The organism is Myxococcales bacterium, assembly GCA_016717005.1.
In the GTDB taxonomy this organism is placed as follows: domain Bacteria; phylum Myxococcota_A; class Polyangia; order Haliangiales; family Haliangiaceae; genus UBA2376.
Window position 1 is genome coordinate 1 of the sequence record JADJUF010000001.1, and the last position, 57671, is coordinate 57671.

Below are 57671 nucleotides of genomic sequence, written 5' to 3' on the forward strand. Positions count from 1 at the left end.
ATCCTCGACCAGCCCGGCCAGGCGGACATCGCCGCCGAGCGCCAGCCAGCCCGGGAGCGGCGCGCCGTGGAGCGCAGCGCCGTCGCCGCCCATCGCGAGCGTGTCGCCCAGCTCGCCGTGGCCCCAGTCTGTCAGCAGCCCGCCGCCAGCGGGCGCGGTGACACTCGCGGCAGCTGCCGGTGTCGCTCGCGAACTGGTAGTGCGGGTAGGCGCGCGCGCGCCCGGCCCCGACCGCGACGACCGCCGCGATCAGAGCACCAGCCGGATCACGGCCCGGATCACGGCGCGGCTCCGTCGCGGATCCACCGCCGCACCAGCTCGAGTTCGCCCTCGGCCAGCGGCGCCTCGGGCGGCATCCGCGCGCGCTCGGTGCCCGTGAGGATCAACACGAGCGGGCTTCGCAGGTCGTCGCCCGGGAACACGAACGGGCCGGCCGAGGTCGAGGTGCCAGCCAGGAGCGCCTGGTAGGCCCCGTCGGCGTCGTCGAGCACCACCCCCGCGCGCGCCGCGAGGTCGCTGTGACAGGTCGAGGTCGCGCAGCGCGGCGGAGATCGTCGAGGGTACAGGTACGCCCAGGTCCCAGGTCGGTCGCTCGCGTCGACGCAGGCCGCCAGGACGACGAGGAACGCGGGGCCGAGACCGGTGACACGCTGGGCGAAGTTCACGCTCGGGAATACAGTCGCGCCTGGGCCAGCGTCGGTCGCCGCAATCGTCTCGTCCATCGCGAGCCGTCAGGGTGGGCGGCGTGGGCGGCGGCGCGCTGTTCGTTCGGCGAACGGCCCGGCACTCGACAAGCCGGTGTGCCGGGCGTCGCCTCACAGCTCGGGACCGGCGAGCCGCCACCCGTGTAGACAGAACGCGCCGAGGGCGCCTGGTGCCCCAGACGCCCTCGGTTCACGGCGGCGGCCGCGCGTCGCGGTCCGCCTCGGTCGTGCCGCTAGCAGCCAGCCGGCACGGCGAACGACTGCACGATCGTCACCGAGCCGCTGGGGGCCACCCGGCCGTCGGCGCCGACGCCGATGCCGCTGGCGGCGAAGCCGCGCCAGATCAGGCACTCGCGGCCGGTCCCGGCGGCCGACTGCAGCATGCCGTCGCGCATGTCCTCGAACGCCGGGGTCGACGGGGTGAAGTTCAAGCCGTCGACGAAGTCGCCGTAGGCGTCGTCCACGGTCAGCCCCGCCGCCAGGTAGTTCTGCAGCACCCGCCACATCGCGCCGGCGTAGATCTCGCCGTCGTTGTGGACCTCACCGCCGTCGACGTTGGCGTAGGTCAGCGGGTAGCCCTCGTACGGGTAGCGGCGGATGCCGGCGGCGTCGCCCCAGGCGTACTCGCCGATGCGGTCGTCGCCGTCGATCAGGAACGCGTTGACGTCCGCGGCGCCCTCGCCGATCGCGCCGGCGAGCTTGCCGCTCATGCCGCCGACCATGCGCCAGGTCAGGCCGTGGCCGTACTCGTGGAAGACGATGTCGGAGTCGACGTCGCCGTCGATCTGCAGCGCCGCGACCGGGTTCTTCTTGAGGGTCGACGACGTGCCGATCCGGCCCTTGAGCGTGGTGCCGTCGGCCTGGCTGACCATGCCCGACGGGATCTTGATCTTGCGATCGGTGCCGCCCGGCGCGAACGCCGCGCTGCCATCGTTGTTGGCGAGGATCACGCCGACCGCGCCGGCCCGCTGCGCGTTGAGCACCTTGACGGTGAAGTTGCACGTGCCGCGATCGACGATGGCGATCTTGCCGGTGAGCGAGACGGTCGCGGTCTCGCAGGCGTCCGAGGTGACGCCGCTGCCATCGACGTACACCGCGAGCGCGCCGGTGACGCCGGTGGCGGTGAACGCGGCGCCGAACGACGATTGGTAGACGCCGTAGCTGCTCGTGCCGACCGCGAGCAGCCCCGACGGGCTGCGACCGGTCCACAGGTACATCTGCATGCGCGGCGCGCTGCCGTCGTTGGGCGTCGAGAAGTTCGCGTTGTCGGTGCCGCTGCCGTCCTGGGCCTCGGCGTTGACCGCGTCGTTGCCCAGGCCGCCCAGACCGAAGTTGTTCGCCTGGAAGTTCCCGGCGGCCTCGTTGAAGCCGTGGCGATAGAGCGTGTCGTGGGCGATGTTGTTCAGGTAGAACAGGTTCTGGACCGCCACCGCCTTGTTGCCGGTGGTGCTCGGCTGGGCGGCGAGGTTGACCGCGGTGAGGAATGCGCCGGTGGTGACCGCGGTGCCGCCGGTGTCGGGGGCGTTGTTGGCGTCGGCGTCGAGGTACGCGTGGGCGTTGTTGCCGGTGATGTTGACCGTGGTCTGGCTGCCGGCCAGCCAGCCCGACGGCGACTCGGCGTTGCCGGCGCCGGGGCCGGCGACGACGTTCTGCGGTCCCTTGAGCGGATCCTCGACGAACACGTTGTAGCTGTCGTTGGCGGTGCGGCGCTCGCTGTCGACGATCGCGCCGTCGGCGCCGATCAGCGTGTAGTCGAGCTGGTTGCCGGCCAGCGACCAGGTCTCGACGACGAAGCCGACGGCCAGGCTGCCGTCGGCGCGGACGTAGGCGACGCGCTCGACGGTCGGGTTGCGATAGAACTCACGTCCGCCGACGTACTCGGCGAGGTTGCCGCGCTGGCCGACCGCGGCCAGCGCCTGGCCCTGATAGCCGAGGTGCCGCAGCGCGGTCGCGAGCGCGCGACCGGCGTCGAGCTTGGTCGGCGCCACCGCGCCGCCCGCGGCCAGGTGCTCGATCGCCTGGAGCACCTCGCCGCGATCCGAGACCGCGACCTTCGCGTAGGCGCCGTGGACCCGCAGCCCGTCGACGACCTGCTCGAGCTTCACGTGGGTCGCGCCGCGACCGCCGACCTCGGCGACGACCTGCAGCCCGTCACCGTCGACCGCGAGGCGGTCCGCGAGGAACGACATGGCGACCTGCCGGGCCGCCAGCGTCGATGGGCCGGTCAGCGCGCCGTCCTTGCCGCGGAGCACCCGCGCGCCGGAGTCGGTGGTGGTCTCGACGGTGGTCTTGTCGGGCGACGCGCCGTCGGCGCAGGCCGACGCCAGCGTGAGTCCGATCAGGGTGAAGCGAAGGAGGTTCGATCGATTGCCCATGCAGGTGACCTCAGGCGTACGGAGATGCGGTGTCGAGAGTGCGACGTGCAGTTCTCGTTGGGACGCGCAGTCTGTCGCACCTGGCGCCTCTTTGGTCGCACAAAAGGTGAGGTGGCGGCAGGTGAACGTACATCGCGTGAGGTCCCTGACTATCTCTGCAAGCCGGCGAGATCCGGGCGGATGCCGCGACGGCCGAGGTGTCCGCCCGGGTCAGCGCGGCGATCGCCCGCATCTGCAACCGACCACGCCGGCGAGCGGGTCGTGGTCGTGAGCCACGGCCTGGCCCTGTTCCACGCCTTCAGCTACGTGTGCGGCCTGGGCGTGCCCAGCCGCGACGGGTCGGTGTTCGTGCTGGTCGACAACGCGTCGATCACCCACGTCGAGCACCGCGTCGGCGACCGCTGGCGCATCATCACGCTCAACGACACCGCCCACCTGCGCGGCCTCGAGTGATTCGCCGGCCGGCGGCGCGTCAGGTCACAGCACCGTGTCGAGCACGAGCTGGACGCCGGCGGACGGGATCGCCGCGTCGGCCTTGCCGGTGACGTCGCCGGGCTGCTTCGACATCGCGTCGGCGTCCTGGTCGTAGCGCACCGACACCACGACCGAGCCGGCGAAGCCGGTGCCGCCGATCATGGCCTGGGCCTCGGTCAGCTTGAAGGTCATCGGCCAGGTCCCCGACGCCACCAGCTTGTCGACGGCGATCGGCGCGCCGACGCCCTGCCCGGTCGCCGCGTCGCGGGTTCGGACGCTGATGAAGATCGCGCCGCCGGGGGCGATCTTGCCGCGCAGGTCGGCCGGCGCGTCGATCGTGCCGGCCAGGTACTTGTTGGGATCGAGCGGGCGCGACGGATCGGGCGCGGGCAGCCCCATCTGGGCGACGTCGACGCCGCCGCCGCCACCGCCGCCGGGGTCACCCAGGGGCGGCGCGCCCGGCACGCCGGCGTGAGGATCGCCCATGCCGCCGCCACCCAGCGGCGGCGCCCCCGGCACGCCCGCGTGGGGATCGGTGCCGCCGGCGGCCATGCCGCCGCCGATCGCACCGCCACCGCCGAGCGGCCCGGCGGCGCCGCCGGTCGGCGCTTGCCAGTCGGTCGCGGGCGGCAGCCCGTCGTTCGACTTCTTGTTGCCGCAGCCAACGGCCAGCGCCAGGGTGAGGGACAGGAGCGTGACGCGCTTCATCGGGGGCAATCTAGCAGATCAACCCCCGCCGGCGATCGCGGCGGTCACGACCGCCGCCGCGACCGCGACCACGACCAGGCCATCGAGGACCACGCCGTAGCCCTGCAGGCGGGCCGACCACGGCGCGCGCCGATCGAGCTCCTCGGTCGGCAGCCGGGCGGCGGCGACCGCGCGGCGCAGCTCCTCGAACCGATCCCAGTCGCGCCGGAACAGGAACCACGCCGAGCCCCGGCGCGGCACGAAGGCGATCGCGTCGCGGTAGGTCCGCACCACGGTGATCCGGCGGGCGTCGAGGTGGACGGTCAGCCCGCCCCAGCCCCAGCGCACGCCGTCGCGCGCGATGCCGATCTTGGCGCGACGCACCGCCACCGCCAGCCCGCACAGCGCGACCGCGGTGAGCAGCACGGTCAGCCGCGCCGAGCCGTGATCGGCCGGCGGGTGGCGGCGGGTCAGCGCGGCGGCCAGGGCCGAGGCCGCGATCGTCGCGAGCAGGCCGCGGTGCGCGAGCCGCCGCGGCGCCGCCCGGGCGCGGAACCAGCCGACCAGGGCGCCGGGCAGGTCGAGCCCGGGCGGCGTGTCGATCGCCGCCATCAGGGCGCCTCGACCCGATCGATCGCCGCGGCCAGCGCCGCCTCGACCGCGGCCAGGCCGTCGGCGTCGGTGATCTTGCTGCCGCCCGCGCTCACGTAGAACACGTCGGACACCTTCTCACCCTCGGTCGCGATCTTCGAGACCGAGATGTCGAGCCCGGCGTCGGCCAGCGCCGCGGTGATCGCGTGCAGGAGCCCGGGCCGGTCCCGGGTGAACACCTCGACGATCGTCGCGTCGGCCGACTCGTCGAGATCGAACCGGACCTCGGTCGCGACCACGGGCGTCAGCCGCGGCGGCAGCCCCGAGCGCGGGCGCCGACGCGCGAGCAGCGCCGCGACCGCGGCCGACGCCGGCGGGCCGTCGGCGCACAGCTGCGCGAGGTCGTCCTCGAGCCGACGCCAGCGCGGATCGTCGGCGGCGAGCGCGGCCCCGGCCGCGGCGCGGACGAAGAACAGATCGAGCGCGAGCGCCCCGGCCGGCGTCACCGCGCGGCCGACCACGGCGCCGAGCACGTCGACGCGGTGGGCCGCCAGCACGCCGGTGATCGCCGCGAGCACGCCGTGGACGTCGGGCGCGACCACCGCCACCTCGCTGATCCCCGCGGCCGGCAGCGCGGTGACCGCGAGCCCGACCGCGGCGCCGTGGGCTTGCACGTGCGCCGCCAGCCGGACGTGCCGGGCCGCCTGCTCCGGGCTGAGCTGCGCCGCGAACCGCCGGTCGAGCCCGGCCGCGATCGACGCCGCGATGCCGGGATCCATGTCGCCGGTCGCGCCCGCCCCCGCGGTCGAGCTCGCCAGATCGCCCGCGTCGAACCGTTCGCTGGCGCGCACGTAGAGCTCGCGCAAGAGCTCGGCCTTCCACGCGGTCAGGCTGTCGGGCGCGGTCATCGCGGTGTCGCACAGGGTCAGCACGTACAGCGCCGCCAGGCGCTCGCCGTCGCCGACGCGCTCGCAGAAGCGCGCGATCACGTCGGGGTCGCTGAGGTCACGGCGCTGCGACACGTGCGCCATCGTCAGGTGCTGCCGGACCAGGAACTCGACCTCGGCCACGTCGTCGGCTGGCAGCCCCAGCCGGGTCGCGACCGCGCCGGCGAGGACCGCGCCCTTCTCGGCGTGGCCCTTGCCGAGCGGCTTGCCGACGTCGTGCAGCAAGGTCCCGAGATAGAGCGGCGCCGCGCGCCGCACCTGGGCGTAGGCCGCGGTCGCCGTCGGGTGGACGTCGGCCAGCTCGCCGCGCGCGAGCTGCTTGAGCATGGCCACCGCGTACAGCTGGTGCTGGTCGACGGTGTAGACGTGGTAGAGGTCGTGCTGGACGCGACCGGTGCACGGCGCCCACTCGGGCAGGAGCGCGTCGACGACGCCGTGGCGGTGCAGCTCCTCGAGCGCCGACGGCTGGCCGCGGTCGCGCGGATCGCACAGCGCCTCGACGAACCAGGCCGCCGCGGCCGGATCGGCGCGCAGCCGCGGCCCGCACCCCGGCACCGCCTCGGCGACCGCGTCGGCGGTCGCGGCCGCGACCGCCTGGCCCCGCGCCACCGCGAGCCGCCACAGCCGGATCATCTCGGCGGGGCGCGTCGCCAGCACCGCCGGATCGATCAGCGCCAGGCTGCCGTCGACGACCGCGACGACGTCGTCGATCGGCCGCACCTGCGGCGCCCGCCGCGGCGGCACCCGGGCCCGCTCGAGCAGGCGCAGCGCCACGTCGCCGATGGCCCGGCCGTGCAGGAAGAAGCCGCGCATCAGCGCCTCGACCGCCGGGGCCACGGCCGCGCGCGAGTCGGGCGTCGGCACCAGATCGCGGTAGAGCTGGGGCGCGATCGCCTCCTGCAGCTCGAACGTGAGCTGGTCGTTGGCGCGCCCGACCCGGAGCTGCACGAGCGCGCGCAGGCCCAGCAGGAAGTCGCGGGCCGCGGTCAGGAGGCCGACCTCGCGCGGCCGCAGGTGCCCGAGCTCGCCGAGGCGCGCCAGCGTCGCGTCGGCCGCCGGCCACGGCGCGGCGCCGATCAGCCAGCGCGCCCGCGCGGCCCAGCACGCGGTCGCCAGATCGCGCAGCCCGCCGATGCCCTGCTTGAGGTTGGGCTCGAGCCGGTAGAGCGAGTCACCGAAACGCGCGTGGCGCCGGGCCTGGTCGGCCGCGAGCGCGGTGATCAGTCGATCGGCGTCGCCGGCCGGCGCGATGGCCGCCCGGGCCGCCGTGATGAGCGCGTCGGCCAGGCGCGGATCGCCGACCAGCGGGCGCAGATCGACCAGCGCGGTCGCGGTCGCGAGATCGTCCTTGGCCAGGCGCGCGCACGCCCGCGGCTCGCGGACGGCGTGGCCGACGGCGACCCGCGCGTCCCACAGCGGGTACAGCAGGCGGTCCGCGACCAGGCGCGCCGCGCGTTCGGCGCCGCCGTGGACCAGGATGAAGTCGACGTCGGAGTACGGCGCCAGCTCGCGCCGGGCCCAGGCGCCGGTCGCGACCAGCGCCAGCGGCGCGTCGACGCCCTCGGTCGCGACCCGCCACCGGGCCGCGATGGCGCGATCGTAGACGTCGGCCAGGCCCGCCGCCACCGCGCTGCCCGGCGCGCCGCCGAGGATCGCCGGGCCCATCTGCGCGCGCACCCGCGCCAGCTCGGCGCGCAGCGCGGCCCCGGCCTCGGCGCGGGCGCCGTCGACGACGCCCGCGGTCACGGCTGGGTCCGGTACTGCAGCACCAGCGCCCCCTGCGCGACCCCGTCGGGCGGGACCTCGACGGTGCGGCGCCAGCGATCGGCCCGGCGCTCGCCGCCGGGCTCGGGCCGCTCGTAACGCACGACCGCGTCGGGGAACCGCAGCTCCTCCTCGATCGTCACCGTCGCCGGCGCCGCGCCGTGGTTGGTCACCGAGTACAGGATCTCGTCGACGATGTGGCGGCCGTCGCGCACCAGCTCGCGCTTGTGGCGGTAGCCGATGAGCGTCGCCGACGTCGCCAGGGGCACGCGCACCGCCGCCGGCGGATCGAGCGCCGGCGGCCCCAGCCGCGCCCGCACGCGCCGGCTGCGATCGTCGTCGAGCACGACCTCGAGCGGGCCCGCGAGATCGCTCGGCGCCGGCGCCAGGGCCAGCTCCTGCCACACCAGGCCGTGCGACGCCGCGTGCCAGTACTCGCTGGTCGGCGCCTCGTCGCCGCCGAGCGCGCCGCGGTAGACCAGCTCGAGCCGGGCGTCACGGTCGACCGCGGGCCCGGTGATCAGCACCGGGCCGCCGCCGATCGACACCTCGCCGCGCCAGGCCTCGGCCGGCGGGAACGGTCCGTCGGGCAGCCCGGCCACGAGGCGCACGAACGCTGGTCGCGCGGCCGGCAGGGCCGGCGCGGTGATGGTGAAGCGCGTGACCACCGGCAACGACGCGATCGCGCCGGCGCCGGTCGGCAGGTCGACCTGGTAGGCCGCCGACCACCCGAACCCGGGGCTGCCGTAGGCGACGCGGACGAGCTGGCGCCCCGGTCGTGAGCTGTGGACCCGACAGCGCAGCCGCGGGCCCGGGGCGTCGACCCGGACGCTGGCCACGGCCGCGATCGGCAGCTCGCGCATCCGACCCTCGGCGACCGCCAGCACCAGCGCGCGCGGGCGCACCGCGACCAGCGGGCCGAGCACGCGATCGCCGCCAGCGGCGCGGCCCACGACCGCGGTGCCCGGCGCCGGCGGCGGGTCGGTCAGGTCGGGGCCGTCCTCGCCGTCGGTGCCGTCGGCCAGCGGCCGCACGTCCTCGGCCGCCACCACGCCGAGCGCGTCGTCGCGCACCAGGATCTCGTCGGGGCCCAGGCCGATCAGCGCGCCGGTCACGACCGCGCCGTCGGCCAGGGTCACCGCCACCGCCTGCCCGAGCGCGGCGCCCAGCCCGCCGAGCCCGAGATCGACGCGGCCGGGCTGGCACTCGGCGGTGGCGAGGCTGCCCGGCGCCGCGACCGCGGAGAGCACGAGCGTGTCGAGCGCGACGTCGCCGGCGATCGCGTCGAGCTCGACCCAGCCGTCCCGAGGCACCTCGAGCCAGCGGCGATCGTCGACGAACGCGCGGCCGGGGCCGCCGGCGCGATCGGCGTGGATCGTGATCGCCAGCCCCGCCGTCGGCGTCGGCGTCGAGCTGGATCGCGGGTGCGCGCAGGCCGCGACCGCGCCGGCGGCCAGCGCCAAGCGCCGCACGATCACTCCTCGTCCGCCACGGTGTCGGCCGCGAGGCGCGCGGCGTCGGCGACGCTGACCCGGCCCGCCAGCACCGCGGCCAGCCCGCGCAAGAGCGGCATGCGCACCCGCGCGCGCTCGGCCAGGCGCAGCGCGGTCACCGCGGCGCGCGCGCCCTCGGTGGTGCGCGACGGCAGCGGCACGCCGCGCGCCAGCGCGCGCCCGAGCGCGTAGTCGGGATCGTCCTCGGCGCCGGCCCGGACCAGCAGGTTGCCGAGCCCGGCGAGCCCGGTGAAGGTCCGCGCGGCGCCGCCCATCGCCTCGATCAGCCGCGCCGCCTCGGCGCAGGCCCGCGTGATCAAGACCGCGCGCGGGCCGACGCCGACCCCGGCGCCGTCGGCCAGGCCCAGCGCGGCGGTGTACGCGCCGGCCAGGGCCGAGGCCAGCTCGACGCCGACGACGTCGTGCGAGCCGTACAGGCGCAGCGCCGGCGGCAGGTTGAGCAGGCGCCGGGCCTCGGTGACGACCTCGTCGAACGCCGACGCCACGACCATCGACGCGAACTGCCCGCCGGCGAGATCACGCGGCAGGGCCGGGCCGGCCAGCACGCCCGCGCGCAGGACCGGCGTGGTCCGCTCGATCAGCTCGCTGACCCGGACGTCGTCGGGCGCGGCCAGCGCGCCGATCGCGTGGACGATCAGGTGGCTGCCGTCGACGACGCCGCCCAGCTCGGCCAGGCGCGCGCCGACGTCGGTCGAGGTCACCGCCACCACCAGGAACCGCGCCGCGGCCGCGAGCGCCCGGGCGTCGTCGACGACGCGCACGCTCGCCGGCACCTCGACGTCGGGCAGGCGCGGGCACCGGCGCGTCGTCGCGATCGCGGCCGCGACCGCGGGCGTCCGGGTGTAGAGCACGACCGCGCGCCCGGCCCGGGCCAGCGCGACCGCCAGCGCGGTGCCGAAGGTGCCGGCGCCGACGATGCCGACGGTGTCGCCCCGCGCCGCGGTCACGACCGCACCTCGACCGGCAGGTGCGCCAGGCGGTTCTGGTAGTAGTAGAGCAGCTTGACGTCGCCGATCCGCAGGTGATCGCCGCGGCGCTCGAGCACCGGGTGGGCGTGGTAGCTGCCGAGCGCGCGCACGGCGTCGTCGAGCACGGCGCTGTCACCGGCGCTGGCGACGCGGTGGTGCACGCGCCCAGCCTCGGGGCGCGCCGCCAGGGCCGCGCGCAGCTCGCCGAGGCCGCGCACGACCTCGGCCACCGGCACCTCGCGCCCGGGCGGCAGCCGGGTCAGGCGGTAGATGTCACGGGTGCCGGCGCTGACGCACAGCCGATCGAAGACCGCGCGCGCCACCACCGTGGTCGCGTGGAACACCGACTCGCGCGGGAACGCGGCCACCAGCCGGCGGCCCAGGAGCCGGGTGTACTCGGCGTCGCGCTGGTCGTCGCCGCGGTAGCCGCCGTCGGCGCCGACGAAGTAGCTGCGCAGATCGACCGGCCGGCCGCTGCGATCGAGCGAGCCGCCGTCGTCGTCGACGTCGTGGCCCAGCGGATCGAGCGGCCGGCCGAAGCGGATCACCACCGCGCCCTCGTGGACCAGCATCTTGCGCACGAACTCGATGATCCGGCCGATGCGCGAGAACTCGTCGTCGGTGATGATGTACCGGCTCTTGCCGGTCTCGGCCAGGTAGTCCTGGATCAGCGTCTCGGCCTCGAGCACCAGCCGGTAGTTGATCGTCGTCGGCACCACGTAGATGCGCTTGTGGGCGCCGCCGGCGGCGGCCAGGTTGCCGTAGGCCGTGACCGCGGTGCCGAGCAGGCCGAGCTTGAGGCTGGGCTCGATCACGTTCGAGCGGCAGCGGGTGCCGCCGGGGAAGAACAGCGAGTGGTAGCCGCTCTCGAGGAGGACCGTCGAGTACTCCTTGAGGATCTCCTTGTACAGCTCGAACCGCAGCCGCCGATCGACGCGGTAGGCGCCGAGGTTGTGCATGAAGAACGAGATGAACGGGTTGGTGAACAGGTTCTTGCCGGCGCCGTAGGTCACCGGCGGCAGGCCCGCGCGCATCAGCGCGAGCCCGATCACCACCGAGTCCATGTTCGACGAGTGGGTCGGGGTCACGACCAGCGTGCCGCGCTCGGCCATCGCCCGCAGCAGCTCGAGCGGGCCCTCGACCTGGATCCGGCTGTCGAGCTCCGCCAGCAGCCCGCCGACGCCGCCGCGCAGGCTCTGCAGCGGCGAGAACAGGAACCCCAGCCCCGGCGTCAGCACCCTGGTCGCGAACCGGTACACCCGCGGGTCGAAGTTGCCGACGATGTCCTGGCCGTAGTGCGCGACCAGCGTGCGCAGCTCCGCCGCCAGGCCGGCGGTCGGCATGTTGCCCAGCCGCCCGGCGAGATCGCGCCAGCGGCTGGCGTCCTTGCCGCTGCCCTCGAGCCGGCGGATCTCGCTGACGCACACGTCGTTGACCACGTACTCGAGCGAGCCGTCGCCGCCCCGGCCGGCGCGCGCGGTGACGCGCTCGACGACGCGGCGCTCGACCTCGCGCAGCACGCGACCGCGATCGGCGTTGAACCCGTCGAGACGACTGCGGGCCTCGAGCACCGGCCGTTCGCTCGCCATGCCCGTTCATACCATCGCGGCCCTGGCGCCGGCCGGATCCGGGCTGGCGCAATTTCCGGCCAGGGCCCTCGCCTCCCGCGACGACCATGATAAGGTCGCCCCACGCGCCGCGCTCGTGCTGGGTACGAGCGAGGCGACGGATCGACTGCCGGAGCTGCGGCGGAGATCCCGACCACTCGACGGACCATGGACCTGCCATGGCGGGAGTGGGGCGCGGCTCGGCCGGACTGCTGGCCTGGGCCGACCCAAGTGAGGCCAGTCATCGATGGCAACGAGCAAGCGGACGAAGGCCGGTGCAGCCGGTCAAACGACGGCGACCAAGGCGACGCCAACCAAGGCGGCCAAGGCGCCCACGCGCGCGCGCGCACGAGCTGCGGCGCCAGAGCCGGAACCGCCGCCCGCGCCGCCTGAGCCCGCGCCGCCTGAGCCCGCGCCGCCGGCGAAACGCCGCGGGAAGGCAGGTGCGGCGGCCCCCGCCCCGACCCCACCTGTCGCCGCATCGCCCGTCGCCGCGTCGCCCGTCGCCGCATCGCCCGTCGCCGCATCGCCCGTCGCCGCGTCGCCCGTCGCCGCGTCCCCCGTCGCCGCATCGCCCGTCGCGTCCCCCGTCGCCGCATCGCCCGTCGCCGCGTCATCCAGTAACCTGCCCGCTGCAGCCGCCCCTCCGGGCGCCGCGCTGCCCACGGTCGATGGCCTGCTGGAGCTCGGTCGCAAGGTGCTCGGCATCAGCGACTACCGCCCGGGCCAGCGCGAGGCCCTCGGTCACATCCTCGCTGGCAAGGACGTGATCGCCGTGATGCCGACCGGCTCCGGCAAGTCGCTCCTGTACCAGCTGCCGTCGCTGATCCTGCCGGGCCTGACCGTCGTCGTGTCGCCGCTGATCGCGCTGATCAAGGATCAGGTCGACAAGATGGTGGCCAAGGGCGTGGCGGTCGTGCGCATCGACTCGACGCTCACCACCCGCCAGCGCCGCGAGATGAACGAGCTGGCGCGCGCGCCCGGCGGCAAGCTGCTCTTGACGACGCCCGAGCGCATGGCCGATCCCGAGTTCCGCACGTTCCTGCGCGAGTGCGCCGGCGCGATCGGCGTGTCGAGGTTCGTCGTCGACGAGGCCCACTGCGTCTCGCAGTGGGGGCACGACTTCCGGCCCGCGTACCTGTCGCTGCGCAAGGCGCTCGAGGACGTCGGCCGCCCGCCGGTGCTGGCGACGACCGCCACCGCCCCGCCCCACGTCCGGCTCGACATCATCGAGCAGCTCGGCATCGACACCGCCGAGATCGTCACGACCACGTTCGATCGCCCCAACCTCCACTACGAGGTGATCACGTTCCCGGGCGAGGACGACAAGGTCAAGACCCTGGTGACGCTGCTCAAGAAGCTGCCGCGCCCGGGCATCGTCTACTGCGCGACGGTGAAGAAGGTCGAGGAGCTCCACGCGTCGCTGGCCCGCCACGGCATCCCGGTCGCGAAGTACCACGGCCGCATGACCAAGACCGAGCGCGACTCCGAGCAGGAGCGCTTCATGGCCGCGAAGGATCTGGTCATGCTGGCGACCAACGCCTTCGGCCTCGGCGTCGACAAGAAGGACATCCGCAACGTCCTCCACTACCACGTGCCCGGCTCGCTCGAGGCCTACGCCCAGGAGGCCGGCCGCGGCGGTCGCGACGGCAAGCCGACGCGCTGCGTGCTGCTGTTCTCGCCCGACGACGTCGCGATCCAGGAGTACTTCCTGTCGGGGACCTACCCGACCCGACGCCAGGTGAAGTCGGTCTACGACTCGCTGCGCGCCTACGACGCGCGGCCGAGCGACGACTCCCCCGCCAACGTCGCCAACATCGCGCTCGGGGCCTCGGTCGGCGCGCAGCGCACGCGCACGGTGCTGTCGCTGCTCAAGGACGAGGGCTTCATCGTCGAGCGCGACGAGGGCGTCTACGGCCTCGCCAACCCGCCGCTGCCCGACGAGCTCCTGATGGAGAAGGCGCGCCAGTACGAGGGCCGCCGCATCGCCGATCGCCGCCGCCTCGACGCGCTGCTCCTGTACGTCAAGGTCCCGGGCTGTCGCAACCAGGCGATCCTCGACTACCTCGGCGAGGCCGAGGCGCCGGCCTGCGGCCGCTGTGACAACTGCCTGCGCTCGCGCGACGCCGCGCTGGCCGCGGCCACCGAGGCCAGCCTGCTCGGCGCGCGGGTCACCCGGCTCCTCGACGAGGAGTGGACCGCCGCCGACAAGCCCAAGAAGATCGTCAAGCACCGGGTGGTGCGCATCGACCAGCCACCGGCCGACGCGCCGGCGGTGGCCGCCGCACCCGCGCCCGCCCCGCTGCCGGCCCCGGCGGTCCGCCGACGCAGCGCCGAGCCAGTCGCCGCCGCCCCGGCCGCGCCCCTGCCCCCAGCCCCGGCCCCGGCGGTCCGGCGCCGCCCCGAGGCACCCGCGCTCGCGGCCCCCGCGACCGCGGCCCCGGCCACGCCGGTGACTCGACGCGCCGCGGCCGCCCCAGCCGCCGCCGCCGCCCCAGCCGGGCCGGTGACCCGACGCGCCGCGGCCGCGGCCGCCTCGGCGCCGACCGCGACGCCCACGCCGGCCCCCGCCCGTCCCGCGAAGGCCGCGCCCGGCAAGGACGGCGAACCCGAGGACGACGACGACCTCGAGGACGACGACGACCTCGAGGACGACGACGACCTCGAGGGCGACGACCTCGATGACGACGATGAGGACGACGACGATGAGGACGACGACCTCGACGACGACGACGACGACCTCGATGATGACGAGGACGATGACGACCTCGAGGACGACGACGATGACGATGATGATGAGGACGACGATGACGAGGACGACGATGACGAGGACGACGACGACTACGAGGTGATCGACCGCACCGCCGCCGAGCTGGCCGAGGAAGGGCACGACGCCGGCGGCGAGATCACGGTGCTGGCGCGCAAGCGCGTGCCCAAGCCGCCCCGGGTCCGCGCGACCCGGCCCGACGGCACCCCCGCGCCGGCGGAGGAGCTCGATCGGTCGGCCGCCGCCGAGGCCCGGCGGCGCCGGCGCCGGCGCCGGCGCAAGCGGCGCGGCATGCTGCCCCGGCGCGGGGATTACACGACGCCGGTGCTGACCACCGCGTCGCCGACGCCGACCGACGGCGGTCCCCAGGTGACCGTGCTGCGGCGCGGCAGCTCCTCCGGCGCGGCCGGCGGACCGGTGATCGAGTACGTCCGCGGCCCGATGCGCATCAACATGGCGCCGGTGGCCTCGGCCGCGCCCGGCGACACGCCTGGCGACAGCGCCAGTCGCCGACGTCGCGATCGGTTCGGTGACGGTCGCCCCGGCGGCGGTCGGATGAGCGCCGCCGAGCGCCGCGCCGAGCGTCGCGCCGAGCGCATGGAGAAGCGCAAGCGGCGACGTCGGCGGCGCAAGGGCAATGCCCAGCTCGGCCCCGGCGCCGATGGACCGGTGTCGTTCTTCTCGCCGATCGGCGGCCAGCGCGAGCTGCCGCCGCCCAGCGCCGGCGCGCCGCGACAAGCCGAGGCCCCGGTGGTGCTCGGCCCCGACGGTCAGCCGCTGCCGCGCAAGCGCCGACGGCGGCGCCGACGCGGGCGCGGAGGCCGCGGGCGCCCCGAGCTGCGGGCCGACGGCGAGGCCGGCGGCGAGGCCGGCGACGCGAGCGCGGCCGACGGCGGCCCGCCCCTGGCGCTCCCCGCCGGCGGCTCCGACGACTCGTCGACCTGAACCGGAAACCTGAGCCGGCCCCGGACCGGAACTGTACCCGGAACCGGAACCGGAGCCGGAGCCGGAGCCGGCCGGAGCCGGAGCCGGAGCGGAGCCGGAGCCGGCGGAGCCGGAGCCGGAGCCGGAGCCGGAGCCGGAGCCGGGACCGGAGCCGGAACCTGGCACCGGGACCGGAACGTGGAGCCGGGACCGGAGCCGGGAGCCGCTGGTCCCCGCCCGCCCAGCGCGGTACGGTCCCTCCCATGCTCTCGGAGCTCGGCACCATGCGCGTGCGCTCGCGGTCGGCGACCCGGCTCGTGCTGTCGATGGGCCGGCTCACCACCACGCTCGGCTGGATCGGCCTGGCGTCGAGCCTGATCGCCGCGTTCGCGCTTGCGCCGATCTCGCGCTGGCTGGCCGGCGCCGCCTGCGTCGTGGCTGCGGCGGCGTGGCTGGTGGCCAGCGCCCGCCATCGGCTCGAGTTCGATCGCGACGACGGCGTGCTCCGGATCGATCGCCGCATCGGCGGGCTCGGCACCCACGCGGTGATCCCGCTGTTCCACCTGCGCGCGGTCGTGGTGCGCAGCCGCGGCGAGGGCCGCGGGTTCGTGGCCGTGCTCGAGCGCCGCGCTGGCGGCACGATCGTCATCGACACCAGCGACCGCGCGGCGCCGCTGTACCGGCTGGTGCGCTCGATCGCCGACGTGACCGACCTGCGCCTGGTCTACGACGCCACCTGGGCGTCCTGACGCCGCCCGTCCCGATCTCGACCGCGCCGCGCCGTTCCGGTGGCGCCTGGGCCGGTGTAGCCTGCCGCCGATGCGCACCGCCTTGGTCCTGGTCGTGGCACTCGCCGGATGTGGCTCCAAGAAGCCCGCGCCGCCCCCTGAGGAGGACGAGGGTCCTCGCGGCACCCTGGTCGGCATCGATCCCGATCGATGGAGCTGCGAGGTCGTCGCGACGATCGCCGCGGTGGGAGAGGTCCTGGCCGGCCCGGTGCGGCAGGTCGAGGGCTCGATGGCGCCGCCGCGCGGCGTGCCGAGGCCGTGCAACTACATCCTCGAGAGCACGCCGACGCCCGAGGCCTGGACCTGGGATCTCGACTGCCGCAAGGGCGCGCTGCGCACCGCCGAGACGCTGTGGCAGCAGTACACGGCCCAGAACGAGGCCCTGGTGGCGGCCGTGTCCGACGCGGCCGAGGCCGAGCGCAAGGACGACGCCGGCGTGATCCACGCCCCGCCGACGCCGGCGCAGGAGGTCGCGGTCGGCGCCAAGGGGCTCGACCACAACGGCCAGGCGGTGCTGTTCGTCGACGACGACACCCCGTGCTACGGCCGCATCGTCGGGCCCGATCCGGCGCGGCGCCTGGCCCTGGCGCAGCTGATCGCCGGCAACCTCCGTCCCTCCACCGCGCCGATGGAACCGCGCGCGGCCGGGAAGTAGTCCCCCCTCACCTCAGGTTCTCCACCCATGCGAACGCTCCTCCCCTGCGCGATCGCGGTCGCGTTGACCGCGGCCCCGGCCGCCGCCGATCTGAAGGTCGAGGAGCCCGCGCCGCGGCTGCCGATCGTGCACTACCGCCTGGCCAACGGGCTCGAGGTCATCCTCCAGCCCGACCTCACGGTCACCAGCGCGATGGTCGAGGTCTGGTACCACGTCGGCAGCAAGGACGAGGTCGTCGGCAAGACCGGCTTCGCGCACCTGTTCGAGCACCTGATGTTCGAGGGCTCGAAGCACGTCGGCGAGGGCGCGTTCGACGTGCTGCTCGAGAGCGCCGGCGGCTGGAACAACGGCACCACCAACAACGATCGCACCAACTACTTCGAGCAGGTGCCGGGCAACCAGCTGCCGCTGGCGCTGTGGCTCGAGGCCGATCGCATGGCCGGGCTGTGGGACGCGATGAACGCCGACGTGCTCACCAACCAGCGCGACGTGGTCAAGAACGAGCGCCGGCAGAGCTACGAGAACCGGCCCTACGGCCGCGCCAGCCTGCTGATCACCCAGGCGCTGTGGCCCAAGGGCCACGGCAACTGGAACCTGACGATCGGGACGATGGCGGATCTCGACGCCGCCAGCCTCGCCGACGTCGAGGCGTTCTGGCGCACGTACTACCGGCCGTCGAACGCGACCTTGCTGGTGGCCGGGCGCTTCGACGTCGCCACCACCCGCGCCCAGATCGACCAGCTGTTCGGGTGGATGCCGACCCTGCCGGCGCCGCCCCGGCGCACGCTCGACGCGCCGGTGACGCCGCTGCCGCAGCCGATCGCGCTCGCGACCACCGATCGGGTCGCGGTGCCCAAGGTGATCGTGACGATGCGGGCGCCCGAGGCCAACGGCCCGGGCCTGACCGATCTCGAGGTCGCGGCGCAGATCCTCGGCGGCGGCAAGACCAGCCGCCTCTACAAGCGCCTGGTCTGGAAGGACCGCCTCGCCACCGACGTCTACGCCTCCGTCAACCCGCAGTTCCTCGGCAGCGAGTTCGAGATCGCCGCGACCGCGCGCCCGGGCGTCACCGCCGCGCAGCTCCAGGCCGCGCTCGCCGACGAGCTGCGCGCGTTCACGGCGGCGCCGCCGACCGCGGCCGAGGTCGAGCGGGCCCGGCGCGTGCTCGAGGTCAGCCTGCTGTCGACCCTCGAGAACCTGGCCAGCCGGATCAACCAGCTCGCCGACTGGGCCGCCTACACCGGCGATCCCGATCACCTCGACGAGGTCCAGGCCGAGCTGGCCGCGGTCACGCCGGCGTCGGTCGCGGCCGCCGCGGGCCAGTGGCTGCGGCTCGAGGCCGCGGTGACGATGGTGGTCACGCCCGAGCCGACCGCGCCGACCACGCCGGCGACCGGAGGGGTCAAGTGACCCGCGCCGCCGTCATCGCCGCGGTCCTGCTCGGCGCGTGCTGCCCGACGCCGCCCCGGGCGACCGGACCGGTCGTCACCGCGCCGCCGCCGCCGCCCCCGCCCGACGATCCCGGGCCGCCGGCCCCGCCGCCGCTGGCCTGGGACGCGGCGGGGATCGACTGGACCACGCCGCCCGACGCGTGGCCCGAGGTCGCCTTCACGCCGCCGATCCCGACGGAGTTCACGCTGCGCAACGGCGCCCGGGTGCTGGTGGTCGAGAACCATCGCCTGCCGCTGGTGAGCGTGCGCGTCGCGATCGCCGCGGCCGGCAGCCGCGCCGACGGCGCCAAGGCCGGGCTGGCCGCGCTGACCGCCGACCTGCTCGACGAGGGCGCCGGCGCCCGCACCGCGCTCGAGCTGCCCGAGGAGCTCGAGCGGCTGGGCGCGAGCCTGACCGTCGGCGCCGGCCTCGACTACGCCCAGGTCTCGCTCGACGCGATGGCGGCGACCCTGCCCGAGGCGCTGGCGCTGACCGCCGACGTGCTGATGCGGCCGCGCCTGACCGCCGACGACTTCGGCCGCGTCAAGGCCGAGCGCCTCGCCGACCTGGCGCTCCGGGGCGACCAGCCGACCACGATCGCGCGGCTGGTGTTCGCGCGCGCGGTCTTCGGCGGGCACCCCTACGCCGCCCCCACCGACGGCTACGCCACCACCGTCGGGGCGCTGCAGCCGGCCGACGCGAAGAAGTTCTTCCGCGCGCACTACGGCCCCAGCGCCGCCACGATCGTCGTCGTCGGCGACGTCACGGTCGCCGACGCCCGCGCGGTGCTCGAGCGCACGCTCGGCGGCTGGAGGCAGCCGGTCGCGATCGCCAAGGCGCCGCCCGCGCCGGTCGCGCGCGCGCCGCAGCTGGTGTTCGTCGATCGCCCCGACGCGCCCCAGAGCGTGGTCGTGCTCGGCCGGCTCGGCCCCGACGTGGGCGATCCGGCGCTGGCCGCCGACGAGGTCATCAACACCGCGATCGGCGGCAGCTTCGCGTCGCGCCTCAACACCCTGCTGCGCGAGCAGAAGGGCTACACCTACGGCATCGGCTCGCAGTTCAACCGCGCGCAGTGGGCGGGCTCGTGGCGGGTGTTCTCGCAGGTGCGCAGCGACGTGACGGTGCCGGCCATCAAGGACGCGCTCGCGATCGTCACCGACGCCGGGACCACGCCCCTGCCCGCGGCCGAGCTCGCCAAGGCCCAGGCGCTGATCATCCGGGGCCTCCCGCAGGACTTCGAGACCAACGCCCAGATCGCCAGCGCGTACACCAACGCCGCGCTCGACGGCCGCCCGCTCACGTACTTCCGCGACCTGCCCGGGCAGGTGAGCGCGGTCACCGCCGAGCAGGCCCGCGCCGGCGCCGCGGCGGCCTGGCGCGATCTGACGATCGTCGTCGTCGGCGACTGGGCGGCGATCGGCGCCGAGCTGGCGACGCTGGGCCTGCCGATCGTCCGTTACGACGTCGACGGCAACCCGACGAAGTGACCGCCGCCGCGGCCGTGCCCGCCCCGAGCGCCCGCGTCGAGCTGGCGGCCCAGGCGCGGCTGGCGACGCCGCTGGCGGCGCAGCAGGTCGGCATGGTCGTGATGGGCGTGGTCGACACCGCGCTGCTCGGCCACCACGGCGCCGCGGCGATGGCCGGCGCCGGCATCGCCACCGGCCTGGTGTTCGCGCTGTCGTGCATCGGCACCGGCGTGATCATGGGCCTCGATCCGCTGATCGCCCAGGCCATCGGCGCCGGCGACGCCGCGCGCACGCCGGGGCTGCTGGCGGCCGGGCTGCGGGTGGCGGTGCGGCTGGGCCTGCTCTTGACGCTGGTCGTGCTGGCGACGCCGCTCGTGCTCGACCTCGCGGGCGTCGAGCGCGACGTCGCCGAGGCCGCGCGCGTCTACGTGTTCGCGCGCTCGATCGGGATCATCCCGGCGCTGGTGCAGGTCGCGCTGCGCGCGTTCCTGCAGGCCCACGGCGTCACGCGCCCGATGGTGGTCGCCGCCGTGGTCGGCAACGTCGTCAACGCGCTGCTCGACTGGATCCTGATCTTCGGCGACGCCGGCCTGGCCGACCTGGGCCTGCCGGCGATCGGCCTGCCGGCGATGGGCGTCCTGGGCGCCGCGCTCGCGACCACCGCGGTCACGCTGGCGATGCTGGCGATCTACGCCGGCAGCACCCGCGCGGTGCTGCGCGCGCTGCCGGGGGCGCCGCCCGACACCGACCCGGTCGCGACCGAGCGCGCGATCGTCCGGGTCGGCCTGCCGATCGGCCTGCAGCTGTTCGCCGAGGTCGGCGCGTTCGCGCTGGCCGCGGTGCTGGCCGGGCGCCTGGGCACGGTGCCGGCGGCCGCGCACCAGGTCGCGATCCAGCTCGCCAGCGTGCCGTTCGCGATCTCGCTCGGCATCGGCGCCGCCGCCGCGACCCGGGTCGGCCTCGCGGTCGGCGCCGGCGATCGCGCCTGGGCCCGACGCGCGGCGCTCGTGTCGCTCGGGCTCGGCGCGCTGGTGATGTCGACGTCGGCGCTGGCGTTCGTGCTCGCGCCCGAGCTGCTGGCGGCCGGGTTCGGCGATCGGGCCGAGGTCACCGCGACCGCCGCGACGCTGATCCAGATCGCCGCGGTGTTCCAGCTGTCCGACGGCGCCCAGGCGATCGCGTCGGGCGCGCTGCGCGGCGCCGGCGACACCCGGGCCGCGTTCGTCGCCAACGTGATCGGCCACTACGCGGTCGGGCTGCCGATCGCGCTGGTCGCCGCGTTCACGCTCGCGCGCGGCGCCGCCGGCCTGTGGTGGGGGCTGACCGCCGGGCTCACCGGCACCGCGATCGTGCTGGTGGCGCGGCTGGCGTGGCTGACGGCACGACCGATCGCGCGCGCCGCGCTTCGCTGATCCTCGACCGCCTGGGTTCTGTTATGAGCGAGGGATGCGCCCACGCCACGCCCTCGGCCTCGCCGCGCTCGCCGCGTTCGCCCTCCCCGCCTGCGGCGACGACGGCGGCGCGCCCGACGCGCGCCCGACCGGCACCGCCCGGATCGAGGTCACGAGCTACGCCTACGACGTCGACCTGACCACGCGCGCGGTCACCGCCCGGGTCGCGCTGCGGCTGCTCGATCCCGGCGACTGCGTGGCGCTCGCCTCGCGCGCGCCCGGGCTCGACGTCGCGACCGTGACGCTCGGCGACGCGCCGGCGCTGGCCACCGCCGACGGCGCGACCCTGACCGCGTGCGGCGCCGGCTGGCCGATGGGCACCGAGCTGACGCTGGTCGCCAACCTCACGCTCGAGCTCGGCACGTGGGCGTCGAGCCAGGTCGGCTACTCGATCACCAACGACGCCAGCGGCGCGCCCCTGACCTACCTGCTGTCGTGGGTCGGCCAGTGCGATCGCCTGGGCCCGTGCGATCCGTCGCCGGGCGCGTTCGCGCGCTACACGTTCACCGTCCACCACCCGGCCGGCACGACCGCGCTGTGCCCGGGCCGGGTCGCCGCGACGCCCGAGCTCACGACCTGCACGTTCGATCGCGCCGGCGGGCCGACCTACTCGACGTTCGGCGTGATGGCGTCGCCGTCGTGGCAGCCCACCGACCTCGGCACGTGGAGCGGCGTGCGCACGACGATCTACGATCGCCCGGCGTCGGGCATGACCGCGCTGGTCGACGTGCCGTACCACCAGGCGTTCCTGCAGTGGATGATCGATCGGTTCGGGCCGTACCCGTACGGCGACGAGCTGCGCCTGGTCACCGGCCCCACCTACTGGGCCGGGTTCGAGCACCCCGGCAACATCATGCTCGACGACGCGCTCGCGCGCGCCACCGGCTCGGCCTACACCCGCGCGGTCGGCCACACGCTCAACCATGAGCTGGCGCACCAGTGGGCCGGCGACCAGACCACGCTGGCGGACACCTACGACTTCGTCTGGAAGGAGGCGATGGCCGAGTACCTGTCGTTCGCGTACGAGGCCGAGACCGAGCCCGCGGTCGGGCTGGTGACCGCGCAGGCGTGGAAGAACTTCGCCGTCGGCGCCGGCTACTTCCCGGTGCCCGAGGACGATCCGCGGCCGACGCTGCTCCAGTACTACGGCGAGGTCTACGGGCCCGGCCCGATGATCCTGTTCCGGCAGGTCGAGGCGCTGTCGTCGCGGGCGCAGGTGATCGACGGGCTCAAGCTGGTGCTCGGCAGCCAGCGCGCGCTGTCGGTCGACGAGGTCGTGGCCGCGCTCGAGTCCACCACCGGGCTGGCGCTCACGCGCTACGTCGACGTCTGGATCCGCGGCAGCGGCCGCCCGACGTGGCCGACCTTCCGCACCACGCTCGCCGGCGCGCCGCCGAACCAGACCGTGACCGTCGAGGAGACCACCGCCGGCGGCGTGCTCCACGGCTGCAACTTCTCGATCGGCCTGCGCGGCGCGCCCGGCGAGACCGACAAGGTCTGGATCCCGCGCGGCGTCGATGGCGTCGCGACGATCACCGTGCCGACCGGCGTGCCGTGGACGGTGACCTCGACCGTGTTCGACGTCGACGCGCAGTGCCTCGGGTACCCGTCGACGACCGCGGCGGCGGCCCCGCGCCACCCGGACGGGTGGACGCCCTGGCGCGCGCGACCGTGAGGGCGGTTACGCGCGCGTGACGGGTTGGTGAGGCCCGGGGTAATTGCCGGAGGCCCGTGGCTTTCGCCGCCCTGGGGATCGTGTTATCTGCCGCGCAGCGGGGTTCGCACCGTAAGCGACGGCGCCCCCGCGCGTTGTGGATGGTCGGACTACGTCCGCCCAGCGAAGATCTCAAAGGAGCCTTGAATGCGCGTTTCCTCTACGATTGTGACTCTCCTCGCCGCGGCCGCCCTCGCCGCCACCGGCTGCAAGAACATCCCGGGCGCCCCCGGCGGCAAGAGCAAGGTCGATCCGAACTCGTGCGGCAACTACGCCGTGTCCGACGCCGGCCGCAAGCTCCACGGCTTCCTCGAGGCCACCGTCGCGCTCGAGGCCGCCGCCGGCCGCGTCGAGTCGGTCGTCAACGAGAGCTGCGTCATCATGGGCAAGGAGCTCAAGATGGCCGACAGCGACCTCAAGGGCTCGACCGACGCGGTCTGCAACAAGGTCATCGAGAACCTCAAGGCGGGCATGTCGGCCAGCTTCAAGGCCGACGCCAAGCTCGACATCCAGTACAAGCCGGCGGTCTGCACGGTCAGCGCCGACGTCGCGGCCCGCGCCGCCGCGCAGTGCGAGGCCAAGGCCGAGGCCGACATCGGCGTCACCTGCAGCGGCACCTGCAACGGCACCTGCGACGGCACCTGCGCGGGCAGCGCCGGCACCGGCGGCTCGGGCGGCGACTGCGCCGGTCAGTGCCAGGGCACCTGCCACGGCGATTGCAACGGCACGGCCGACGTCAACGCGTCGGCGCAGTGCAAGGCCGAGGCGGAGGTCAAGGCCTCGGTCGACGTGCAGTGCACCGAGGCCGAGCTGACGGTCACCGCCGACGCCAACGCGGTGCTCGACACCTCGAAGGCCGAGATGACCCTCGCCGCGATCCGCAACGGCCTTCCCAAGATGCTGTCGGTGCAGGCTCGCCTGCGCCCGCTGCAGGCCGCGTTCACCACGTGGGCCAAGAGCGCCCGCGACCTCGGCGCCGCTGGCGGCGAGCTGGCGCAGTCGTTCAAGGACCAGGCGCTGTGCATCAGCGGCCAGATCTCCGGCGCGGTCGCCGCGATCGGTCACATCGAGGCGTCGATCAGCGTCTCGGTGTCGGTCTCGGCCTCGGCCTCGGGCTCGGCTGGCGTGAACTGAGATCGAGAGAGGGTTTTTCGAAAAAACCCTCCCCCGGCATTCGCCGGGGCCCCCACCCGAAACGGCCCGGAGCGTGGCGCCTGCGTGGGCGCTTGAGACGGAGCGTGGGTGGTGGAGCGTGAGCAGGCGCCGGTAGCGGCGCCTGTTTGCGTTTTCGGAGCCCGGATCCCGATCCCGACTCCGATCCCGACTCCGATCCCGACTCCGATCCCGCTCCCGCTCCCGCTCCCGCTCCCGCTCCCGCTCCCGCTCCCGCTCCCGCTCCCGCTCCGGCAAGCGGAACCGGAGCCGGAACCGGAGCCGGAGCCGGAACCGGAGCCGGAACCGGAGCCGGAGCCGGAGCCGGAGCCGGATCCGGAACCGGAAGTTGGTGCCGGAGCCGGAGTCGGAGCCCCGAGCCGGAACCGGAACCGGAGCCGGCGACTGGCGGTTCGCGCAAGTCCGCGCTGGGATCCGCGCGGGCTTCCGTGGTAAGAGCGCCGCCCTGCGAGGCTAGCCATGAAGACCCTGACCGAGTTCTCGATCGTGATGCTCCAGCGCGGCGCCGCCGCGCGCACCGCCAAGACCGCCGAGGGCGTCGAGGCCGAAGGCATGGCCGAGGCCATCGCAGCTGCGATCGCGATCCCGGCCGACCGGGCCCAGCGCCTGCTCGAAGCGCTCGACGTGGTCGGCGCTGACCTCGACAAGGTCCGCCTGGTCCGGGTGTTCCAGGGCGAGAAGGCGCCGCTCGGCGCGACCTCGGTCGGCGAGTTCCACTACGCGCTCGATCGCGTCGCCTCGGGCGGCGGCGCCCGGCGCAGCAACGACCGCGGCGGCGATCGCGGTGGCCGCGGCGGCGACCGCGGCGGCCGCGGTGGTGGCGGAGGTGGTGGCGGCCGCGGCGGCGATCGCGGCGGCATGGGCGGCGGCGAGCGTGGCCCGCCCAAGCCCCGCGGGCTCGGCGCGCTCAAGGCGCTGGCGAGCGGCGAGAAGAAGGACACCGGCGACGACCGTGCCCGTCCGGGCGAGATCCCGCGGGCCGGCATGGGCTGGGTGCTCACCGCCGCCCCGCGCGATCCCCGTGGCGACCGCAAGGGTCCCCGTGGCCCGGGCGGTCCGCGCCGCGACCGGCCCGGTGATCGCCGTGGTCCCGGTGGCCCGCGCGGTCCCGGCGGCCCGCGTGGTCCCGGCGGCGGTCCCGGCGGCGGTCCCGGCGGCGGCGGTCCTGGCGGCGCCAACGCCGGCGCGCCTGGCGACGATCGGCGTCCGCCGCGCGGTCCCCGTGGCCCCCGCCCCGACGGCGATCGCGGCCCCCGTCCCGACCGCGGCCCGCGCCCCGACCGCGGCCCCGCGCCCCGAGATGAATGCCGCGGTCCCGGCCGTCGTCCAAGCGCCGGCGACCCCCGAGACGGCCGCCGCTCCCGCCGACCCGGCCGCCGACAAGACCTGAGCATCGCTGCAACGGCTTTCGCGCCCGGGTGTCGGAGGGAGTAGACTCCGCCGAGAGGTCCCCCTATGTCGCCCAGGCTCCCCATGCTCGTCCGGTTCGCCCCCGCGCTGCTGGTGGTCGCCTTGGTCGCGCCGGCTCACGCCGACGTCTCCAAGAAGGTCATCGCCGCCTTCAAGGGCAAGGTCCTCCTGTCGACCGCGCCGCTCGAACCCAGCGGCGACGACAAGGCGACGATCGCCGCCTACAAGAGCAAGGTGGTGACGACCTTGCAGGGTCACCAGAACGGCAACGACGTCCAGGAGTGGACGTTCAACTACACCGCGTTCCTGTCCAGGACCGGCGCGACGTCGCTCAAGCTCGAGTTCTACGACGGCGACAAGTACTCGGCCGACCGCACGCTGACCGGCATCGACCCCAAGGACCCGGTGCTCGAGGGCGACATCACGATCGACGAGGACGAGGGCCTGACCAAGGGCAAGAAGTACACGGTCAAGCTCGTCGGCAAGATCAAGGGCAAGGAGACCACCGTCGCGCAGACGGTCGTCACGATGAACTGATCGACGACGTCACGTCACGCCACGTCAGGTCAGATCACGGCACGTCTCGGGATGCTCGCCGCCGCAGCCACGCGGCGAATCGACGGCGCGAACACCGTCGACCTCGGCCGCACTCACCAGCGGTGTCCAGCCGCGCTCAGCCGGCGGCGGCGAGCGACGCGCGGGCGGCGGCGACGACGGCCTCGGCGGTGAAGCCGAGCTTGTCCATCAGGACCTCGCCCGGCGCCGAGGCGCCGAAGCGATCGAGCCCGACGACGCGGCCGGCGCTGCCGATCAGATCGCCCCAGCCGAACGACACGCCGGCCTCGACCGCGACCCGGGCCCGCACCGACGGCGGCAGCACCGCGTCGCGGTAGGCCGGGTCCTGGGCCACGAACAGCTCCCAGCACGGCAGCGACACCACGCGGGTCGGCACGCCGTCGGCGGCCAAGGTCGCCTGGGCGGCGAGCGCGATGCCCATCTCCGAGCCGGTCGCGATGACGATGACCTGCGGCGCGCCGTCGGCCTCGCGCAGCACGTAGCCGCCGCGCGCGACCGGCGCGTCGACCGGCGCGACCACGGTCAGGTCCTGGCGCGACAGCACCAGACCGACCGGCCCGTCGGTGCGCTCCATCGCGGCCTGCCACGCGCGCGCGGTCTCGTTGGCGTCGCACGGCCGCATGACCCACAGGTTCGGGATCGCGCGCAGCGCCATCAGGTGCTCGACCGGCTGGTGGGTCGGGCCGTCCTCGCCGACGCCGATCGAGTCGTGGGTCCACACGTACGTCGCCGGCAGGTGGCTGAGCGCGGCCAGCCGCACCGCCGGCCGCATGTAGTCGCTGAACACGAAGAACGTCGCCGCGAAGCCGCGCACGCCGCCGTGGTAGGCGAAGCCGTTGACGATCGCGCCCATCGCGTGCTCGCGGATGCCGTAGCGCAGGTTGCGGCCGCCGCCGGCCGCCGACCAGTCGCCGCCGGGGACGATCGTCTTGGTCGAGCCGCCGAGGTCGGCGTCGCCGCCGAACAGCCACGGCACCTGGGCCGCGAGGTGGACCATGCACTTGCCCGACGCGATCCGGGTCGCGACCGCGTCGCCGAGCTTCCAGGTCGGCAGGCCGTCGGCCCAGCCGGCCGGCAGCTCGCCGCGCTGCGCGGTGTCGTACTGCGCGGCCAGCTCGGGGAACGCCGCGCGCCACGCCGCGAACCGGCCCTCCCAGTCGGCGCGGGCCGCGGCGCCGCGGGCCGCGATCGCCGCGAAGTGCGCGCGCACCGCGTCGGGCACCAGGAACTGCGCCTCGGGGTCCCAGCCGAGCGCGCGCTTGCTGGCGGCGACCTCGTCGGTGCCCAGCGGCGAGCCGTGGGCCCACGACGAGCCGGCCTTCTTGGGCGAGCCGAAGCCGATCGTCGTGCGCACGCAGATCAGCGTCGGCCGCGCCGTGTCGGCCTTGGCCTCGGCGACCGCGCGATCGATCGCCTCGACGTCGTGATCGCCGTCGTCGACCCGCAGCACCTGCCAGCCCAGCGCCGCGTAGCGCGCGCCGACGTCCTCGCTCATCGTCAGCGACGCGGGCCCGTCGAGCGTGATCCGGTTGTCGTCCCACAGGCAGATCAGCTTGCCGAGGCCGAGGTGGCCGGCCAGGCTGGCCGCCTCCATGGCCACGCCCTCGACGACGTCGCCGTCGGAGATCAGCGCGAACGTGTGGTGATCGACGATCGTGTGGCCGGGGCGGTTCCACAGCTGCGCCGAGAAGCGCTCGGCGATCGCCATGCCGACCGCGTTGGCGTGGCCCTGCCCCAGCGGCCCGGTCGTCGCCTCGACCCCGGCGGTGTGGCCGAACTCGGGGTGGCCGGGCGTGCGCGAGCCCCACTGCCGGAACGCCTGCAGCTCGGCCATCGGCAGCTCGAAGCCGGCGAGGTGCAGGAGCGAGTACAGGAGCATCGAGCCGTGGCCGGCCGACAGCACGAACCGATCGCGATCGGGCCAGTGCGGCGCCGCCGGGTCGACGACCAGGTGGCGCTGCCACACGGTGTAGGCCATGGGCGCGGCGCCCATCGGCAGCCCCGGATGGCCGCTGTTGGCGCGCTGGATCGCGTCGATCGACAGCGTGCGGATGGTGTTGATGGCCAGGGCGACGACGTCGGGCTCGGTCACGGCCGCGGACCCTACCCCAAGGGTGCGACGCCGGACACAGCCATCGGCGGGATCCTGTAAGCTGGCGGGCACATGGCCCTCCGCTCCGATCGCGCTCGCCCGCTCGCCGCCCTGCTCGTCGCCCTGGCCGCCTGCAGCGGCAAGACCTCCCCGACCACGCCCGGCCCGACCCCGGGCAGCGGCGCCGACCCGGGCAGCGGCAGCGGGTCGGCGGTGGTCGACGTGACGCCGCCGGCCCCGCCGCCGCGCCTCAACCGCGCGCCGGAGGTGTTCGCGCCCGGGTGGAAGTCGGTCGGCGTCAACCAGACCATCGCGTTCTCGGTCGCCGCCATCGATCAGGATCTCGACGACGTCAAGGTCGAGGTCATGTCGATGCCGGCGTCGGCGACGTTCGATCCGATCACGCTCACCGTGGTGTGGCGGCCGACCAAGATGGATCTGCCCAAGGCCAACTTCACGCTGGCGATCACCGAGCTGACCGGCCCTGGCGCCGGCCAGCCGCCGCTGTCGGTGTCGTGGGACATCGCGGTCACGCCCAAGAAGCAGCCGGTGCCGACCGCGCCCTGGGCCGGCGACGTCGCCGAGACGCTCCTGACGATCCGCGAGCCGGCGCGGGTCGAGGCCACCGCCAAGGCGTTCCCGTTCGACGAGCTCCTGGCGTGGACCGCCACGTCGATGCGCGCGCCGCTCGCGCCCGAGGCCGCGGCCAAGCTGCCGCCGCCCGACAAGGCGCTCCTGTTCAAGCAGTTCCTGAAGAACCTCGCGGTCACCCACAGCAACCCGCGGCTCGATCCCGACGCGCCCGGCTTCGACGCCGCCACGTTCGGCGATCCCCGCGACTGGAAGCTCGTCGTGATCCGCCCGCGGCTCGACAAGAAGTTCCACGAGCTGCGGCTGGTCTACCAGGCGGTCAAGGCGCCCGAGCCGGTGTTCGCGATGTTCCGCGTGCGGCCGGTCGAGGATCTGCCGACGTTGCCGCCCGAGGCCAAGGCCGAGAACAACAAGGTCAGCGCCGAGCTGCTCTGGAAGCACCTGCTGACCGCCGACGGCGCGGTCAACCCGAAGTGGAAGAAGGACCCCAAGGCCCACGGCCAGGCGGTGCTGGCGTTCGTGCGCGGCATGCTCGGCTACCAGGGCGCCGCGCCGTGGGCGAGGTCGGGCTTCATCGCGCTCGCGACCGAGGCCCGGCTCGGCGGCGGCACCGCCCGTAACCCCGACGGCAGCTACCAGTCGGGCGACGGCTGGGCCTGGAGCGTGCAGAAGCCGATGATCGCCGCCGACGGCGCGACCCAGAGCTACGTCAACATCGGCATCCCCGGCTTCTGGACCCACGTCGTCCCGTCGGCGGATCAGTCGGCCTGGATCGGCAAGTGCGCGCCGACGTTCGACCCGGACGACAAGGGCCACAAGCCCGGCTACGAGGCGCTGTGTCGCAAGGCCCTGGGCTTCGTCGATCTGCCCGATCTCACCGGCAAGAAGCCCGCGCCCGCCAAGCTCGACGCCGTCAACCTCTACCGCGATCACAAGCTCGGCCCGTCGGTGGCGCTCCTGCCCGTCGACGACGGCCGCCGCGATCACGGCGAGGAGAACGGCATGACCTGCGCACAGTGCCACATCCGCAACTTCGGCGTGCGCGACTACGCCGACGCGGCGACCGCCGATCCCAAGGCCGGCACCCCGGCCGCCGCCAACCACCCGATCGCCACGCTCAACTTCCAGATCGTGCCGAGCCACCGCTGGGAGGCCTACACGCTCGAGTTCATGGCCGACCAGGAGTGCAAGATCAAGGCGTTCCTCGCGGCCGAGCTGGGCAAGGAGTCGAAGCTCGCGTGCCCGCTGGCCGACCCGAGCGCCCCGCGCATCGCGCGCCCGCTGCCCGAGTGAGCGAGCGCGCATGAGCCAGGGCAAGAAGCTCCCCGTCGTCGGCGGCGCGCCCGCGAAGCCGCCCCGGGGCGGCACGGCCAGCGCCGGCGGATGGGCGGCGTTCACCGACAACGGCGCCGCGCCGCGGGTGCTGATCGCCGCGCGCCTGATCATGGTGCTCGCGCTGGCGGCGACGATCCCGACGATCCTCGGCGTCAGCCACGGCCGGCGCATCCTGTGGACCGTCGCGATCGCCGCGCTGCCGCTGTTCTGGGTGGTCGGCGGCTATCACGTCTGGCGGCGCATCTGCCCGCTCGCGGTGGTCGGCCAGCTCGGCCGGCTGCTCGGCCGCCCCGGCACCCGCAAGGTCGAGGGCTGGCTGACGCGCCACTACCTGCACCTCCAGCTCGGCCTGATGCTGGTCGGCATGTCGCTGCGCCTGGTCGCGACCAACGGCAGCACCGCGTGGTTGGCCGGGTTCCTGATCGTGGTCGTGGTCGCGGCCGCGGTGGTCAGCCTCGTGTTCGCCGGCAAGACCTGGTGCAACCTGATCTGCCCGGTCGGCCTGGTCGAGAAGCTCTACACCGAGCCGGCGCCGCGCGCGGCCGGGGCGGTCGAGCCGACCTCGCAGTGCGCGCCGTGCGTCGCGTGCAAGAAGCACTGCCCCGACATCGATCTCGAGCAGGGCTACTGGAAGGAGATGCCCGAGACCGAGGTCCGCGGCCGCCGGCTGGCGTACTTCGCGTGGCCCGGCATCGTCTCGGCGTTCTACGTCTACTACTACCTGGTCGCCGAGACCTGGGACTACTACTTCACCGGGGTCTGGGCGTACGAGGACGACCAGGCGTCGCGCTGGCTCGATCCCGGCTTCTACTTCGCCCACGGCATCCCGCGGGTGGCGGCGGCGCCGCTGACGCTCGTCGCCGGCGGCGCGCTGTCGTTCGGGCTGTTCGCGACCGTCGAGCGGCTGTGGTGCCGGCTGGCCGCGCGCGCGCTGCCGGCCGACGCGTCCGACGAGGCCCGCGCCGAGTCGCGGCGAGTGATCCGCCACCGGCTGCTGGCGGTCGCGGGCTTCGCCGCGATCAACGCGTTCTACTTCTTCGCCGGCCAGCCCAGCCTGGCGCGCCTGCCGAGCTGGGTCGTCCACGGCTGGGGCGTGGTCGTGGTGTTCGCGACCGCCGCGATCTTCTTCCGGCGCGCGCGGCGCCGCGAGTCCGAGCACGTCCAGGAGCGGTTCGCGCAGAAGATCCTGCGCAAGTGGGAGTGGGGCGACGCGCCGCCGTCGGACGACCTCAAGGACATCTACCTGCTGCACAACGAGCGCACCAAGCAGCGCGAGGCGCGGCTGCGGGCCTACAAGGAGACCGTGCGCGAGCTGGTCGCCGACGGGCTCGTGACCAGGAGCGAGCTGGTGATCCTCGACAGCCTCCGGGCCCAGCTCGGGGTCAGCGACAAGGACCACGCCAAGATCCTGGCCGAGCTGTCGGCCGAGGAGCGGCAGCTGTTCGATCCGGCCTACCAGGGCTCGGTCGAGCTGCGGCTCAAGAGCCAGCAGTACCAGAAGGCGCTCGAGCGGCTGGTGATCGAGGCGGCGAGCGCGGGCGTCGCGCCCAGCGAGGCGGCGCTGGCGGCGCTGGCCGGCGATCACGGCGTGAGCGGCGCCGACGCCGCGGCCGCGCGCGCCCGGGTGCTGGGCCCCGACGGGCCGATCAGCGCGCTGGTCGCCGACGAGATCCGCGCGATCGAGCGCCTGGCCGCCGCCGCGCGCGCGGCCCACGCCGAGGACACCATCGGCCACGAGTCGGCGACGTTGCGGTTCGTCGCGCACACCGCGCGCTGGCGCGGCAGCGCCCGGGCGGTGCGGGCCCTGGGCCTCCTGGCGGCGCTGGCGCAGCGCGACGAGCTCGGCGCCGCGCGGGCCGCGATCGAGGCCAAGCCGGCGACCGCGCCGACCGTGGTGTTCGGGCTGCGCGGCGCCGCGCCCGACGCGCAGGTGCTGCCGCTGCACGCCGCGCTCGAGGCGCTGTGGCTGGGCGCGCCCGAGCCGCTGACGCGGGCGCCGCTGCTGGCGGTGCTCGACGACGCGTCGCGCTACCTGCGCGCGGCGGTGGTCATCGTGCTGTCGCGGTTCGACGACGACGACGCCCGGACCGCGCTGATCGCGGCGATGGACGACACCGACGCGATGGTGCGCCAGGCCGCGGTCCGGGCGCTGGGTTCGCGCGCGCGCCTGACCCGCGAGCTCTTGCAGAAGGCCCTGGCCGATCGCGAGCCCAAGGTCCGCCAGGCCGCGGTCCGGGCGGTCGCCGGCACCAGCTCCGGCGAGTACCCGGCCGCCGACGCCGGGGCCCTGGCCCAGACCGTGCGCGGCGTCGGCAACGCCGGCGTCTACGCGACGCTCGACGCCAACGCCCGGGTCGAGACCCTGACCGAGATCGAGCGCCTGATGCTCCTGCGCCAGGTGCCGATGTTCGCCGAGCTGGCGCCGGACGATCTCGACGACATCGCCGCGGTCGTGGTCGAGCACAACCTGCAGCCCGGCGGCGACGTGTGCAAGGAGGGCGAGGCCGGCGACGCGGTCTACCTGCTGGTGAAGGGCAAGGTCCGGGTGTTCACCGGCGGCGGCGACCGGCCCGAGCGGACGCTGTCAGAGCTGGGCCCGGGCGCCTGCATCGGCGAGATGGCGGTGTTCGACGCCGCGCCGCGCTCGGCCACGGTCCGCGCGCTCGAGCGGACCCGGCTGCTGATCGTCCCTGGGCGCGAGTTCAAGGACCTGCTGGTCGAGCGTCCAGCGATCTCGACCGCGATCATCGCCGAGCTGGTCCGGCGGATGCGCGGGATGATGGCCGGTTGAACCCGGGCCGGCGGATGCGCGGGCTGCTGGCCGGTTGAACCCGGACCCTCGGCTGCGGTAGATTGTCGCGATGAACCTGCGCCGCGAAGCCACCAAGACCATCTGGAAGACCGTCGTGTTCGCCGGCGCCATGCTCGGCACCGCCGCGTGTGGCGGCAAGGCCGCCCCGGCCACCGACACCACCACCAAGACCGCGCAGCCGGCGCCCGACGAGACCACGCCCGACCCGTGCGCCGACCAGGCGAACCCGTGCGGCGACGACAGCACCGACCCGTGCGCCGACCCGTGCGCCGACCGCATCCGCGGCGTCAGCGAAGAGGGCGACATGGGCCGCGGCTTCGTCCTGAGCTGAAGAAGGGCGAAGCCCGAGGCTGAGGTTCAGAGGGCCTGTCGAGGCCCTGGCAGGTGCAGGGGAACTCGAAGGTCCGCGGTCACGCCGGATCACGTCGGGTCCGCGCTCGATCGAGCCCGGCGCGCGCCGGATCTCGCACGCCGGGGCGGGTGCCGGCCGGGTCAGTCCTCGACCAGCGCGCTGGCGAGGACCTGGAACCGGGTCTGCCCGTCGACCGACGCGATGCCCCAGGGACGCGCGGTGTCGAACCAGACGACCTCGCGCCCGGTCGGATCGTGGCCGCGGGCCACGACCTCACCGGCGATCGTGCCGGGCTGCGGGTACGCCGAGCCGGCGTCGAGCGCGCGCGCCGTGACGATCGGCACCTTCTCGACGAACGCCCAGCGCCGGCCGTCGGCGTCGACGAGCTCGCACGCGACGAACCCGGGCTGATCGTCGCTCACGAAGCCCACGACCGCCACGTGGACGCCGCGCCAGGGCGCGGTCACTCGAACACCGCCGTCGCGCCGAGGACACACCAGTTCGCGACATGCGAGTTCATGACGAGCCTCCCGAGCCTCCTCGGATCCGCACGCTCGCACGGATCCGGACCTCCGTGCGCCGCCGGCGGTTCGCCGGCCCGGCTGACGAGCGCGGTGAATTCCGCCGCGGGCGTGGCGTCTCATGATCGGACCGCGCCCGCGGCGCCTGCAGCGATCGCACGAGCGGCTGCGGATTCCGCAGACCCATGTGCCGACACCGCCATCCCGGCGACGCGCGATCGACGGCTTGCGCGCGCGCTGCGATCCGCGCCACATGGCCCCGGGCTTGCGATGGCGTCCGCACCATGCGAACCCCTCCTCTCGCGCTCTGTGTCCTGGTCCTCGGTGGTGCGTGCGTCGACGGCGAGCCGGCCGAGCCCGACGCCGCCGGCCCCGATCCCGTCGCCGCGGTGCTCGATCTGCCGGCGGTGACCGCGTCGTACCGCGACCCCCTGCCCGCGCACTTCGCGAGCCCGCTGGTCCGGATGATCGACAACACCCCGGCCGACAACCCGATCACCGACGACGGCGCCACGCTCGGCCGGGTGCTGTTCTACGATCGCGCGCTGTCGGCCAACGGCACGATCGCGTGCGCGAGCTGCCACCTGCAGGCGGCGGGGTTCGCCGATCCCGAGGCGTTGAGCCGCGGCTTCGACGGCGGCCACACCAGCCGCAACGCGATGAGCGTCTCCGACGCGCGCTTCTACGGCAACGGCCGGTTCTTCTGGGACGAGCGGGCCGCGACGCTCGAGGAGCAGGTGCTGATGCCGATCCAGAACCCGGTCGAGATGGGCCTGACGCTCGACGAGCTGGTGGCCCGGGTCGCGGCGGCGCCGTATTACCCGCCGCTGTTCGTGCGCGCGTTCGGCGACGGCGAGGTCACCAGCCCGCGGATCGCCCGGGCGCTGGCCCAGTTCGCGCGGGCGCTGGTGTCGTACCGGGCGCGCTACGACGTCGAGCTGGCCGCCGCCGGCGACGTGGCCCGGCCGTTCGCCGGGTACACCGCCGAGGAGAACCTCGGCAAGGACCTGTTCCTGGGCCGGGCCGGGTGCGCCACCTGCCACCTCGCCAGCCCGCCCGGCCCCGGCCCGCGCGCCAACCAGGCGGTGTTCTTCATCGACATCGCCACCAACAACGGTCTCGACGCCACCACCGACGTCGGCGACACCGGCAAGGGCGCGGTCACCGGCGTCGCGCGCGACCTGGGCGCGTTCAAGTCGCCGTCGCTGCGCAACGTCGCGCTGACCGCGCCGTACATGCACGACGGCCGGTTCACGTCGCTCGAGGAGGTGGTCGCGCACTACGACACCGGCGTGCAGCCGCACCCGAACCTCGATCCGCGCCTGCGCGTGCCCGGCACCGGCGCGCCACGCCGGCTCGGCCTGACCTCGGCCGAGCGCGCGGCGCTGATCGCGTTCCTGTTCACGCTGACCGACGACGCGCTCGTGACCGATCCGCGCTTCGCCGATCCGTTCCGGCGGTGACCGTCAGCGCCCGTCGAGCAGGACCGAGGACGCCTGCGGGGTGCTGGCCCACGCCCGGGACCGGGCGCGCCTCGGTCGACCTCACCGACGGCGCCACGCCCCGGACGCGGCGCTTCGGCCGTGACGACCGCCGCGGTCGCGGTCGCCGGTGCCGCGTGGGGTCTCGATCGGGGCCCGGGCGCACTCGGGACTGGCTGGCCCTGGCCGCGCCGTGGCACAACCGTGAGCCTGGAGGCTCGATGTCCGATCCGGTGCGAAAGTCGTTCGGCAGCGCGGTCAACGCGCGCATCTGGCGGACCGTCGTGGCGGCGGGCGCGATGCTCGGCGCGCCGGCGCTGATCGCGCCCGAGGCGGCGTTCGCCGACGTCGGCACTACCCGCGGCGCGACGATGGCCCCGACCGCGGCGGTGGGCGACGCGGCGGCGCGGGCCGGGACGCGGGTCGCGAAGCCGCAGCCCAAGCCGCCGGCGAAGCCCAGACCGCCGGCGGCCGGATCGGGAACGGGATCGGGATCGGGGACGGGCTCGGGCTCGGGCTCGGGCTCGGGCATCGGGGTCGGCTCGGGCTCGGGCCGTGGCTCGGGTGGCTCGGGCGTCGGCACCTTGATCGGCACCGTCAAGGTCCGGGGCACCGGGCCGGCGCCCTCGACCCAGCAGCGCCCGCGCACGCGGCGGCGCAAGAACATCGGCCGCGGCTTCATCCTGTCGTAGAGTCTCGACCGATGCAGACTGACGACGCGATCGCCGAGGTCGCCGACGACGTGTTCGAACCCGTCAGCGCGTGGTGGCTGTCGGGCACGCCGCTCGAGCCCGAGCACCACCGCTTGATGCGCCGGCGCCTGACGCCGATCCCGTGGGCCGCGACGACCGCAGCCGCGCTCGCGCCCGAGGAGCGCGCGCGCCTGGCCGAGACCTGGACCCGGCGCGCCGCCGCCGAGTACCTGGCGGTGTCGACGTTCGCGGTGCTGGCGATCGATCTGGTCGCGGCCGCGGCGCCCGCCGACGTGCTGTCCCTGTGCATGCGCGCCGGCATCGACGAGGTCCGCCACGCCGAGCTGTGCCTGCGCATGGTCGAGATCTACGCCGGCACGCACATCCTGCCGCCGCCGGGGATGTCGAGCCTGCCTGACGACCCCAAGCGGCCCAAGCTGCACCAGGCGCTGACCAACGCGATGCTGGTGTCGTGCGTGTCCGAGACCTACGCCACGACCGTGCTGTCGGCGACGCGCGACCAGACCACCGACCCGACCGCCGAGGCGGTGCTGACCTCGATCTACTCCGACGAGGTCATGCACGCGCGGCTGGGCTGGTCGTACCTGCGCTACGCGCTCGATCGCGGCGGCGCCGACGCGCGCGCGGCCGCGGCGCTGATGGTGCCGGTGGCCCTGCGCGGCAACGCCAACGTGGTCGAGCGCGAGCGCCCGGCCACGATCACCGAGGCGGTCCGCGGCCACGGCCTGATGACCCCGGCCGAGGAGCGGCAGGTGTTCTCCGCGTGCGTGCGCGAGGTGCTGGTGCCCGGCTTCACGGCGCTCGGCATCGACTGCGGCACCGCGGTCGACGACTACGGCCCGACCTGGGCGGAGGCCGCGTGAGGGCCGCGCTGATCGCGGCCGCGCTGGCGGTGGCCGGGTGCGGCGCCGGTGCGCGCAGCAACCCCACCGGCGCGCCGTGGCCGCGGGCGCCGCTGCCGGCGCCCTTGGCCGAGCGGGTGGTCTGGGACTTCGAGCACGCGACCCTGGCCGGCGTCGATCACTGGATCGAGCAGTTCGACTTCGTCGAGGTCGGCGCGTTCGAGATCCTGCTGCGCCGCTACGACCTGCTCGGGCGCCTGACCGATCTGACCGACGCCGAGAAGGCCGCGCTCGCCGCCGAGGACGGCACGCCCTACCCGCCCGAGCGCGAGCGCCGCAACGTCGGTCGGTTCTACAAGCTGCTGGCGCAGCGTACCGTCGGCACCGGCGGCTGCACCGCCGGGCCGCCGCGCTGGGGCTACAACCAGCGCATGGGCCAGCCGTTCGAGCCGCTGCCGCCGGGCCACGAGGCCTACGAGCCGCTGCGGGTCCGGATCAACGCGCAGCTCGAGGGCGGCGGCGTGATCGGCATCCGCTGCGCCGGCGGACGCGGCGGCCTGGCGCTGGTCTACAGCCCGCGGCGCAGCGCCCGCGGCTACGCCATCATCACGATCTACGACGACGGCGAGTAGCCGGCGGCGCGCTCGATCGCCGGCACCGCCGCCCGGGCTGCGGCCCGGCCCGCCGCGACCGCCGCGGCCATCGCCGCCGGCTCGAGCGTCCACGGGCGCACCGCCAGCGGCGCCGGTGGGTGCACGGTGATGACCCGCACCCCCGGCGGGGCCAAGGTCGCCGGCCGGATCCGCGGGCCGAACAGCCGCAGGCGCGCGGTGCCGTCGGCGGCCGGCACGATCGCGACGATCGTCGTCGCGCCCCGGCCGCCACCGCCGCCATCGGCAGGTTGTCGCGGGCGCCGCCGTCGACCACGACCGCGCCGTCGATGCGCACGATCCGGCCGTAGAGCACCGGGATGAAGCACGAGCCCAGCACCGCGCGGACGAAGTCGGGCTCGCGCCGGCTCGACAGCACCCGGACCTGGCCGTCGCGCAGGCGCGTGACCGTGCACAGCGCCTCGCCCGGCGCCGCGCGCAGATCGCCATCGCCGAGCGCCGCCGCCAGCGCGTCGCCGACGATCGCGCTCATCGCGAACGGCGAGCGGTTGCGCGCGAGCTGGCGCCACGCCACGATCGAGCGCCCCGCGACCGCGGTCCACAGCGCCGGCAGCTCGCGGCTGCGCCCGGCGGCGACGCCGGCGGCGATGATCGCGCCCGACGACGCGCCCGCCACCAGCCCCGGCGCGACGCCCGCCGCCGCCAGCTCGGCCGCGACCCCGGCCGCGAACGCGGCGCGGTTGGCGCAGCCCTCGAACACCAGCGCGAGCACCGCGCGCGCTACTTGAGCTTGAGCTTGGCGCGGAAGTTCACCAGCAGCGCGGCCTCGATCGCCTGGTAGTGCGTGCCCTGATCGTTGGCGACCACGCCCGGCCCGCTCTTGAAGAAGTACCCGCCCGACACCGGCACGACGAAGCCGAGCGAGAACAGCGGGCCCAGGTTCCAGCCGGCGCCGATCTTGGCCTCGACCACGAAGCCCTTGTCGGTGACCTCGCCGTTGTCGAGCGGCAGCACGACCTGCTGGCCGGTGCCGACGCCGAAGCCGAGCCCGAGGCCCGCCTCGAAGTAGCCGGCCGGGCGACCGTGGGCCTTGCCCGGCTTGGCGGCCGGCACGCCCAGATCGACGTCGACGTCCATGCCGGTCATGAACTGGGTCCAGGTGCCCGTGAGCCCGCCGTTGTTGAACTGGTGGTGCTGGACCCAGACGTCGATGAACAGCACCTCGACGCCGACGAGCCCGCCGTAGACACCACCGCGGGCGCCGGTCTGGAAGGCGTTGTCCTTCTGGTCGCCGGCGACGCCGACGCCGCCACCGCCGCCGCCGTGGGCCTCGAGCCGGAGGCTGAGCAGGTCGGCGTGGGCGGGTGCGGCGGCCAGGGCGAGCGCGACGAGAGGCAATAAGCGACGCATCTCCGCAGTGTAGCCCGGCGACGTGGTCGCCGTCGCGTGGGCGCGGTCACGCTCTCGGCTGGCGCACGGGGCGATCGACCTGGTCGCCGTCGCGTGGGCGCGGTCACGCGCACGGCTGGCGCACGGGGCGATCGACCTGGTCGCCGTCGCGTGGGCGCGGTCACGCGCTCGGCTGGCGCACGGGGCGATCGACCTGGTCGCCGTCGCGTGGGCGCGGTCACGCGCACGGCTGGCGCACGGGGCGATCGACCTGGTCGCCGGCGCGTGGGCGCGGTCACGCGCACGGCTGGCGCACGGGGCGATCGACCTGGTCGCCGGCGCGTGGGCGCGGTCACGCGCACGGCTGGCGCACGGGGCGATCGACCTGGTCGCCGGCGCGTGGGCGCGGTCACGCGCACGGCTGGCGCACGGGGCGATCGACGTGGTCGCCGTCGCGTGGGCGCGGTCACGCTCTCGGCTGGCGCACGGGGCGATCGACCTGGTCGCCGGCGCGTGGGCGCGGTCACGCGCTCGGCTGGCGCACCGGGCGATTGACCTGCCGCGGGCGAGGTTGCTACCGTCGTCGGTCGAGGATCTCGCGGTGCCACTACCCGCCGTCGCCCAGGGATCGATCGACCTCGCGTCGGTCCTGATCGGCGTTGCGCTGGTCGTGGTCGCGCTCGCGGTCGCCTGGGTGTTGCGCCGGCGGACGCCGCCGCCGTCGTTCGATGACGCGCCGCCGCTGCCGCTGCCGCTGCCGCCGCCGCGGTCGCCGGTGATCGCGGTCGTGCGCTCGGCGCGGCGGATCACCGGCGCCGGCCTCGAGGTCGTGACCTCGGGCATGGTGTGCCCGACCTGCCGGACCGAGTACCCGGGCATGCTGTACTGCCAGCGCGACGCGCGTCGGCTGGTCCCCGCCGAGGAGATGCTGACCGGCCGCCCCGCCGGGGGCATGTGCACGCGCTGCGGGCGCGCGTTCGAGCCGGGCATCCGCCGCTGTCCGCACGACGGCGCCGAGCTGGTGCCGCCCAGCGCGTACCACGCGACCCGGCGCCCCGAGCCGCCGCCGACCGGCGTGCTCGCCAAGGTGTGCCCGGTGTGCCGCCACCGCTACGATCTCACCGCGCGCTTCTGCGGCCGCGACGGCCACGATCTCGTGGTCGTGAACTGAATTTCGGGGCGGCCCGTCATCGCCGAGCCGGTGCGCGACCGATTGCGGCGCCGGGCCGCGGGCTTTCGGCTAAGGTGCGCGCGCCATGCCCGACCTGGTGATCGGCAGCCGCCGAGCCTCACCCCAGCGCGCCCTGCGCGCCACCGGCCTCCTCGGCGGACTGGTCGTGACGGCGTTCGTGGTGGCGTGGTTCATCTACCGGCGATCGGTCGCGTACGACGTCCCCAGCGGCGAGCCGACGACCGCGCCGATCGAGCTGGAGCAAGCGGCGGGCGCCGGCGTCCGGCTGCGCTGGGCCGACGCCAGCCTCGCCTTCCGCGGCAACCTGACGGTGCTCCGGGCGCACGGCGAGCCGTTCGCGATCGGCGCGGCCCAGGGCCGGCTGCTGGCCGCGCGGTTGCCCGCGATGGCGGCGGCGCTGGCGCCGTCGATCGACGCGCTGGCGGGCTCGGGCGGCTGGTTCGGCGGGCTCACCTCCGGCATGCGCAAGGACTGGCGGCTGCGCTTCGTCGACGACGGCGTCACCGAGCCGCACCGCCGGGCGCTGGCGGGGCTCACCCGCGGCGCGTCGCAGTCGGGCGTCCGCCTGAGCTACACCGAGGCGCTGCGCGACGCGGCGGTGCTCGACGTCGGCCTGCCCGCGCCGTGGACCGCGGAGGTCCAGACCCGCAACCTGACGCGGTCGCTGACCGTCGTCGCGCCCCAGCCCAACGCGGTCGAGCGGCTGTGGGTCGGCCGCAGCTTCGCGCTGCCCGGGGTCGGCGACGGCGGCGAGGCCGCGGCGACGCCGGTGGTCACGTTCGCCCACCCGACCGGGCGCCAGGCCTGGGCCGGGGTCGGCTGGCCCGGGCTGACCGGCGTCGTCACCGGCGTCAACGCCGCCGGCCTGGTCGTGATGGTGCACCCGACCCGGACCCGCGACGTGCGCTCGGCCCGCGGCGCGCTGCCGATCACGCTCCTGGCCCGCGACGTCCTCGAGGAGTGCGCCGACCTCGACGCGGCCATCAAGAAGATCGAGGCGACGCCGACGCTCGGCGCCGCCGCGTTCGTGCTGGTCGACGGCGCCCACGGCCACTGGGCCGTGGTCGATCGCAGCCCGACCCGGTTCGGCGTCCGCCGCGATCCCGTGGTGCGCGCGGTCGGCGACGTGCTCGGTTCGACCGCGTTCGCCGACGACCCCGAGAACGATCGCCAGCGCCGCACGTCGGCGTCGGTGACGCGGGTCGAGCGCGCCGACAAGCTGGCGCAGGTAGCGCTGGCCGACCCGGCCGCGGTCGCCGACCTGCTGCGCGATCGTCGCTCGCTCGCCGACGAGGGCCTGGCGCCGGGCCACCGCGGCGCGATCGACGACGTCGCCGCCGCCCACGTGGTCGTGATCGATCCCGCGTCGATGGCGATGTGGGTCGCCGACGGCGTCGGCGCCGGCGCCCGGATGCGCGGCTTCGACCTGCGCCACGAGCTCCGCGGCGAGGGCGATCGGCCGATCCCGCCCGCGGACCTGCCGGCCAGCGTCGACGCGAGCGACGGCCAGGCCGAGGCGGTGCGCGCCGGTCGTCGCGAGCTGCGGATCGCGCGCAAGGCCTGGCGCAGCGGCGCGCGCGCGCGCGCGGCCGAGGCCGTGGCCCGGGCCCGGGCCCTGGCGCCCAACCTGCCCGAGGCGGTGCTGCTGGCCGGCACGATCGCCGACGGTCGCGGCGATCGCGCGGGCGCGGTCGCCGCGTGGGCGCGCTGGTTCGAGCTCGGCGCCGACGACCCGGGCCTCGCCGCCACGCTCCGCGCCGCCGTGACGCCGTAGACCGCGCCGCCAGATTGTGGTGAAACGGTAGCCATGAGCGAGGGCGCGCCGCGCTGGTGATCGTCGACCACCTGTCGGGTTCCCGGCGTGGCCAGCGCCAGGAGCTCGCCGCCGCGGTGCGCGCGCGGTTCGGCCGCCACCCCGACTGCGAGGTCTCGTTCGACGCCCACCGCGACATCGACGCGTCGTCGCGCCACGCCGAGCTGCGGCCGGCGGAGCGGGCCTGGGTGCTGGTCGATCTCGGCAGCTCCAACGGCACCTTCGTCGACGGCCAGCGGGTGACCGAGCTGGCGGTCACGGCCGGCGCGCCGATCACCGTCGAGTTCGGCCCTGGCGGCCCGCGCGTGCGCCTGTTCGTCGGCGACGCCGACGCGGTCGCGGCGCTGCCGGCGCCGGTGCTGGCCGAGCCGCGACGGCCCCTGCCCCTGTGGCTCGCGGCCGCCGGCGCGCTGGTCGTGGCGCTGGCCGCGACCGCCTGGCTGGTCCTGCGGTGACGCGCCGCCGTCGGGGTCCCCGCCGAAAAGACGGCTGGCTCCGTGCGCGCGCCGACGAGTTGCGCGACAATCGAGCAGGATGAACTGTCCGTCGTGTCAGACGCCGCTTCCGCCCGGCGCGCGGTTCTGCGGCGTCTGTGGCCATCAGCTGCAGTCGGCCCCGGCGGCGGCCCCGCCCGCGCGGCCCGGGATGCCTCGGCCAGGGTCGCAGCCGGCGGCCCCAGGCGGCGCGCGCGGCAGCGAGCCGGTGCTCCGTCCGCCACCGGCCGCGCGGCCGCTCGGCCTGCGCAAGAAGCCCGAGGGCGATCCGTTCGTCGGCCAGGTGCTCAACAACCGCTTCAAGATCGAGTCGAAGCTCGGCGAGGGCGGGTTCGGCGCGGTCTATCGCGGCACCCAGGTCCAGACCGGCCGCAAGGTCGCGCTCAAGCTGCTCCACCCCGAGATGACCCGCGACGACAACCTGGTCGCGCGGTTCCGGCGCGAGGGGCTGGTGCTGTGCAACCTGCAGGACCCGCACACGATCACGACCTACGACTTCGACTCGACGCCCGACGGCACGCTCTACATCGCGATGGAGCTGCTCGAGGGCAAGAGCCTCCACGCGGTGTTCCACAGCGAGGCGCCGATCGAGTGGAAGCGCGTGCTCAAGATCCTCGCGCAGATGTGCAGCTCTCTCGGTGAGGCCCACCGCCAGGGCATCGTCCACCGCGATCTCAAGCCCGAGAACATCTACCTCGAGAACCGCGGCGGCGATCCCGAGTTCGTGAAGATCCTCGACTTCGGCATCGCCAAGGTGATGCGCGGGGACAACTCGGTCGATCCGCAGGCGCCGCAGCTGACGGCCACCGGGCAGACCCTGGGCACGCTCGAGTACATGTCGCCCGAGCAGCTCATGGGCAAGCAGCTCGACGGACGCTCCGACGTCTACGCGCTGGGCGTGCTCGGCTACGAGCTCCTGACCGGGCGCCTGCCGTTCCCCGACGCCAAGGGCCCCGCCGCGCTGATCACCGCGCAGCTCAAGCAGACGCCAAAGCCGCCGTCGACGGTGCAGGGCGCGATCCCGGCGGGGGTCGATCGCCTGATCGGCAAGATGCTCGAGAAGGACAAGAACCAGCGCTTCCCCGACGTCGGCGCGCTCGCCGCCGCCGCGCAGGAGTGCATCGCGACCGGGCACTGGGGCGAGCCGGCAGCGCCCGCGGCGCCGCCCGCCCCGTTGCCTGCCGTCGCGCAGCCCAAGCCGGCACCGTCCGATCTCCACGGTCAGCCGACCGCGCCGTCCCATCGGGCGATGCCCGGTCAGGGCCCGATGGGTCAGGGCCCGATGGGTCAGGGCCCGATGGGTCAGGGCCCGATGGGTCAGATGCCGCATCAGGGCCCGATGGGTCAGGGCCCGATGGGTCAGGGCCCGATGGGTCAGATGCCGCATCAGGGCCCGATGGGTCAGGGCCCGATGGGTCAGGGCCCGATGGGTCAGGGCCCGATGGGGCCGGCGCCGTATCCCTACCCGCCGACCGCGTCGGTGACGACGCCGCGCTCGCGGCGCACGATGTGGATGGTGATCGTCGCGGCGGTGATCGCGATCGGTGCGGGCGTCGGGCTCGCGCTCGCGCTGTAGCCACCAAGGCGGATCAGCCCGCGAGCCACCAGCCGAGCGCGCCGGCCGTGAGCGCCAGCGCGACCAGCACCGCCAGCCGCAACCAGCCGCGCGCCGCGGGCGTCGCGGGCGCCACCGGCGCGGGCCGTGGCCGTCGGGCGGGCACGACCACCGCATGGCGACCGGTCGCGGGGACCACCGGCGGGCCGGGGTCGTCGCCGATGCCGGCCCGCGCCGCCAGCCGGCGCACGACGTACGAGGTCGAGGTCAGCGCGCGCTCGCCCTCCTCGCGCGGGTCGAACTCGCGGAACCGCGGCGGCGGCGCGCCGTCCTCGGGCGCCGTCAGCGCGGCGTCGTCGATGTCGAGCAACACCGACGTGATGTTGTCGGCGCCGCCCGCGGCGCACGCGGCGTCGCACAGCATCCGCGCCACCTCGTCGGGCGGGCCGCGCCCGTCGACGATCGTCGTCAGCGTGGCGAGGCCGAGCTGGTTGTAGAGCCCGTCGGAGCACAGGAGCACCCGATCGCCGCGGCGCAGCGGCACCAGCGACAGCGACGGCTCGACGTCGGGGTTGACGCCGAGCGCCTGCAGGATCGTCGAGCCACCGGCGAGCGCCGCCTCGAGCGGATCGCGCCCGGCCCCGACCAGCGCCGACGTCAGCGTCTGATCGCGCGTGACCTGGGTCAGCACGCCGGCGCGGCCCAGGTAGACCCGGGAGTCGCCGACCTGCGCGCACACGAGGTGGCCACCCGCGACGCCGACCGCCGACAGGGTCGTGCCCATCCCGCGCAGGCTCGGCTCGCGCGCGGCCTCGTCGAAGACCCGCCGGTTGGCGACCCGCACCGCCCGGCGCAAGAGCCGCGCGAACACCTCCGGGTCGTCGGTGGCGTGGGCGCCGAAAAGCTCGCGCCAGGTGGTCCGGGTCGCCAGCTCCGACGCGACCTCGCCGCCCGCCGCGCCGCCCATGCCGTCGCACACGATCGCGCACAGCCCCCGCGGCCCGGCGCCGGTGATCACGCCGTCCCCGTCGAACAGGCGATCGTCGTCGAGATCGCCGATCGCGAACGAGTCCTCGTTGCGCTCGCGGATCCGCCCGCGGTCGGTGGCGCCCGAGCCGGTCAGCGCCACCGGCAGATCACCGCCGCAGCTCGATGCGGAACAGCTGATCGCCCAGGCGCAGGTGCTCGCCCGAGCGGAGCGTCGTGGGCGCGGTCAGGCGCACGAACGTCCCGTTCGAGCTGTTGAGATCGGTGACGACGGCGCGCTGCCCATCCCAGGTGAGCGTGCAGTGGCGCCGCGACAGGAACGCGTCGTCCCCGAACACCAGCTCGCCCTCCTCGCGCCCGACCACGACCTCGTCGTCGGACAGGTGCCGCACGTCGCGGATGCCGCCCGACGGCAAGAGCTGCGACAGCCGGCCCCAGGGCTCGCGCGGCGGCGAGCCGAACAGCGCGACGCCGTGCCGGACCAGCGGCGGCGGGGTCCGCTCCTCGGGATCGAGCCGCTCGAACCGCAGCAGCTCGCGGCCGATCAGCATGATCGCGCCGTGGGCGACCTCGGTCGGGCGATCGATCTTGCGGAACACGCCGTTGAGCGTGTCGACCGGCGTCACCTTGGCGCCGTCGCCGGCCGGCTCGAGCCGCGCGTGGTGACGCGCCAGGAACCGATCCTGCTCGATCGAGATGTCGGCGCCGGTGCGGCCGAACACGACGAAGTCACCGGCCAGCGGGTAGCGCTCGCCGTCGGAGCCATCGCGGTTGACCGAGATCGCGTGGCCCCAGGTCGCCGCCGCCGGCTGCGGCCCCGCCGGCTGGTGTGCACGCAGCCGCGCCACCTCGTCCGACGGCGCGGCCAGCGTCGAGCCCTGGGCGTCGACCGACGCGGCCGGCGGCGGCGTGGCGCCGGGCGCGCCGACCCGGAACCCGCACTGCTGACAGAACGCGAACCCAGGCTGCACCGGCGCGTTACAGCGCGGGCAGCTCGACGCCCCAGCGGCCATCGGCGGCGGCGCCCCGCCCATGCCTTGCGACGGCCCGCCCATGCCTTGCGACGGCCCGCCCATCGGGCCACCCATGCCCATGCCTGGCGACGGGCCACCCATCGGGCCACCCATGCCCATGCCTGGCGACGGCCCGCCCATCGGGCCGCCCATGCCCATGCCTGGCGCCGGGCCACCCATCGGGCCGCCCATGCCCATGCCTGGCGCCGGGCCACCCATCGGGCCGCCCATGCCCATGCCTGGCGCCGGGCCACCCATCGGGCCGCCCATGCCTTGCGGCATCGGACCGCCCATGCCTTGCGGCGGGCCCATCGGACCACCCATGCCGGGCGGCGGACCGCCCATGCCGGGCGGCGGACCGCCCATGCCGGGCGGAGATCCCATCTGTCCGCCCATGCCAGGCGGGCCCATGCCGGGCGGCGGCGCGCCGCCCATGTACGGCGTCGGCAGGATCCCGGGCGACGACGCGGCGAGCACCGTGCCGCAGTTGCGGCAGAACCGCATCGACGGCGGGTTCTCCGTGCGACACGCGGGGCAGCTCACGAGCAACCCCGGGGGGCCGGCGGGAGTCGAACCAGAATAGGGCGCCGGACCGACGAGCGACGTCCCACAGTTGAGACAGAAGCCGGACCCGGGCGGATTATCGTGACCACACTTCGAGCAACGCACCGAGGTCCAGAGCGTATCAAGAACTCACGCGCACAAGGGCCGTCGGGGTGGCGGAATGCGGGCCCCCCCCCGGGTTTACACGGGGCCGTGGCTCTTGCTAAGACGGCCCCGCCGATGGTCCATCGCCTCTTGACCTTGTCCGCGTGCACGGCGGTGGCGATCGCGCTCGCCGCGTGCGCGCCGCCGCCCAGCCCGCGGGTCGCCACGTTCCGCGCCCGCCCCGACGACGTGGTCGCCGGACACCTGGCCGGCCCGTTCACCGGCCGCGTCGTCGACGCCGCCAACCAGACGCCGGTCACCGGCGCGCTGGTGTACGCGTCGTGGAGCTTCGAGCGCGGCTACGGCCTCGCGGTCGCCGCCGGCGCTCGCGAGGCGGTGGTGTCGACGGACGCGACCGGCACCTACCGCGTGCCCGAGGTCGCGGCGGTGCCAGCTGGCGCCCGGCTGACGGACGTTCGCCTGGTGATCTACAAGCGCGGCTTCGTCGCGTACCGCAGCGATCGCCGGTTCGTCGACTTCGGCGCGCGCCGCGACTTCGCGCAGCGCGACAACCTCGTCGAGCTCGAGCGCTGGCGTCCGGACTTCTCGCACGCGCGCCACCTGCGCTTCGTCGGCGGCGGCAGCGTCGTCGCGGCCGTGACCGGGTGGGAGGCCGACGAGGCCATCGCCGAGCTGGCGCAGCCGACCGCGGCCGCGGCCCAGGTCGCCGGCGCCGGGCCGTACCTGGTCGCGGCCCAGCTCCTGACCGAGAACGACATCAAGTCGCGCACCGACTACGACGGCCGGTTCGAGACCGGCCCGCTCGGCGACGAGCCCGACACCCGGACCTACTCGTCGCAGCACTACAAGGCGCTCGGCCGCGATCAGACCTGGGACGTCGCGGTGCGGATGTGGCGGCTCGAGCCCGCCGACGCGCTCGAGCGCTACGACGAGCTCCGCGGCGGGCTGCCCGGCGTCGACGAGCGCGACGAGATCGCCTCGCGGTCGCTGCGCGCGATCGAGAACAACATCTACGCGACCGCGTTCCTCGACGGTCAACGCGGCGTGGTCGTCGTGATCACGTGCGGCAAGAGCCAGTGCACCAAGTCCGACACCGTGGCCGACCTGGCCAAGCTCATCCACCAGCGCATCCGCGACCTCTGGCCGCTCGCGCGCGGAGGGACGCCGTGAAGTACGCCGCTGCCGTCGTCGCCGCGCTCCTCGGCGTGGCCGTGTCCGCCGCGCCCGCGCGCGCCTGGGAGTCCAGCACCCACGTCGGCCTGGTCGAGCAGGCGGCGCTGGCCGCCAGGGTCGACGCGTGGCTGCGCGATCTCGGGTTCCGCGGCGGCCTGTTCGAGCCGATGGTGGTGCCGCCGGCCGACGCGCCCGAGCTGCTCGCGGCGCTCGCCAACCACAGCGCCGCCGACGGCTTCGTGCCGGACCTGCGCGGCCAGCAGGCCGCGCTCAGCTGGCTGCTCGCCGGCGCGGCCGTCGCCGACGCGACCCCGCAGTGGGCCGCCAACCACTTCTTCGATCCGATCACCGGCGCCGGGTGGCGCGCGCCGGGACGGTCGTGGACCGATCGCCTGCGCGCGATGTCGACCGCGCGCCCGACCCTGCCCGCGCGCGGCGTGCCGGCCCCGGACTGGGCCGTCAGCCCCGACAACCCGCTGGGCCTGACCGGGTTCCTCGACCAGTACGAGAAGGCGATCGCCGCTGGCACGCCCGGCGAGCGCGGCCGGCACATGGCCGGGGCGCTGGTCGCCGCCGGCGCGATCCTGCACGTGCTCGGCGATCTCGGCTCGCCCAGCCACGCCCGCGCCGACTTCGCGGCCCACGTCGACCAGATCAGCGCCTCGACCGACGACGTCGGCGCGCGCTTCGAGCGGCTGGCCGCGATCGCCTGGGGCCGCCTGGGCGTGCCCGCGGCGAACGAGGTGCCGGCCCGCGCCCACTTCCGCGCGTTCTTCACCGGCGCCGGGACCAGCACCGACGCTGGCCTCGCCGACTGGACCGCCGCCCGGTTCTTCTCCGAGCACACCCTGCCCCGCACCGTCGAGGTCGGCCGGGTCAGGAGCGACGCGCTCGCGGCCACGCTGGCGCGGTCGCTACGTCGGCCGGCGCCGGCGCTGCCGCGCCGCCTGAGCATGGTGGTCGCGACCCAGCCGCGCGGCACCACGCTGCGCGACGCCACCGGCATGTGCCTGGCGCGCTACCGCAAGGACCGCGGCGCGCTGTCGTGGTGGCTCGACGACGACTGCGAGCTCGAGCAGGCCCAGGCCATCCTCCCGGTGGTCGCCGGCTATCAGGCCGCGCTCTTGGGCTGGCTGAGCCGCGGCCAGCTCGCGGTGACCCTCGCCGACGGCCAGGTCACGGTCCGCGCCCGCGGCGCCGCCCTCGGCGCCGGCACCGTCACGCTCTTCGCCGAGGACGGCCGCGGCGTCCGCACCGCCGCCGGCACCGCGCCGATCACCGCCGCCGCCGACGGCGCCGCGCTCGCGACCCTGCCGGCGCCGGCCGGGCGCCGCGCGATCGCGCTGTACCGCGGCCTCGACGACGCCGGCGAGCCCATCATCGCGTTCGGCCACGTCGAGCTCCCGTGAGCCCGCGCCGACCGCCCGGGCGCGCGCGCGGCGCCGCCACCGAGCCTGACACCGTGGTCGATCGCATCCTGGCGGCGCTCGGCCGCTGGCCCGACGGCATGCACGATCTCGGCGAGCCCCAGGTCGGCGTGCCCCTCGACTGGCCGCCGACGGTGACCGACGTCTACCTGGCGTTCGACGGCGGCCGCCTGTTCGGCGACAGCCTGAGCGTCGTCGCGATCGCCGACGCGCCGGCCTGGGACGAGCGCGGCCGGCTGGCGCTGGTCGAGTGGCTGGCCGAGCCGATCGAGGTCGATCGTGACGGCCGGGTCTGGCGCGCCGATCCCGAGACCGGCGAGGACGTCTGCGACGGCACCGGCTTCGACCGCTGGCTCTACGGCGCGATCGAGGCGACCGCGCTGCTGCACGATCGCGACGGCGAGTTCCGCGAGGACGCGTTCACCGAGGAGGGCGAGCTGGCCGACGAGACCGCGACCGCGATGGCCAAGGCCCAGGTGCGGCGCGATCCCAAGGCGCCCGGCCCGCGCTGGCGCCTGGCGCGCGCGCTGGTCGCGCGCGGCGATCTGGACACCGCCCGGACCGAGCTCGAGGAGGTGGTCGCGCACGCGCCCCGACAGGCCTGGGCCTGGCTCGATCTCGCGCGGCTGTCCGAGCGGCTCGGGGCCGTCACCGGCGCGGTCGACGAGGCCGAGGCCGCCGCCGACGCCGACCCGGCCCACGAGCACCGCGGCCACTTCTTCGCCGAGGCCGCGCGCCTGGCCGCCGCCGCCGGCGACGAGCCCCGCCGCGCGACCCTGGCCGCGCGCGCGATCGCCGCTACGCCCGGGCTGGTCGCGAGCCAGCTCGCCGGCGTCGAGGACCGCATCGCCGACGGCGACCTCGCCGCCGCCGCGCACCTGATCGCCCTGGCCCGCGCGCTGGCGCCGCGCGATCTCGCCGTCCTCGACCTCGCGCGCAAGATCGACGCGGCCCGCGCCGCGAACTGATCGGACCGCAGGCCACGTCCGCGCCGGCAGGCCCCGCGGGGTGCAGCCGACGCGCGCCCGGGCGTCGGGCTCGCTGGCACGCGCGCGGCGCTGGTGTGGCGGGCGCGCCGCTCAGTCGCAGACCGGGGCCGCGGCCGGGGCGCTGCCGTCGAGGGGCATGCCGCCGATCGCGATCCCGCGCAGCGACGCGTTGACGATCTCGATCCGCCGGTTCGCCGCGCGCCCCTCGGCCGTCGCGGGGTCGGCGATCGGCTTGGTGTCGCCGAACGCCGCGGCCAGGAGCCGCTCGCACGCGATGTCGTGCGCGACCAGCCAGCGTCCGACCGAGAGCGCGCGGTCGCCGCTCAGCATCAGCGCGTCGTCGCCCGACTGATCGCCGTGCCCCTCGATGCGCACCAGCGTCACCGCGTCCTTGGCCACCAGGTAGTCGTGGATGTGCCAGAGCGCCGGCTCGCTGGCGGCGAGCTCCAGCTCGGCCGATCCCGTCGCGAACACGATCAGGCCGGGCAACGCCAGGCTGCCGCGATCGGTCATCGTGAACTCGGTCGCCGGCTGGCGCTCGCCCGCGGGCGGTTGATCGCCGCCGGGCGGGCCGGGCGGCGTCGGGGCCTTGGCGCCCGGGCCGCACGCGCAGGTCAGGAGCACGGAGACGAGCACGAGCGAGGTTCGACGCATCGGCGGATGGTCGCCCGGGCGCCCGGACCGTGGCAACCGCCTGCGGTGCGGTCGCAGGCCGCAGCGCGCGCCTCGGGACGGCCGCCGAGCGCGGCGGCGCGCGCTCAGGCCGCGCGGGTCAGGGCCTGCTCGACGTCGATCGCCAGGTTGTCGCCGATCGCCTCGAGCGGCAGATCGTTGGGGTCGTAGCCGAACGGGTCCTCGATCTCGACGCCGATCTCGTCGATGCCGAACAGCGCGTACGCGACCACCGCGGCCGCGGGCCCGGTGGCCCAGCCCATCGCCGGCAACAGCGCCATCGGCACCGACAGACAGAACAGGGTCAGGAAGCCCTTGATGTGGTGCGCGTACGCGAACGGCACCGGCGTGCGCAGGATGCGCTCGCAGCCGCCGAGCGCGTCGATCAGATCGGACACGGCCTGATCGAGCATGACCAGGCGGTGCTCGCTCAGGCGCCCGGCCGCCGCCTCCGCCGCCAGCAGGTCGCCGATCGCGCGGCTGATCACCAGGGGCGGACAGCGGGCCGCCGCGAGCTCGGCGAGCAGCGCGGCCGGCAGCCGGGCCTCGAGCTCGGGCCAGGTGCGCTCGTCGCGCAGGTACCGGCGGATCGTCACGTACAGCGCGATCGTGCGGTCGCGCAACGCGGCGTCGGCGCCCGGCGCCAGGTAGCTCGCGCCCTGGCGCACCAGATCGCGCGCGTTGTTGACCATCGCGCCGACCAGGCGCCGCCCCTCCCAGTAGCGGTCGTACGAGGCGTTGGTGCGGAACACCAGCAGGAGGCCGAGCGCGACGCCGACCATCGTGTGGATGATGCCGGGGATCGCCAGGTCGACCACGTCGTAGCGCCGCAGCGCCGTCCCGACCAGGCCGACGCCGGCCACCATCAGGACGCGGATCGCGATCCGCGGCAGCACGGTGCCGCGGACGCCGCGCAGGATCGCGAACCAGTCGCGGGTGTCGTAGCGGATCATGGCGCGCGATATTCGATGATCGGCGCCCGCGGCTCAACTCGGCCGCGCCGGGTTCGTGGCCCGCTGGCGCCTCGTCGCGCGGCGCCGGCGCCGCCCCTGGCCGGGGTGGCGGCCGATCAGAACGTGACGCGGTGGCGCCAGGACACCTGGGCGCCGTCGCCGAGGCGGGTCTGGCTGACGACGTCGCGCACGCACGCGGCGCTGCGCGCGGGCAGGTCGGTGTCGACGATGTTCAGGTAGCGGATCGCCCCGGAGGCCTGCACGCCGACCTCGAGCTCGACGTGGGTGCCGTCGGCGAGGCCCTGCTTGGCCAGCGAGCGGACGCAGTTGCGGAGCTGCCGCTGATCGAGCGCGCGCGACAGCTCGACCAGGCGCTGGCGCCGCGCGGCGGCGGTGCCGGTCGCGGTCAGCGTCGGCTCGGCCGCGGCCTCGGCGATCACCAGCGGGCGCTCGGGGGTCGAGCCGTCGAGCTCGACCCACTGGCCGCCCTGGGCATGGCCGGCGCGATCGTGGAGCTCGACCAGGTGCCGCCCCGGCGGCAGCCGCCGCCACAGCGGGCCGGCGCCGACGACGACACCGTCGATCGCGACCGCGCGGCCGGCGGGCACCAACAGCGGCAGCGCCACGGTGGTGCGGAAGATCGTGTCGGGATCGGTCCACTGCGGCAGCGGCGCCGGGCGCGCCGCCAGCAGCTCGGCCAGCTCGGCCTCGGTCAGCGGCCGCACCAGGTGCCCGAGCACCGGCTCACCGTCGACGACCGCGAGGCGCTGGCCCGCGCCCAGCTCGACCGCGTCGGCCGCGCCCGACGACGACACCGCGACCCGCCCGTGCTCGCACGCGACCTCGACCTGGGCGCCGGCGCGCGCGACCCGGAACGCGGTGCCGCGGACCTCGACGGCGCGCCCGCCGACACGGACCACGAACCGCTGCTCAGGCGCGCGGTGGCTGACCTCGATGTCGACCTGGCCCTGCGCGCCGAGCACCAGCTCGACCCCGCCGGCGTCGAACCGCGCCAGCGTCAGCGCCGCGTGCGGCCCGACGGTGACGGTCGAGCCCGCGCCGAACTGCGCGGCCAGGCGGCCGTCGCCCGTGTCGATGCGATCGCCGGCGACCAGCGGGTGCGCGCCGACCGCGCTGCCGCCGACGAGCGTGCGGCCATCGGCGGTCGTGACCGTGCCGGCCGACTCGACCAGCGTCACCACCGCGGCCAGCGGCGCGGGCGCGACGACCAGCGCCGGTGGCGCGACGGGCGCGTCGACGCGCGCCAGCGCCGGGCGCAGCGCGGTGTCGGTGGGACGGATCACCAGCCACGCCGCGGCCGCGGCCGCGGCCAGCCCCAGCGGCGCCGCGAGCCACCACCCGCGCCGGGGCGGCGCCGACGGCACCGCGACCGGCATCGCCGGCTGCGAGCCGGTCCCGAGCGTCCAGTAGGTCTGCGCGCGCACGCGGTCCCAGCGCAGCTCCGGCGCCGGCAACGCCGCCAGCTCGGGGAACGTGGTCCGCGCCGCGCGCACCCGGGCGAGCGCGCGCTGGCACGACGCACACTCGTCGACGTGGGCCTGGGCTCGACGGGCGGCGCGGGCGCCGAGGCTGCCGCGGGCGAGATCGGCCAGGCGGTGCGGGGCGACGTGGCTCACGGCGTGCCCTCGCCGTCACCGGCGGTCGACGTCAGGATCTTGTAGAACTCGCGGCGCGCGTAGAACAGCCGGGTCCGCACCGTCACCGGGTTCGAGCCGACCAGGTACGCGATCTCGGTCAGGTCGCGCCCCTCGATCTCGTGCAGGTACAGCACGATCCGCTTCTTGGGCGGCAGCTGTTCGAGCGCCGCGTACACCCGCGCTTGATCCTCACGCCGCTCGAGCGCGCGCTCCGGCGACTCGGGCCGATCGGTCGCGCTCGACTGGTTGGCCACGGCCTCGAGGTCGGCCACGGCGATCGGCGGTGGGCGCCGCCCGCGCGTCCGCATCCTGCCGAACGCGACGTTGACGCAGATGCGGTAGAGCCAGGTGCCGAGCTGCGCCTCGTGGCGGAAGGTCGCCAGGCCGCGGAAGGCGATGACGAACACCTCCTGCACCAGATCCTCGAGCTCGCCGCGATCGCCCAGCACCCGGTACAGGTTCGCGGCGACCACGCGGCGGAACCGGTGGTACAGCTCGTCGTGCGCGGCGCGCTGGTTGGCCTTGCAGCGCGCGACCAGCTCGCGCTCGTCGAGCGACGCCAGCGGTCGATCCCCGGGGCGGGCCGAGCCGGACGGCTCGCTGGGGTGCTTGGCCACGAGGGAGAGCATAGCGCCTGGGCGGGTAACGAGATGTTGGTGTCCGGATCCGGTCGGGAGGTTCACGGGTAGCTCACGCAGCCTGCGTGGCCGAGATCGGATACGCAATTCAAGGCAGTTAGATAGATCCGAGGCGACCTTGGCCGACGTGTACGGCTCGCCTGGCGCGTGGATCAACGGGCGACCTTGGCCGACGTGTACAACCCGCCCGACGCCTTGCGCCGGGCGGCCCAGAGGCGCTACGCGATCGGCCATGCCCCTGCTCTCCGCTGTCGCCGAGACCCGCGCCCTCCTGACCCGCCTCGGCGTCGACCCGGCCGCGCTCGACGGCGGCGACCTGTCGGTGCGGTCGCCGGTGACCGGCGAGGAGCTGGCCCGGCTCACGACCGCGACCCCGGCCGACGCCACCGCCGCGATCGATCGCGCGGCCGAGGCGTTCGCGATCTGGCGGCGGGTGCCGGCGCCGCGGCGCGGCGAGCTGGTGCGGCGGTTCGGCAACGAGCTGCGCGCGGCCAAGGACGACCTCGCGCGCCTGGTCACGCTCGAGGCCGGCAAGATCACCAGCGAGGGCGCGGGCGAGGTCCAGGAGATGATCGACATCTGCGACTTCGCGGTCGGGCTGTCGCGCCAGCTCACCGGGCTGACGATCGCGACCGAGCGCCGGAGCCACCGGATGATGGAGACCTGGCACCCGCTGGGCGTCGTCGGCATCATCTCGGCGTTCAACTTCCCGGTCGCGGTCTGGGCGTGGAACGCGGCGCTGGCGCTGGTGTGCGGCGACGCGTGCGTGTGGAAGCCGTCGGAGAAGACCCCGCTGACCGCGCTCGCGACCCAGGCCCTGTTCGCGCGGGCGCTGGCCGGCTTCGCCGACGCGCCGCCGCACCTGGTGAGCGTGGTGATCGGCGGCCCGGCGGTGGGCGCGGCGCTCGTCGACGATCCCCGCGTGCCGCTGGTGTCGGCGACCGGCTCGACCGCGATGGGCCGCGCGGTCGCGCCGCGGCTGGCCGCGCGGTTCGCGCGCGCGCTGCTCGAGCTCGGCGGCAACAACGGCGCGATCGTCGCGCCGTCGGCCGATCTCGATCTCGCGGTCCGGGCGATCGCGTTCTCGGCCATGGGCACCGCCGGCCAGCGCTGTACGACGCTGCGGCGGTTGTTCGTCCACGCCGACATCTACGACGCGCTCGTGCCGCGGCTGGCGCGCGCCTACGCCTCGGTCGCGGTCGGCGATCCGCGCGCGCCCGGCACGCTGGTCGGCCCGCTGATCGATCCGGCCGCCGGCGCGGCCATGACCCGGGCCCTCGACGCGGCCCGCGCGCTCGGCGGCCGGGTCCACGGCGGCGACGTCGTCGACCTGGGCGGCGGCGTCTACCGCCGACCGGCGCTGGTCGAGCTCGACCACCAGGCCGGGCCGATGCGCGACGAGACCTTCGCGCCGATCCTCTACGTCGTGCGCTACCACGACCTCGAGGACGCGCTGGCCGCGCACAACGCGGTGCCGCAGGGGCTGTCGTCGTCGATCTTCACCCGCGATCTGCGCGAGGCCGAGCGGTTCGTCGCGGCCGACGGCTCCGACTGCGGCATCGCCAACGTCAACCTCGGCCCGTCGGGCGCCGAGATCGGCGGCGCGTTCGGCGGCGAGAAGGACACCGGCGGCGGCCGCGAGTCGGGCTCGGACAGCTGGCGCGCGTACATGCGCCGCGCGACCAACACGATCAACTACGGCCACGACCTGCCGCTCGCGCAGGGCGTGCAGTTCGACGTCGACGCCTGAGCCCACCGCAGCTGGCCAGGCGCCAGGCCGCCTGGGAACTCTAGAGCCGCTCGACGCGGGCCGGCACGCGCTGCCGGGCCGGCACCCGCTTGTGCCAGGGCGTGCCGACGAACGGATCGCGATCGCCCGCGGCGGTCAGCTCGTTGGGCGCGACCCCAGGCGTGACGTCGCCGTCGACGCCGGGGTAGCGCAGGCCCAGGCCGTTGGGCAGCGCGAGGTGCCCGGCCTGCATCGCGTCGCTGACCTCGATCGCGACCTCGACCGCGGCCCGCGCCGTCGCCAGGCGCACCCGATCGCCGGTGGCCACGCCCAGCGCCGCGGCGTCGCTCGGGCTCATGCGCAGCGCGCCGTCGGCGTCCTTCTTGCGCCAGGCCGGGTCGCGCACGATCGTGTTGGCGGTGAACGCGCGCCGCTCGCCCGCGGCCAGGACGAACGGGAACGCCGGATCGCGGACCTCGGGCGGGCTGGCCAGCGCCGTCGCCAGCTCGGCCAGCAGATCGGGCAGCTCGAGGTGGATCTTCTTGTCGGCGGTGCCGATGCGCCGCGGCTGATCGGCCCAGTCGTCGACGGCGAAGACCACCCCCGAGGGCCCCGCCAGGATCGCCGCGAACAGCGCCTCGGCCGCGGCCAGCGGCGGCCCGCCGAAGCCGGCCCGGGCCAAGGACGCCGGCTGCTGCATCGCCAGGCGCGCGCACAGCGCGAACAGCACCGCGGCCTCGCGCTGATCGTCGGGCAGCGCCATCGTGCGGTACAGCAGCACCGGCGCCAGCGCGGTCAGGGTCGGGTTGCCCAGCACCCGGGCCGCGAACGCCTGCCCGTAGGCGGTGCGCCCGAGCGCGGCCGCGGCCCGCAGCGGCGCCAGCATGTCCTCGGAGACCGCGCCGAGCGCCTCGCACAGCCGCGCGTGGATCTCGGCCTCGGGCAGCGGCCCCGGCGGCGGCGGGAACAGCCGCGGGCGCAGGTGGAACACGTTTTTCGGGAAGTCGAAGTTGAAGAACGTGGCCTCGGCCTTCTCGTACTGGGTCGCCGCCGGCAGCACGTAGTGCGCCAGCTGCGCGGTCTCGGACATCGCGACGTCGATGACGACCAGCGTGTCGAGCGCGCCCAGCGCCGCGCGCATGCGCGGCGAGTCGGCCAGCGAGTGGGCCGGGTTGGCGGCCTCGACCAGCATCGCCCGGTAGCGCTTCGGGTGCTCGGTCAGGATCTCCTCGGCGATGACGTTGCACGGCACCAGCCCCGCGACGATGCGCGCGCCGACCACCGGCGAGGTCGACGCCGACGCGCCGCCCCAGATCGGCACCATCGTCGTCGGCGCGAAGTGGGTGCCGGGCCGGCCGAAGCTGCCGGTCAAGACCACGAGCAGCTTGTGCAGGTAGCTGACCAGCGTCGAGTGCTGGTTCATCTGCACGCCCAGATCCTCGAAGCTGGCGAGCGCGGTGGCGCCGGCGATCGCGGCCGCGGCCCGGCGCACGAGGTCCTCGGCCACGCCGGCCCGGACACAGCAGGCGGCGACCTCGACCGCGCGCAGCGCCGCCAGCACCGGCTCGACGCCGACCGCGTGGGTGTCGAGGAAGCCGCGATCGATCCGCCCGTCGGCGACCAGCACCGCGAGGATCGCCGCCAGCAGCCACGCGTCGCCGCCCGGCGTCACCTGCAGGTGCAGATCGGCCAGGGCCGCGGTCTCGGTCCGGCGCGGATCGATCACGATCAGCGTGCGCGCGGGGTCGGCGGCCAGGGCCTTGAGCGTCACGCGCGCGCGCGGGATCGAGTGCGAGAACCACGGGTTCTTGCCGATGAACAGCGCCACGTCGGCGTGCTCGAAGTCGGCCCGGGTGCTGGTGCCGAGCATGCGGTCGCTGACCCAGAACTCGCCGGTCTTCTCCTGCGCCAGCGCGCTCGAGCGGTAGCGCGCGCCCAGCACCCGGCGGGTCGCGGTGGCGTAGGCCCCGGGCAGGTGGTTGCC

General features: G+C 75.2%; 46 protein-coding genes (1 of these 46 running past the window's edge). 25 read left to right on the plus strand and 21 right to left on the minus strand.

From position 1 onward, the window contains the following. Window positions 1–278: 278 nt before the first annotated feature. Window positions 279–665 (minus strand): hypothetical protein, encoded by a 387-nt coding sequence (locus IPL61_00005; protein ID MBK9029721.1) that lies wholly within the window; start codon window positions 663–665, stop codon window positions 279–281. A 272-nt stretch (window positions 666–937) separates the two neighbouring features. After that, window positions 938–3079: a M36 family metallopeptidase gene (locus tag IPL61_00010; protein ID MBK9029722.1), complete on the minus strand. Its 2142-nt coding sequence runs from the start codon at window positions 3077–3079 to the stop codon at window positions 938–940. A gap of 267 nt (window positions 3080–3346) precedes the next feature. On the opposite strand from IPL61_00010, the gene IPL61_00015 reads away from it, so the two are divergent. Then, on the plus strand, window positions 3347–3532 hold the full coding sequence (locus tag IPL61_00015) for a hypothetical protein (protein ID MBK9029723.1): 186 nt from the start codon (window positions 3347–3349) through the stop codon (window positions 3530–3532). Window positions 3533–3556: 24 nt separating this feature from the next. Here IPL61_00015 and IPL61_00020 read toward each other — a convergent pair whose 3' ends face one another. The 7 genes from IPL61_00020 to IPL61_00050 all read right to left on the minus strand — a co-directional run bounded on the left by IPL61_00020 (window position 3557) and on the right by IPL61_00050 (window position 12297). Next, window positions 3557–4261: a hypothetical protein gene (locus tag IPL61_00020; GenBank protein ID MBK9029724.1), complete on the minus strand. Its 705-nt coding sequence runs from the start codon at window positions 4259–4261 to the stop codon at window positions 3557–3559. Between the two features lie 18 nt (window positions 4262–4279). Next, complete coding sequence (locus IPL61_00025) at window positions 4280–4852, minus strand: hypothetical protein (GenBank protein MBK9029725.1); 573 nt, start codon at window positions 4850–4852, stop codon at window positions 4280–4282. Continuing rightward, a complete protein-coding gene (gene glnD / locus IPL61_00030) occupies window positions 4852–7524 on the minus strand; it encodes a [protein-PII] uridylyltransferase (protein ID MBK9029726.1) in 2673 nt (890 codons plus the stop codon). Before glnD ends, IPL61_00025 begins: the two co-directional genes overlap by 1 nt. Continuing rightward, window positions 7521–9014, minus strand: coding sequence for a hypothetical protein (locus IPL61_00035; protein MBK9029727.1), 1494 nt, complete (start codon window positions 9012–9014; stop codon window positions 7521–7523). The genes glnD and IPL61_00035 overlap by 4 nt, the downstream gene beginning before the upstream one ends. A 2-nt stretch (window positions 9015–9016) precedes the next feature. Further along, on the minus strand, window positions 9017–10003 hold the full coding sequence (locus IPL61_00040; GenBank protein MBK9029728.1) for an NAD(P)-binding domain-containing protein: 987 nt from the start codon (window positions 10001–10003) through the stop codon (window positions 9017–9019). Beyond that, window positions 10000–11613, minus strand: a complete 1614-nt coding sequence (locus IPL61_00045) for a 1-acyl-sn-glycerol-3-phosphate acyltransferase (protein ID MBK9029729.1) — start codon at window positions 11611–11613, stop codon at window positions 10000–10002. The genes IPL61_00040 and IPL61_00045 overlap by 4 nt, the downstream gene beginning before the upstream one ends. 303 nt (window positions 11614–11916) lie before the next feature. Continuing rightward, a complete protein-coding gene (locus IPL61_00050; GenBank protein MBK9029730.1) occupies window positions 11917–12297 on the minus strand; it encodes a hypothetical protein in 381 nt (126 codons plus the stop codon). A 31-nt stretch (window positions 12298–12328) separates the two neighbouring features. On the opposite strand from IPL61_00050, the gene IPL61_00055 reads away from it, so the two are divergent. From IPL61_00055 to IPL61_00090, 8 genes are all read left to right on the plus strand, one after another. Then, window positions 12329–15343: an ATP-dependent DNA helicase RecQ gene (locus IPL61_00055; GenBank protein MBK9029731.1), complete on the plus strand. Its 3015-nt coding sequence runs from the start codon at window positions 12329–12331 to the stop codon at window positions 15341–15343. A gap of 242 nt (window positions 15344–15585) precedes the next feature. Further along, window positions 15586–16071 (plus strand): hypothetical protein, encoded by a 486-nt coding sequence (locus IPL61_00060; GenBank protein MBK9029732.1) that lies wholly within the window; start codon window positions 15586–15588, stop codon window positions 16069–16071. 70 nt (window positions 16072–16141) lie between these two features. Next, window positions 16142–16765, plus strand: coding sequence for a hypothetical protein (locus IPL61_00065; GenBank protein ID MBK9029733.1), 624 nt, complete (start codon window positions 16142–16144; stop codon window positions 16763–16765). 27 nt (window positions 16766–16792) lie between these two features. Further along, window positions 16793–18175, plus strand: a complete 1383-nt coding sequence (locus IPL61_00070) for an insulinase family protein (protein ID MBK9029734.1) — start codon at window positions 16793–16795, stop codon at window positions 18173–18175. Further along, window positions 18172–19683, plus strand: a complete 1512-nt coding sequence (locus IPL61_00075) for an insulinase family protein (GenBank protein ID MBK9029735.1) — start codon at window positions 18172–18174, stop codon at window positions 19681–19683. Before IPL61_00070 ends, IPL61_00075 begins: the two co-directional genes overlap by 4 nt. A gap of 14 nt (window positions 19684–19697) precedes the next feature. Continuing rightward, a complete protein-coding gene (locus IPL61_00080) occupies window positions 19698–21074 on the plus strand; it encodes an MATE family efflux transporter (protein MBK9029736.1) in 1377 nt (458 codons plus the stop codon). Between the two features lie 34 nt (window positions 21075–21108). Next, window positions 21109–22788, plus strand: a complete 1680-nt coding sequence (locus IPL61_00085) for a hypothetical protein (protein MBK9029737.1) — start codon at window positions 21109–21111, stop codon at window positions 22786–22788. A gap of 207 nt (window positions 22789–22995) precedes the next feature. Then, complete coding sequence (locus IPL61_00090; GenBank protein ID MBK9029738.1) at window positions 22996–23961, plus strand: hypothetical protein; 966 nt, start codon at window positions 22996–22998, stop codon at window positions 23959–23961. A 492-nt stretch (window positions 23962–24453) separates the two neighbouring features. Here IPL61_00090 and IPL61_00095 read toward each other — a convergent pair whose 3' ends face one another. Beyond that, complete coding sequence (locus tag IPL61_00095; GenBank protein ID MBK9029739.1) at window positions 24454–25383, minus strand: hypothetical protein; 930 nt, start codon at window positions 25381–25383, stop codon at window positions 24454–24456. Window positions 25384–25473: 90 nt separating this feature from the next. Here IPL61_00095 and IPL61_00100 point away from each other — a divergent pair, with 90 nt between their 5' ends. Further along, complete coding sequence (locus IPL61_00100) at window positions 25474–25947, plus strand: hypothetical protein (protein MBK9029740.1); 474 nt, start codon at window positions 25474–25476, stop codon at window positions 25945–25947. Between the two features lie 136 nt (window positions 25948–26083). Here the strand turns inward: IPL61_00100 and tkt are convergent, their stop codons facing one another. After that, complete coding sequence (gene tkt / locus IPL61_00105) at window positions 26084–28078, minus strand: transketolase (GenBank protein ID MBK9029741.1); 1995 nt, start codon at window positions 28076–28078, stop codon at window positions 26084–26086. A gap of 72 nt (window positions 28079–28150) precedes the next feature. Between tkt and IPL61_00110 the strand changes: the two genes are divergently transcribed. From IPL61_00110 to IPL61_00120, 3 genes are all read left to right on the plus strand, one after another. Continuing rightward, a complete protein-coding gene (locus IPL61_00110) occupies window positions 28151–29962 on the plus strand; it encodes a hypothetical protein (GenBank protein MBK9029742.1) in 1812 nt (603 codons plus the stop codon). A 10-nt stretch (window positions 29963–29972) separates the two neighbouring features. Continuing rightward, a complete protein-coding gene (locus tag IPL61_00115) occupies window positions 29973–32795 on the plus strand; it encodes a cyclic nucleotide-binding domain-containing protein (protein ID MBK9029743.1) in 2823 nt (940 codons plus the stop codon). A gap of 70 nt (window positions 32796–32865) precedes the next feature. After that, window positions 32866–33147, plus strand: coding sequence for a hypothetical protein (locus IPL61_00120; GenBank protein MBK9029744.1), 282 nt, complete (start codon window positions 32866–32868; stop codon window positions 33145–33147). A gap of 161 nt (window positions 33148–33308) precedes the next feature. On the opposite strand, the gene IPL61_00125 is transcribed toward IPL61_00120, so the two are convergent. Next, window positions 33309–33635, minus strand: a complete 327-nt coding sequence (locus IPL61_00125; GenBank protein ID MBK9029745.1) for a hypothetical protein — start codon at window positions 33633–33635, stop codon at window positions 33309–33311. 338 nt (window positions 33636–33973) lie between these two features. Between IPL61_00125 and IPL61_00130 the strand changes: the two genes are divergently transcribed. The 4 genes from IPL61_00130 (at window position 33974) to IPL61_00145 (ending at window position 37357) form a co-directional block, all read left to right on the plus strand. Continuing rightward, window positions 33974–35152, plus strand: a complete 1179-nt coding sequence (locus IPL61_00130; protein ID MBK9029746.1) for a c-type cytochrome — start codon at window positions 33974–33976, stop codon at window positions 35150–35152. Between the two features lie 251 nt (window positions 35153–35403). Next, on the plus strand, window positions 35404–35862 hold the full coding sequence (locus IPL61_00135) for a hypothetical protein (GenBank protein ID MBK9029747.1): 459 nt from the start codon (window positions 35404–35406) through the stop codon (window positions 35860–35862). A gap of 11 nt (window positions 35863–35873) precedes the next feature. Continuing rightward, a complete protein-coding gene (locus IPL61_00140) occupies window positions 35874–36746 on the plus strand; it encodes a ferritin-like domain-containing protein (GenBank protein ID MBK9029748.1) in 873 nt (290 codons plus the stop codon). Continuing rightward, a complete protein-coding gene (locus tag IPL61_00145) occupies window positions 36743–37357 on the plus strand; it encodes a hypothetical protein (protein MBK9029749.1) in 615 nt (204 codons plus the stop codon). The genes IPL61_00140 and IPL61_00145 overlap by 4 nt, the downstream gene beginning before the upstream one ends. Here IPL61_00145 and IPL61_00150 read toward each other — a convergent pair. After that, on the minus strand, window positions 37332–38108 hold the full coding sequence (locus tag IPL61_00150; GenBank protein ID MBK9029750.1) for a patatin-like phospholipase family protein: 777 nt from the start codon (window positions 38106–38108) through the stop codon (window positions 37332–37334). The two genes, IPL61_00145 and IPL61_00150, sit on opposite strands and share 26 nt — an antisense overlap. An 8-nt stretch (window positions 38109–38116) precedes the next feature. Then, window positions 38117–38746, minus strand: a complete 630-nt coding sequence (locus IPL61_00155; protein MBK9029751.1) for a hypothetical protein — start codon at window positions 38744–38746, stop codon at window positions 38117–38119. Window positions 38747–39326: 580 nt separating this feature from the next. On the opposite strand from IPL61_00155, the gene IPL61_00160 reads away from it, so the two are divergent. From IPL61_00160 to IPL61_00175, 4 genes are all read left to right on the plus strand, one after another. After that, entirely contained in the window at window positions 39327–39896 is a 570-nt protein-coding gene (locus tag IPL61_00160; protein MBK9029752.1) for a zinc ribbon domain-containing protein, read from the plus strand. A gap of 85 nt (window positions 39897–39981) precedes the next feature. Continuing rightward, a complete protein-coding gene (locus tag IPL61_00165) occupies window positions 39982–41691 on the plus strand; it encodes a hypothetical protein (protein MBK9029753.1) in 1710 nt (569 codons plus the stop codon). Between the two features lie 71 nt (window positions 41692–41762). Then, entirely contained in the window at window positions 41763–42185 is a 423-nt protein-coding gene (locus IPL61_00170; GenBank protein ID MBK9029754.1) for an FHA domain-containing protein, read from the plus strand. 79 nt (window positions 42186–42264) lie between these two features. Next, window positions 42265–43800 (plus strand): protein kinase, encoded by a 1536-nt coding sequence (locus IPL61_00175; GenBank protein ID MBK9029755.1) that lies wholly within the window; start codon window positions 42265–42267, stop codon window positions 43798–43800. Window positions 43801–43813: 13 nt separating this feature from the next. Here IPL61_00175 and IPL61_00180 read toward each other — a convergent pair whose 3' ends face one another. Together IPL61_00180 and IPL61_00185 are read right to left on the minus strand one after the other, a co-directional pair. Further along, window positions 43814–44908 carry a serine/threonine-protein phosphatase gene (locus IPL61_00180; protein MBK9029756.1) on the minus strand — a complete coding sequence of 365 codons (1095 nt, stop codon included), beginning with the start codon at window positions 44906–44908 and terminating at the stop codon, window positions 43814–43816. Between the two features lie 7 nt (window positions 44909–44915). Then, on the minus strand, window positions 44916–46448 hold the full coding sequence (locus tag IPL61_00185; protein MBK9029757.1) for an FHA domain-containing protein: 1533 nt from the start codon (window positions 46446–46448) through the stop codon (window positions 44916–44918). A gap of 114 nt (window positions 46449–46562) precedes the next feature. On the opposite strand from IPL61_00185, the gene IPL61_00190 reads away from it, so the two are divergent. The 3 genes from IPL61_00190 to IPL61_00200 are packed head-to-tail and all read left to right on the plus strand — an operon-like array spanning window position 46563 to window position 50016. After that, window positions 46563–47618, plus strand: coding sequence for a hypothetical protein (locus IPL61_00190; GenBank protein MBK9029758.1), 1056 nt, complete (start codon window positions 46563–46565; stop codon window positions 47616–47618). Then, window positions 47615–49030 (plus strand): hypothetical protein, encoded by a 1416-nt coding sequence (locus IPL61_00195; GenBank protein ID MBK9029759.1) that lies wholly within the window; start codon window positions 47615–47617, stop codon window positions 49028–49030. Before IPL61_00190 ends, IPL61_00195 begins: the two co-directional genes overlap by 4 nt. 53 nt (window positions 49031–49083) lie before the next feature. After that, a complete protein-coding gene (locus tag IPL61_00200; GenBank protein ID MBK9029760.1) occupies window positions 49084–50016 on the plus strand; it encodes a tetratricopeptide repeat protein in 933 nt (310 codons plus the stop codon). Between the two features lie 111 nt (window positions 50017–50127). Here the strand turns inward: IPL61_00200 and IPL61_00205 are convergent, their stop codons facing one another. The 4 genes from IPL61_00205 to IPL61_00220 all read right to left on the minus strand — a co-directional run bounded on the left by IPL61_00205 (window position 50128) and on the right by IPL61_00220 (window position 53937). Then, entirely contained in the window at window positions 50128–50691 is a 564-nt protein-coding gene (locus IPL61_00205; protein MBK9029761.1) for an OmpA family protein, read from the minus strand. Window positions 50692–50795: 104 nt separating this feature from the next. After that, complete coding sequence (locus IPL61_00210; protein ID MBK9029762.1) at window positions 50796–51662, minus strand: hypothetical protein; 867 nt, start codon at window positions 51660–51662, stop codon at window positions 50796–50798. Window positions 51663–51778: 116 nt separating this feature from the next. Further along, entirely contained in the window at window positions 51779–53299 is a 1521-nt protein-coding gene (locus tag IPL61_00215) for a FecR domain-containing protein (protein ID MBK9029763.1), read from the minus strand. Continuing rightward, complete coding sequence (locus IPL61_00220) at window positions 53296–53937, minus strand: sigma-70 family RNA polymerase sigma factor (GenBank protein MBK9029764.1); 642 nt, start codon at window positions 53935–53937, stop codon at window positions 53296–53298. Before IPL61_00220 ends, IPL61_00215 begins: the two co-directional genes overlap by 4 nt. 253 nt (window positions 53938–54190) lie before the next feature. Here IPL61_00220 and IPL61_00225 point away from each other — a divergent pair, with 253 nt between their 5' ends. Next, window positions 54191–55708 (plus strand): aldehyde dehydrogenase family protein, encoded by a 1518-nt coding sequence (locus tag IPL61_00225; protein ID MBK9029765.1) that lies wholly within the window; start codon window positions 54191–54193, stop codon window positions 55706–55708. Window positions 55709–55748: 40 nt separating this feature from the next. Here IPL61_00225 and IPL61_00230 read toward each other — a convergent pair whose 3' ends face one another. Further along, window positions 55749–57671, minus strand: the 3' portion of a protein-coding gene (locus IPL61_00230; GenBank protein MBK9029766.1) for a molybdopterin-dependent oxidoreductase. The gene runs 330 nt beyond the window's last position; the window shows 1923 of its 2253 coding nt (coding positions 331–2253); its start codon lies off the right edge, out of view; its stop codon occupies window positions 55749–55751.

What these genes read in the sequence shown, in the direction of transcription:
- IPL61_00115 (MBK9029743.1), top strand. Translation starts at nt 29,973, where the DNA reads ATGAGCCAGGGCAAGAAGCTCCCCGTCGTCGGCGGCGCGCCCGCGAAG.
- IPL61_00065 (MBK9029733.1), top strand. Translation starts at nt 16,142, where the DNA reads ATGCGCACCGCCTTGGTCCTGGTCGTGGCACTCGCCGGATGTGGCTCC.
- IPL61_00110 (MBK9029742.1), top strand. Translation starts at nt 28,151, where the DNA reads ATGGCCCTCCGCTCCGATCGCGCTCGCCCGCTCGCCGCCCTGCTCGTC.
- IPL61_00225 (MBK9029765.1), top strand. Translation starts at nt 54,191, where the DNA reads ATGCCCCTGCTCTCCGCTGTCGCCGAGACCCGCGCCCTCCTGACCCGC.
- IPL61_00205 (MBK9029761.1), bottom strand. Translation starts at nt 50,691, where the DNA reads ATGCGTCGAACCTCGCTCGTGCTCGTCTCCGTGCTCCTGACCTGCGCG.
- IPL61_00130 (MBK9029746.1), top strand. Translation starts at nt 33,974, where the DNA reads ATGCGAACCCCTCCTCTCGCGCTCTGTGTCCTGGTCCTCGGTGGTGCG.
- IPL61_00070 (MBK9029734.1), top strand. Translation starts at nt 16,793, where the DNA reads ATGCGAACGCTCCTCCCCTGCGCGATCGCGGTCGCGTTGACCGCGGCC.
- IPL61_00155 (MBK9029751.1), bottom strand. Translation starts at nt 38,746, where the DNA reads ATGCGTCGCTTATTGCCTCTCGTCGCGCTCGCCCTGGCCGCCGCACCC.
- IPL61_00175 (MBK9029755.1), top strand. Translation starts at nt 42,265, where the DNA reads ATGAACTGTCCGTCGTGTCAGACGCCGCTTCCGCCCGGCGCGCGGTTC.
- IPL61_00210 (MBK9029762.1), bottom strand. Translation starts at nt 51,662, where the DNA reads ATGATCCGCTACGACACCCGCGACTGGTTCGCGATCCTGCGCGGCGTC.
- IPL61_00120 (MBK9029744.1), top strand. Translation starts at nt 32,866, where the DNA reads ATGAACCTGCGCCGCGAAGCCACCAAGACCATCTGGAAGACCGTCGTG.
- IPL61_00045 (MBK9029729.1), bottom strand. Translation starts at nt 11,613, where the DNA reads ATGGCGAGCGAACGGCCGGTGCTCGAGGCCCGCAGTCGTCTCGACGGG.
- IPL61_00140 (MBK9029748.1), top strand. Translation starts at nt 35,874, where the DNA reads ATGCAGACTGACGACGCGATCGCCGAGGTCGCCGACGACGTGTTCGAA.
- IPL61_00025 (MBK9029725.1), bottom strand. Translation starts at nt 4,852, where the DNA reads ATGGCGGCGATCGACACGCCGCCCGGGCTCGACCTGCCCGGCGCCCTG.
- IPL61_00020 (MBK9029724.1), bottom strand. Translation starts at nt 4,261, where the DNA reads ATGAAGCGCGTCACGCTCCTGTCCCTCACCCTGGCGCTGGCCGTTGGC.
- IPL61_00060 (MBK9029732.1), top strand. Translation starts at nt 15,586, where the DNA reads ATGCTCTCGGAGCTCGGCACCATGCGCGTGCGCTCGCGGTCGGCGACC.
- IPL61_00010 (MBK9029722.1), bottom strand. Translation starts at nt 3,079, where the DNA reads ATGGGCAATCGATCGAACCTCCTTCGCTTCACCCTGATCGGACTCACG.
- IPL61_00100 (MBK9029740.1), top strand. Translation starts at nt 25,474, where the DNA reads ATGCTCGTCCGGTTCGCCCCCGCGCTGCTGGTGGTCGCCTTGGTCGCG.
- IPL61_00190 (MBK9029758.1), top strand. Translation starts at nt 46,563, where the DNA reads ATGGTCCATCGCCTCTTGACCTTGTCCGCGTGCACGGCGGTGGCGATC.
- IPL61_00085 (MBK9029737.1), top strand. Translation starts at nt 21,109, where the DNA reads ATGCGCCCACGCCACGCCCTCGGCCTCGCCGCGCTCGCCGCGTTCGCC.
- IPL61_00165 (MBK9029753.1), top strand. Translation starts at nt 39,982, where the DNA reads ATGCCCGACCTGGTGATCGGCAGCCGCCGAGCCTCACCCCAGCGCGCC.